The organism is Mycobacterium sp. 852014-52450_SCH5900713, assembly GCF_001667075.1.
Lineage (GTDB): Bacteria > Actinomycetota > Actinomycetes > Mycobacteriales > Mycobacteriaceae > Mycobacterium.
Map to the genome: position 1 here is coordinate 1 of NZ_LZIL01000022.1, position 55,882 is coordinate 55,882.

55 protein-coding genes, 2 pseudogenes and 1 riboswitch (1 of these 58 cut by a window edge) are annotated in these 55,882 nt (G+C 69.2%); of the genes and pseudogenes, 28 read left to right on the top strand and 29 right to left on the bottom strand.

The annotated features are described in order from the left end of the window. Window positions 1-28: 28 nt before the first annotated feature. A complete protein-coding gene (locus tag A5773_RS05655; protein ID WP_067789917.1) occupies window positions 29-610 on the bottom strand; it encodes a hypothetical protein in 582 nt (193 codons plus the stop codon). An 86-nt stretch (window positions 611-696) separates the two neighbouring features. Between A5773_RS05655 and A5773_RS05660 the strand changes: the two genes are divergently transcribed. Together A5773_RS05660 and A5773_RS05665 are read left to right on the top strand one after the other, a co-directional pair. Beyond that, window positions 697-1,065, top strand: coding sequence for a hypothetical protein (locus tag A5773_RS05660; protein WP_066957124.1), 369 nt, complete (start codon window positions 697-699; stop codon window positions 1,063-1,065). Between the two features lie 216 nt (window positions 1,066-1,281). Continuing rightward, the gene (locus tag A5773_RS05665) at window positions 1,282-2,781 is read left to right on the top strand and encodes a peptidase (RefSeq protein ID WP_232001798.1); all 1,500 of its coding nucleotides are present in this window, start codon (window positions 1,282-1,284) and stop codon (window positions 2,779-2,781) included. A 16-nt stretch (window positions 2,782-2,797) separates the two neighbouring features. On the opposite strand, the gene A5773_RS05670 is transcribed toward A5773_RS05665, so the two are convergent. The 5 genes from A5773_RS05670 to thiC all read right to left on the bottom strand — a co-directional run bounded on the left by A5773_RS05670 (window position 2,798) and on the right by thiC (window position 7,268). After that, the gene (locus A5773_RS05670; protein ID WP_067789920.1) at window positions 2,798-3,667 is read right to left on the bottom strand and encodes an LLM class F420-dependent oxidoreductase; all 870 of its coding nucleotides are present in this window, start codon (window positions 3,665-3,667) and stop codon (window positions 2,798-2,800) included. Between the two features lie 19 nt (window positions 3,668-3,686). Then, on the bottom strand, window positions 3,687-4,121 hold the full coding sequence (locus tag A5773_RS05675) for a MarR family winged helix-turn-helix transcriptional regulator (protein ID WP_066957118.1): 435 nt from the start codon (window positions 4,119-4,121) through the stop codon (window positions 3,687-3,689). Window positions 4,122-4,153: 32 nt separating this feature from the next. Next, on the bottom strand, window positions 4,154-4,786 hold the full coding sequence (locus A5773_RS05680; RefSeq protein ID WP_067789986.1) for an alpha/beta family hydrolase: 633 nt from the start codon (window positions 4,784-4,786) through the stop codon (window positions 4,154-4,156). Then, complete coding sequence (thiD, locus tag A5773_RS05685; RefSeq protein WP_067789923.1) at window positions 4,786-5,613, bottom strand: bifunctional hydroxymethylpyrimidine kinase/phosphomethylpyrimidine kinase; 828 nt, start codon at window positions 5,611-5,613, stop codon at window positions 4,786-4,788. Before thiD ends, A5773_RS05680 begins: the two co-directional genes overlap by 1 nt. Continuing rightward, on the bottom strand, window positions 5,610-7,268 hold the full coding sequence (thiC, locus tag A5773_RS05690) for a phosphomethylpyrimidine synthase ThiC (protein WP_066957112.1): 1,659 nt from the start codon (window positions 7,266-7,268) through the stop codon (window positions 5,610-5,612). Before thiC ends, thiD begins: the two co-directional genes overlap by 4 nt. Further along, window positions 7,261-7,371, bottom strand: a riboswitch (TPP riboswitch). Its footprint overlaps the gene before it by 8 nt. 135 nt (window positions 7,372-7,506) lie before the next feature. Between thiC and A5773_RS05695 the strand changes: the two genes are divergently transcribed. From A5773_RS05695 to A5773_RS26440, 4 genes are all read left to right on the top strand, one after another. Beyond that, window positions 7,507-8,187, top strand: a complete 681-nt coding sequence (locus tag A5773_RS05695; RefSeq protein ID WP_066957109.1) for a PAS and ANTAR domain-containing protein — start codon at window positions 7,507-7,509, stop codon at window positions 8,185-8,187. Window positions 8,188-8,283: 96 nt separating this feature from the next. Then, window positions 8,284-8,646 (top strand): STAS domain-containing protein, encoded by a 363-nt coding sequence (locus A5773_RS05700; protein ID WP_066957129.1) that lies wholly within the window; start codon window positions 8,284-8,286, stop codon window positions 8,644-8,646. After that, window positions 8,643-11,465 carry an ATP-binding protein gene (locus A5773_RS05705; protein WP_232001799.1) on the top strand — a complete coding sequence of 941 codons (2,823 nt, stop codon included), beginning with the start codon at window positions 8,643-8,645 and terminating at the stop codon, window positions 11,463-11,465. Before A5773_RS05700 ends, A5773_RS05705 begins: the two co-directional genes overlap by 4 nt. A 15-nt stretch (window positions 11,466-11,480) precedes the next feature. Continuing rightward, entirely contained in the window at window positions 11,481-12,488 is a 1,008-nt protein-coding gene (locus tag A5773_RS26440) for a SpoIIE family protein phosphatase (RefSeq protein ID WP_255377459.1), read from the top strand. Window positions 12,489-12,495: 7 nt separating this feature from the next. Here the strand turns inward: A5773_RS26440 and A5773_RS05710 are convergent, their stop codons facing one another. Beyond that, entirely contained in the window at window positions 12,496-12,771 is a 276-nt protein-coding gene (locus tag A5773_RS05710; protein ID WP_156744745.1) for a hypothetical protein, read from the bottom strand. A 63-nt stretch (window positions 12,772-12,834) separates the two neighbouring features. Between A5773_RS05710 and A5773_RS26630 the strand changes: the two are divergent. Next, window positions 12,835-12,912: pseudogene (locus A5773_RS26630) on the top strand (hypothetical protein); the annotation flags it as partial. Here A5773_RS26630 and A5773_RS05715 read toward each other — a convergent pair. From A5773_RS05715 to A5773_RS05735, 5 genes are all read right to left on the bottom strand, one after another. Continuing rightward, the gene (locus tag A5773_RS05715) at window positions 12,878-17,284 is read right to left on the bottom strand and encodes a cation-translocating P-type ATPase (protein WP_156659743.1); all 4,407 of its coding nucleotides are present in this window, start codon (window positions 17,282-17,284) and stop codon (window positions 12,878-12,880) included. The pseudogene A5773_RS26630 and the gene A5773_RS05715 sit on opposite strands and share 35 nt — an antisense overlap. Window positions 17,285-17,334: 50 nt before the next feature. Beyond that, window positions 17,335-17,784: a hypothetical protein gene (locus A5773_RS05720; RefSeq protein ID WP_067261773.1), complete on the bottom strand. Its 450-nt coding sequence runs from the start codon at window positions 17,782-17,784 to the stop codon at window positions 17,335-17,337. A 212-nt stretch (window positions 17,785-17,996) separates the two neighbouring features. After that, entirely contained in the window at window positions 17,997-18,818 is an 822-nt protein-coding gene (locus A5773_RS05725; protein WP_066952074.1) for an exodeoxyribonuclease III, read from the bottom strand. 2 nt (window positions 18,819-18,820) lie between these two features. Continuing rightward, window positions 18,821-19,600 (bottom strand): GCN5 family acetyltransferase, encoded by a 780-nt coding sequence (locus A5773_RS05730; protein ID WP_067789929.1) that lies wholly within the window; start codon window positions 19,598-19,600, stop codon window positions 18,821-18,823. Then, window positions 19,600-20,193 carry a peptide deformylase gene (locus A5773_RS05735; RefSeq protein WP_067789932.1) on the bottom strand — a complete coding sequence of 198 codons (594 nt, stop codon included), beginning with the start codon at window positions 20,191-20,193 and terminating at the stop codon, window positions 19,600-19,602. The genes A5773_RS05730 and A5773_RS05735 overlap by 1 nt, the downstream gene beginning before the upstream one ends. A 202-nt stretch (window positions 20,194-20,395) precedes the next feature. Here A5773_RS05735 and A5773_RS05740 point away from each other — a divergent pair, with 202 nt between their 5' ends. From A5773_RS05740 to A5773_RS05770, 7 genes are read left to right on the top strand one after another with little or no spacing between them, the layout of a single operon-like run. Further along, window positions 20,396-20,704, top strand: a complete 309-nt coding sequence (locus A5773_RS05740) for a DUF3263 domain-containing protein (RefSeq protein ID WP_007167558.1) — start codon at window positions 20,396-20,398, stop codon at window positions 20,702-20,704. An 18-nt stretch (window positions 20,705-20,722) separates the two neighbouring features. Next, window positions 20,723-21,196 (top strand): LytR C-terminal domain-containing protein, encoded by a 474-nt coding sequence (locus tag A5773_RS05745; RefSeq protein ID WP_066952079.1) that lies wholly within the window; start codon window positions 20,723-20,725, stop codon window positions 21,194-21,196. A gap of 28 nt (window positions 21,197-21,224) precedes the next feature. After that, the gene (locus tag A5773_RS05750; RefSeq protein ID WP_066952081.1) at window positions 21,225-21,944 is read left to right on the top strand and encodes a superoxide dismutase family protein; all 720 of its coding nucleotides are present in this window, start codon (window positions 21,225-21,227) and stop codon (window positions 21,942-21,944) included. Then, entirely contained in the window at window positions 21,934-23,064 is a 1,131-nt protein-coding gene (locus A5773_RS05755) for a glutamate--cysteine ligase (protein ID WP_066952083.1), read from the top strand. Before A5773_RS05750 ends, A5773_RS05755 begins: the two co-directional genes overlap by 11 nt. Further along, entirely contained in the window at window positions 23,064-23,690 is a 627-nt protein-coding gene (locus tag A5773_RS05760; protein ID WP_067789934.1) for an LON peptidase substrate-binding domain-containing protein, read from the top strand. The genes A5773_RS05755 and A5773_RS05760 overlap by 1 nt, the downstream gene beginning before the upstream one ends. A 16-nt stretch (window positions 23,691-23,706) precedes the next feature. Beyond that, a complete protein-coding gene (locus A5773_RS05765) occupies window positions 23,707-24,729 on the top strand; it encodes a TIGR03617 family F420-dependent LLM class oxidoreductase (protein ID WP_066952087.1) in 1,023 nt (340 codons plus the stop codon). Beyond that, complete coding sequence (locus A5773_RS05770; RefSeq protein ID WP_066952089.1) at window positions 24,726-25,538, top strand: enoyl-CoA hydratase/isomerase family protein; 813 nt, start codon at window positions 24,726-24,728, stop codon at window positions 25,536-25,538. Before A5773_RS05765 ends, A5773_RS05770 begins: the two co-directional genes overlap by 4 nt. Here A5773_RS05770 and A5773_RS05775 read toward each other — a convergent pair. Then, complete coding sequence (locus A5773_RS05775) at window positions 25,492-26,433, bottom strand: SDR family NAD(P)-dependent oxidoreductase (protein ID WP_067789937.1); 942 nt, start codon at window positions 26,431-26,433, stop codon at window positions 25,492-25,494. The genes A5773_RS05770 and A5773_RS05775 overlap by 47 nt on opposite strands. Next, entirely contained in the window at window positions 26,430-27,212 is a 783-nt protein-coding gene (locus A5773_RS05780) for a hypothetical protein (protein WP_066952093.1), read from the bottom strand. Before A5773_RS05780 ends, A5773_RS05775 begins: the two co-directional genes overlap by 4 nt. 21 nt (window positions 27,213-27,233) lie before the next feature. On the opposite strand from A5773_RS05780, the gene A5773_RS05785 reads away from it, so the two are divergent. Continuing rightward, window positions 27,234-27,830, top strand: a complete 597-nt coding sequence (locus tag A5773_RS05785) for a TetR/AcrR family transcriptional regulator (RefSeq protein ID WP_066952095.1) — start codon at window positions 27,234-27,236, stop codon at window positions 27,828-27,830. Here A5773_RS05785 and A5773_RS05790 read toward each other — a convergent pair. From A5773_RS05790 to A5773_RS05800, 3 genes are read right to left on the bottom strand one after another with little or no spacing between them, the layout of a single operon-like run. Then, window positions 27,804-29,981: an AAA family ATPase gene (locus A5773_RS05790; RefSeq protein ID WP_067789940.1), complete on the bottom strand. Its 2,178-nt coding sequence runs from the start codon at window positions 29,979-29,981 to the stop codon at window positions 27,804-27,806. The two genes, A5773_RS05785 and A5773_RS05790, sit on opposite strands and share 27 nt — an antisense overlap. Continuing rightward, window positions 29,978-30,841: a CDP-diacylglycerol--serine O-phosphatidyltransferase gene (gene pssA, locus A5773_RS05795; RefSeq protein WP_067789943.1), complete on the bottom strand. Its 864-nt coding sequence runs from the start codon at window positions 30,839-30,841 to the stop codon at window positions 29,978-29,980. Before pssA ends, A5773_RS05790 begins: the two co-directional genes overlap by 4 nt. After that, complete coding sequence (locus A5773_RS05800) at window positions 30,841-31,560, bottom strand: phosphatidylserine decarboxylase (protein WP_066952101.1); 720 nt, start codon at window positions 31,558-31,560, stop codon at window positions 30,841-30,843. Before A5773_RS05800 ends, pssA begins: the two co-directional genes overlap by 1 nt. Before the next feature lie 65 nt (window positions 31,561-31,625). On the opposite strand from A5773_RS05800, the gene A5773_RS05805 reads away from it, so the two are divergent. Continuing rightward, the gene (locus A5773_RS05805; RefSeq protein ID WP_067789946.1) at window positions 31,626-32,822 is read left to right on the top strand and encodes an MFS transporter; all 1,197 of its coding nucleotides are present in this window, start codon (window positions 31,626-31,628) and stop codon (window positions 32,820-32,822) included. Window positions 32,823-32,824: 2 nt separating this feature from the next. Here the strand turns inward: A5773_RS05805 and glp are convergent, their stop codons facing one another. Further along, on the bottom strand, window positions 32,825-34,030 hold the full coding sequence (gene glp, locus A5773_RS05810) for a gephyrin-like molybdotransferase Glp (RefSeq protein ID WP_067789989.1): 1,206 nt from the start codon (window positions 34,028-34,030) through the stop codon (window positions 32,825-32,827). A 155-nt stretch (window positions 34,031-34,185) separates the two neighbouring features. Here glp and A5773_RS05815 point away from each other — a divergent pair, with 155 nt between their 5' ends. From A5773_RS05815 to A5773_RS25925, 3 genes are all read left to right on the top strand, one after another. Next, window positions 34,186-34,665, top strand: coding sequence for a VOC family protein (locus A5773_RS05815; RefSeq protein ID WP_066952106.1), 480 nt, complete (start codon window positions 34,186-34,188; stop codon window positions 34,663-34,665). Further along, window positions 34,656-36,098 (top strand): NAD(P)/FAD-dependent oxidoreductase, encoded by a 1,443-nt coding sequence (locus tag A5773_RS05820; protein ID WP_067789949.1) that lies wholly within the window; start codon window positions 34,656-34,658, stop codon window positions 36,096-36,098. The genes A5773_RS05815 and A5773_RS05820 overlap by 10 nt, the downstream gene beginning before the upstream one ends. An 81-nt stretch (window positions 36,099-36,179) precedes the next feature. After that, a complete protein-coding gene (locus tag A5773_RS25925; protein WP_156659437.1) occupies window positions 36,180-36,338 on the top strand; it encodes a hypothetical protein in 159 nt (52 codons plus the stop codon). 10 nt (window positions 36,339-36,348) lie between these two features. Here the strand turns inward: A5773_RS25925 and A5773_RS05825 are convergent, their stop codons facing one another. Continuing rightward, complete coding sequence (locus tag A5773_RS05825) at window positions 36,349-36,843, bottom strand: cupin domain-containing protein (protein WP_066952110.1); 495 nt, start codon at window positions 36,841-36,843, stop codon at window positions 36,349-36,351. Between A5773_RS05825 and A5773_RS05830 the strand changes: the two genes are divergently transcribed. Then, window positions 36,842-37,576 carry a M24 family metallopeptidase gene (locus tag A5773_RS05830; protein WP_067789953.1) on the top strand — a complete coding sequence of 245 codons (735 nt, stop codon included), beginning with the start codon at window positions 36,842-36,844 and terminating at the stop codon, window positions 37,574-37,576. The genes A5773_RS05825 and A5773_RS05830 overlap by 2 nt on opposite strands. Here the strand turns inward: A5773_RS05830 and A5773_RS05835 are convergent. Then, window positions 37,557-38,471 (bottom strand): SDR family NAD(P)-dependent oxidoreductase, encoded by a 915-nt coding sequence (locus A5773_RS05835; protein ID WP_067789954.1) that lies wholly within the window; start codon window positions 38,469-38,471, stop codon window positions 37,557-37,559. The genes A5773_RS05830 and A5773_RS05835 overlap by 20 nt on opposite strands. Window positions 38,472-38,573: 102 nt before the next feature. On the opposite strand from A5773_RS05835, the gene A5773_RS05840 reads away from it, so the two are divergent. The 3 genes from A5773_RS05840 (at window position 38,574) to A5773_RS05850 (ending at window position 41,949) form a co-directional block, all read left to right on the top strand. Further along, window positions 38,574-39,140 (top strand): TetR/AcrR family transcriptional regulator, encoded by a 567-nt coding sequence (locus tag A5773_RS05840; protein WP_067789957.1) that lies wholly within the window; start codon window positions 38,574-38,576, stop codon window positions 39,138-39,140. A gap of 203 nt (window positions 39,141-39,343) precedes the next feature. Beyond that, the gene (groL, locus tag A5773_RS05845; protein WP_066952118.1) at window positions 39,344-40,969 is read left to right on the top strand and encodes a chaperonin GroEL; all 1,626 of its coding nucleotides are present in this window, start codon (window positions 39,344-39,346) and stop codon (window positions 40,967-40,969) included. Window positions 40,970-41,124: 155 nt separating this feature from the next. Further along, entirely contained in the window at window positions 41,125-41,949 is an 825-nt protein-coding gene (locus A5773_RS05850; protein ID WP_067789993.1) for an SDR family oxidoreductase, read from the top strand. Here A5773_RS05850 and A5773_RS05855 read toward each other — a convergent pair. The 4 genes and pseudogenes from A5773_RS05855 to A5773_RS05870 all read right to left on the bottom strand — a co-directional run bounded on the left by A5773_RS05855 (window position 41,938) and on the right by A5773_RS05870 (window position 45,328). Further along, window positions 41,938-42,498 (bottom strand): carboxymuconolactone decarboxylase family protein, encoded by a 561-nt coding sequence (locus tag A5773_RS05855; protein WP_067789960.1) that lies wholly within the window; start codon window positions 42,496-42,498, stop codon window positions 41,938-41,940. The genes A5773_RS05850 and A5773_RS05855 overlap by 12 nt on opposite strands. 18 nt (window positions 42,499-42,516) lie before the next feature. Beyond that, window positions 42,517-42,915, bottom strand: a complete 399-nt coding sequence (locus tag A5773_RS05860) for a hypothetical protein (protein WP_067789963.1) — start codon at window positions 42,913-42,915, stop codon at window positions 42,517-42,519. A gap of 62 nt (window positions 42,916-42,977) precedes the next feature. Then, window positions 42,978-43,550 (bottom strand): annotated as a pseudogene (locus A5773_RS05865) (PPE family protein); the annotation flags it as partial. Window positions 43,551-43,588: 38 nt separating this feature from the next. Further along, complete coding sequence (locus A5773_RS05870) at window positions 43,589-45,328, bottom strand: amidohydrolase family protein (protein ID WP_067261742.1); 1,740 nt, start codon at window positions 45,326-45,328, stop codon at window positions 43,589-43,591. Window positions 45,329-45,382: 54 nt separating this feature from the next. Between A5773_RS05870 and A5773_RS05875 the strand changes: the two genes are divergently transcribed. Both A5773_RS05875 and A5773_RS05880 read left to right on the top strand, forming a co-directional pair. Next, entirely contained in the window at window positions 45,383-45,907 is a 525-nt protein-coding gene (locus A5773_RS05875) for a mycothiol transferase (RefSeq protein WP_066952126.1), read from the top strand. 12 nt (window positions 45,908-45,919) lie between these two features. Next, a complete protein-coding gene (locus A5773_RS05880; protein WP_067789966.1) occupies window positions 45,920-46,789 on the top strand; it encodes a hypothetical protein in 870 nt (289 codons plus the stop codon). On the opposite strand, the gene A5773_RS05885 is transcribed toward A5773_RS05880, so the two are convergent. After that, a complete protein-coding gene (locus A5773_RS05885) occupies window positions 46,786-48,465 on the bottom strand; it encodes a cytochrome c biogenesis protein DipZ (RefSeq protein ID WP_067789969.1) in 1,680 nt (559 codons plus the stop codon). The genes A5773_RS05880 and A5773_RS05885 overlap by 4 nt on opposite strands. Before the next feature lie 100 nt (window positions 48,466-48,565). On the opposite strand from A5773_RS05885, the gene A5773_RS05890 reads away from it, so the two are divergent. From A5773_RS05890 to A5773_RS05900, 3 genes are all read left to right on the top strand, one after another. Beyond that, window positions 48,566-49,234, top strand: a complete 669-nt coding sequence (locus A5773_RS05890; protein WP_066952132.1) for a TetR family transcriptional regulator — start codon at window positions 48,566-48,568, stop codon at window positions 49,232-49,234. Between the two features lie 72 nt (window positions 49,235-49,306). After that, complete coding sequence (locus tag A5773_RS05895) at window positions 49,307-49,855, top strand: MmpS family transport accessory protein (RefSeq protein ID WP_066952134.1); 549 nt, start codon at window positions 49,307-49,309, stop codon at window positions 49,853-49,855. Then, window positions 49,852-52,782: an RND family transporter gene (locus A5773_RS05900; RefSeq protein ID WP_066952136.1), complete on the top strand. Its 2,931-nt coding sequence runs from the start codon at window positions 49,852-49,854 to the stop codon at window positions 52,780-52,782. Before A5773_RS05895 ends, A5773_RS05900 begins: the two co-directional genes overlap by 4 nt. A 119-nt stretch (window positions 52,783-52,901) precedes the next feature. On the opposite strand, the gene A5773_RS05905 is transcribed toward A5773_RS05900, so the two are convergent. The 4 genes in view from A5773_RS05905 to A5773_RS05920 are tightly spaced (at most 52 nt apart) and all read right to left on the bottom strand, a layout consistent with a single transcriptional unit that may run on beyond the window. Continuing rightward, window positions 52,902-53,399 carry a DUF5078 domain-containing protein gene (locus A5773_RS05905; protein WP_066952138.1) on the bottom strand — a complete coding sequence of 166 codons (498 nt, stop codon included), beginning with the start codon at window positions 53,397-53,399 and terminating at the stop codon, window positions 52,902-52,904. A 52-nt stretch (window positions 53,400-53,451) separates the two neighbouring features. Further along, window positions 53,452-54,369: a crotonase/enoyl-CoA hydratase family protein gene (locus A5773_RS05910; RefSeq protein ID WP_066952140.1), complete on the bottom strand. Its 918-nt coding sequence runs from the start codon at window positions 54,367-54,369 to the stop codon at window positions 53,452-53,454. A 7-nt stretch (window positions 54,370-54,376) separates the two neighbouring features. After that, the gene (locus A5773_RS05915) at window positions 54,377-54,688 is read right to left on the bottom strand and encodes a hypothetical protein (RefSeq protein WP_066952143.1); all 312 of its coding nucleotides are present in this window, start codon (window positions 54,686-54,688) and stop codon (window positions 54,377-54,379) included. A gap of 10 nt (window positions 54,689-54,698) precedes the next feature. Then, window positions 54,699-55,882, bottom strand: the 3' portion of a protein-coding gene (locus tag A5773_RS05920) for a prolyl oligopeptidase family protein (protein ID WP_066952181.1). The gene runs 904 nt beyond the window's last position; the window shows 1,184 of its 2,088 coding nt (coding positions 905-2,088); the start codon falls outside the window, past its right edge; the stop codon is at window positions 54,699-54,701.

Below are 55,882 nucleotides of genomic sequence, written 5' to 3' on the forward strand. Positions count from 1 at the left end.
AACCCCCACCCTTCTAAGCCGTTGGGCGTCAAGGCCTGCGAGGGCCCATCATCCGGCCGCAGCCCATCCCGCCCGGGCCCATCATCTGTTGCATCATGGCGGGCATCCCGTCCCGCACGAAACCGGTGACCTCGCGTGCGTGCGCACGGATGACATCGGTGAGGGCCGGGTCGTCGGCCGTCTCCTCGGCGATCACGCCTCTGGGCGTGAATGTGAGCTGGCGTCGGTAGCCGCCGGCACTTCGGAAAAGCGTCGGCAGGCTCTGGCTCATGCAACGGATTTCAGTTCCCTGATCGAGGTGGGCGTACATGCTCGAAACATGCTCCTGCAGTTGAGCAGTCAAGGCCGGCGAAGCCGATTCGGTGGTGGTGCGCACACCGCCGGGAATGTCCTCGACGATGCGGTCGATTTCGCTGTGCCGCATGAACATCTCCATGTAGCGGCTCATGTCCATGTGACCGGCGCCCATGAAACCGCCCCCGTCCGTGAGGCGGATAGCCGTCGACGGCGGCCGCAAGGCGCTCCCACGCAGATGTGCCAGACCCAGGATGCTGCCCGCGCCGAGCGCGCCAAGCGCGGCAAGCGCCGCCCGCCGAGTCAGTCCGGCCATACGGCAAGCCGACCACATAGGCAACGCCCATTCTAGGGCCAATGGCCCCTACCCCCGGTGGGTATACGCGTGCCATCGTTTGAGGCATGACGCACAATCCTGAATCCAGCGTCGGACCGACCACCGTGACCGGCCACCCCGGGGACGAGCATCGATTCGGCGCGCACAGTCGGCTGAGCCAAGTGGTCGCGTGGGTGGTCATCGTCGCCGGCGTCGTGTTCGTCGTCGCGGTGGTCTTCTTCTCGGGCCTCTTCTTGGGCGCGGCCTCGGGTGACCGTTACGGCTGGCACCATGGCTACGGCGGCGGGCGTGGCGGTACCTGCCCGATGATGGGTCCCGGCGGCATGATGGGACCGGGCATGATGGGACCAGGCGGAATGGGGCCCGGTGGAATGGGACCGGGTGGTCCGATGGGACCTCAGCAAACGCCCACGCCGACGGCCCCGCGCCCGTAGCGCACCCGCCGGCGCGCGCTGGAGTTCGCTGATCCCAATATGCAACCTGCCCGGCGTCCGCCGTTCCGCTACTGGCAAGCCGGCCGCAACTCCGCGCTGCAGTCGCCGGGACCGGCGGTCAACCGCGGTTTCCAATCGGACTGTCAGGGTTAGCCAACCGCTCTAGAATGAGACCCCTTTGGTGCTTGCCCTGTAGCCGGTCGGGATGAGGTTGGTATGAATAGCCCTGCGCGCAATCGACGTCAGCTGGCCGGTGGCCGTCCGCGCAGGGCGGCCACCTTGCTGCGGGCGGCGTTCGGTTGCGCAGCGGCGGCAATCGTGGTGGCCGGGTGCACATCCTTCGTCGACGGGCGGGCGCTGTCGATGCTCAACGACCCGTTCCGGGTGGGCGGTCTGCCCGCGACCAACGGCCCCAGCGGGATCCGCTCGAACGCACCCGCCCCCACCGGCACGGTCGTCAATACCGACAACGGCGAGATCGACAAGTTGGCGTTGCTATCGGTCAACGACATCGAGGACTATTGGAAGTCGGTCTACAGCCAGTCGTTGAAAGGCGACTTCGTCCCGGTTGGCAAGATGGTGTCGTATAACTCAAAGCAACCGTCCAGCCCCATCGTTTGCCACAACGACACCTACAAGCTCGTCAACGCCTTCTTCACGTCGCGCTGCAACCTGATCGCTTGGGATCGCGGGGTATTCATGCCCGTCGCGCAACGGTATTTCGGCGACATGTCCGTCAACGGCGTGCTGGCCCACGAATTCGGCCACGCCTTGCAGACGATGGCGAAGCTGGTGACCAGACGAGACCCCACGATCGTGCGCGAGCAGCAGGCCGACTGCTTCGCGGGCGTCTACCTGTTCTGGGTCGCAGACGGCAAGTCGCCGCGGTTCACGCTGAGCACCGCCGACGGGCTGGACCACGTGCTGGCGGGGATCATCACCACCCGCGACCCGGTGATGGACAGCGACGCCGAGAACGACGACGAACACGGGTCGGCCCTGGACCGGATCAGCGCCTTCCAAATGGGTTTCATCGACGGCGCCTCGGCGTGCGCGGCGATCGACAAGAAAGAAATCGGCCAGCGCCGCGGCGACCTGCCCAACGCCCTGCGCGTCGACAACAGCACCGGGAACCCGGAGACCGGTGAAGTCCCGATCGACCAGGACACCCTGTCGACGCTGATGGAACTCTTGGGAAAGGTGTTCTCCCCGAAGAATCCGCCGGCATTGTCCTACCAGGCCGCCGATTGCGCGGACGCCAAGGCCAGCCCGCCGGCGTCCTACTGCCCGGCCACCAACACGATCGTGATCGATCTGCCGAAGCTGGCGGCGATGGGCAAGGTCGCCGACGAGAACGAACAAACCCTGCCGCAGGGCGACGACACCGCGCTGTCGGCCGTGATGTCGCGGTACGCGCTGGCAGTGCAGCACGAACGCGGTCTGGCCATGCAGAGCCCGTGGACCGCCCTACGCACGGCCTGCCTGACGGGCGTGGTGCATCGCAAGATGGCCGAACCCATCGAGCTGTCGTCGCAGAAGCAGCTGCTGCTGACGGCCGGCGATCTCGACGAAGCGGTAGCCGGTTTGCTCACCAACCACCTCGTCGCCAGTGACGCGGACGGCACCAGCGTGCCGGCCGGTTTCACCCGGATAGCGGCGTTCCGCGGCGGCGTGACCGGCAACATGGACGCGTGCTACTCCCGCTATCCGGGATGACCGAAAGGCCGCGCTGTCAACCGATCTGGGCGAGCCTGGGTATCACGTCGTCGCCGAGGCGGTGGATGAAGCCGACCGGATCGGGGTTGCCGGGGAACGGCCCGGCATTGACCAGCTCTACGCCAAGTTCGCCGTAGCGCTCGACGGTCTTGAAGTAACCATCGAGGTCGTCGAACGGATTCACGAATAAGCCCACTGTCTTGCGGATTTCGCTCGAGTCTCGGCCCACCGCGTCACAATGGCGGTTCAGCACCTCGATCTTGTGCTCGAGAACATCGGGGTCGCCGGAGGTGCTGTTCCAGACGTCGGCGTACTGCGCGACCAGGCGCAGCGTCTTCTTCTCGCCGTCGCCGCCGATCAGGATGGGAGGGCGCCGAATCGGTTGGGGCTCACAGATTGTCTCCGCCAACTGGTAGTGCTTGCCCTGGTAGGGCCCGTTGTTCTCGCTCCACATCTGCCTGCAGATCTGCAGCGTCTCTTCGAGCATCTCGAAGCGCTGACTCACCGGTGGATAGGGAAAGCCGAGGGCCGCGTGCTCACGGTCGTACCAGGCGGCGCCGAGCCCCAGCATCGAGCGGCCCTGCGACAGGACATCCAGAGTGGTGACCGCCTTGGCCAGCAGGCCCGGATAGCGATAAGTGACCCCGGTGACCAGCAGGCTCAGCTCGATGTTGGTCGTCTGCCCGGCCAAGAAACCCAGCGACGTATAGCCCTCGAGGAACGGGTCCTCCGCCGGTCCCATGGCTTCCATCTGAAAGAAGTGATCGGCGAGCGTGAACAGCGTCGCCCCGCCCTGCTCGGCGGCCTTGGCCGCATCGGCCAGCGTCGGACCCAGCGCCGTCGGGTCGCCGGGCAGAAAGTCGATGAAGTGCAGTCCTACTTCCATTGCAGCCCTTGTCCTTTCACTATTCGGTCAAGCGCTCGAGCAGCGTTAGCGCGTCGAGGATGACGCGACGTTCGCGTTCGGAATACCGCTCGTGGATGGCGCGTGCCAGCCACTCCTCCCGTACCTGCTGGTTACTCTCGGCGCGTCGCCGGCCCGCCGCGGTCAGCGAAATCAGTTGCCGCCTACCGTCTTCAGGGTCGGGCGTGCGCTCAATGAGCCCCCGCTGCCCGAGGGCGGCCACAATCGTGGCCATGGACTGTGGACGTACCCGTTCGGCTGAGGCCAGGACGCTCGCCGATGAGGCGCCCTCTTTCCAAAGCCGGTTGAGCACCGCGGTCTGTGAGGGGGTCAAGTCGCCGTCGGTGGCGAGGTCCCTCAACTGGCGTCGCAGCCGACTGAACATCACCCGCAGGTCGCGGGCTGCCGCAGCCGCTGACTCGGCGATTCCGTCCACAAGATCAGTCTAAACTGATAAGTTCAAACTGTCTAATTGCGCCCGAGCAGCTGCAGGGCCGCGTCGACCGCCAGGGCCGCCACGTTCAGTGTCTTGGAGCGCAGATCGTGTCGCGCACCGGCGATCTCGACGACGGCGGTCGTGCCGGTGACCAGCGCGGCGGCGGCGCGCAGTTCGTCGGGCGTGCCGAATGGATCCGACGTCCCGTGCGTGAACACCGTCGGCACCCTGATGCCGGGCAGGTGCTCGGTGCGGGTCCGCTCGGGCTTCCCCGGGGGATGCACCGGATACGAGAACAGCGTTAACAGGTCCACTTCGATAGGCGAGGCCTCGCGGGCGGCCACCACCATGGACGTCTGCCGGCCGCCATAGGAATGCCCGCCGGCGATCAACGGGCCGTCGGCGAGGCTGCGGCACAGCGTGATCGCCTCGACGATCCCGGCGCGGTCGGCGGCGGCCGAGCCGGACGGCGGTCCGGTGGGACGGCGCCGCCGGTAGGGCAGGTTGTACCGGACGGCGAGCCACCCGCGCCGCGCCCATTCTGCGCAAACCTGCTGCAGGAGCGGCGAATCCCGGTTTCCGCCGGCGCCATGGGTCAGCACCACCACCCCGGCGGCCGGCCCGTCGGGTTCGTGTGCGATGCCCGCGATCTGGTCGAGGGCAATCATGACAGCCTGAACAAGGGGGACACGGGGCCGTGGCCATGGCCCAGCGGATAGGAGGCGCGCAAGCATTCGGTGACCCATCGCTTCCCGAACCCGACCGCGTCGGGCACGGTGAAACCGTGCGCCAGCGCGCAGGCGATGGCCGTGGCCAAGGTGTCGCCGCCGCCGTGGTCGTTGCCGCCCGGCAACCGTTCCGAATCGAACTCGTAGCAGGAGACACCGTCGTAAAGCAGGTCGCAGCTGCGGTCGGACGACCGCAGGTGCCCGCCCTTGACCAGCGCCCACCGCGGTCCCAGCGCGTGCAGCGCCTTGGCGGCCGCCCGCTGTGACTCCGCGTCCACCACATCGATGCCCACCAGCAGCCGCACCTCGTCGAGGTTCGGCGTGACCAGGGTGGCCAACGGAAACAGTTGCGAGCAAAGGGCATCCAGGGCGGACGCCTCCAGCAGTGCGTCGCCGTGCATGGACGCGCACACCGGATCGACGACGAGCGGCACCGCCGATCCCAGCCGCTGCCACGTGTCGGCCACCGCGGCGATGATCGAAGACGATGCCAGCATCCCGGTCTTGGCGGCCTGGACGCCGATGTCGGTGACCACCGCTTCGATCTGATCGGCGACGACGTCGGGCGGAACCTCGTGAAACCCCTTGACGCCCACCGTGTTCTGCACGGTGATCGCGGAAACGGCGACGCAGGCATGCACGCCCAGCAACGCCATGGTGCGGATGTCGGCCTGAATGCCCGCGCCGCCCCCCGAGTCGGATCCGGCGATGGTCAGCACCCGCAACGGCGTGGCGCCCGGCGGAGCCAGCGGGAGGTAGCTCACTGGGTGATCGGCAGGTACACCCGCTTGCCGTGCTCGGCGAACTCACGCGACTTCTCGGCCATGCCCTCGCTCATCATGGCCTCGATGTCCTCTTCGGTCTCGAGCCCGTGCTTGGCGGCGAAGTCGCGCACGTCCTGGGTGATTCGCATGGAGCAGAACTTCGGCCCGCACATTGAGCAGAAGTGCGCCGTCTTGGCGGGTTCGGCCGGCAGGGTCTCGTCGTGGAATTCCCTTGCGGTGTCGGGGTCCAGTGACAACGCGAACTGGTCGTTCCAGCGGAACTCGAACCGCGCGGTCGAAAGGGCGTCGTCGCGCTCCTGGGCGCGCGGATGCCCCTTGGCCAGGTCCGCGGAGTGGGCGGCGATCTTGTAGGCGATCACCCCGTCCTTGACGTCCTTGCGGTCCGGCAGCCCCAGGTGTTCCTTGGGCGTCACGTAACACAGCATCGCGGTGCCGGCCTGGGCGATGATCGCCGCGCCGATCGCCGAGGTGATGTGGTCGTAGGCCGGCGCGATGTCGGTGGCCAGCGGACCCAGCGTGTAGAACGGGGCCTCCTCGCACAGCTCCTCTTCCAGTCGCACGTTCTCGACGATCTTGTGCATCGGGACGTGTCCGGGTCCCTCGATCATCACCTGCGCGCCACGGGCTTTCGCGATCTTCGTCAGCTCGCCCAGGGTGCGCAGCTCGGCGAACTGCGCGGCGTCGTTGGCGTCGGCGATCGACCCCGGCCGCAGCCCGTCACCGAGCGAGAAGGTGACGTCGTAGCGGGCGAAGATGTCGCAGAGCTCCTCGAAGTTGGTGTAGAGGAACGACTCCCGGTGATGGGCCAGGCACCAGGCCGCCATGATGGATCCTCCGCGGGACACGATGCCGGTGACCCGCTTGGCGGTCAGCGGCACATACCGCAGCAGCACGCCGGCGTGCACGGTCATATAGTCCACGCCCTGCTCGCACTGCTCGATCACGGTGTCGCGGTAGATCTCCCACGTCAGTTCCGTCGGGTCGCCCTTCACCTTTTCCAGCGCCTGGTAGATGGGCACGGTGCCGACCGGGACGGGGGAGTTGCGCAGGATCCACTCGCGGGTGTCGTGGATGTTCTTGCCAGTGGACAGGTCCATGATGGTGTCCGCACCCCAGCGGGTGGCCCACACCATCTTGTCGACCTCCTCGGCGATCGACGACGTCACCGCGGAGTTGCCGATGTTGGCGTTGACCTTCACCGCGAAGGCCTTGCCGATGATCATCGGTTCGATCTCGGGGTGGTTGTGGTTGGCGGGGATCACCGCGCGGCCGCGGGCGACCTCGTCGCGCACCAGCTCGGCGGGCATGTCCTCGCGGGCGGCGATGTATGCCATCTCCGCGGTGATCTCGCCGGCCCGCGCCCGCTGCAGCTGGGTGCCGCGGTCGCGGACCACCCCCGGCCGCGCGGGCAGCCCGGCCGTCAAGTCGATGACCGCGTCCCCGTCGGTGTAGGGGCCGGAGGTGTCGTAGAGGTCGAAGTGGTCCCCGGTGGACAGGTGGACGCGCCGGAACGGGACTCGTGCGCCGGGAAACCCCTCGACGTCGCGGTAGACCTTGCTGCTGCCTGCGATGGGTCCCGTGGTGACGGAAGCATCGACGGCTTGGGAAAGGACGGCGGTTTTTTCCAAGGTCATTTTCTCATCTCCCTACGCCGGCATTACCCGGTCAGGTTCGTACGGTCGACGGCCCCGAGCCGTCCTCTCAGCGCATTCGACGTGCGCTCCCGCGTATTTGGATGGTCCGCAAGCGACGTTACCCCCACCCCGGCCCTGCTGGCATGTGGGCGGGCTTTTTGAGCCAGGGCGGTAGCCGGCGGGATCCGCCGGGTGCGAGGATGCAGACGTGCATGAGGAAGGGAGAGCGGACGGGTCGATGCCCGATCCGTCCCGCGGCGGCCAAGCTCTGAACTCGGTCGAGGCGGCCGCCCGCTATCTCAACGTCGGCACCTTCCGGTTCTGGTTCATCGGCGAGCGCTGGGAATGGTCCGACGAGGTGGCCAGGATGCACGGCTACGAACCGGGCACCGTCAAGCCCACGACGAAGCTGTTGTTGTCCCACAAGCACCCCGACGACCGTCGGCACGTCCAGGAGGTGCTCGACTACGCCCTGCAGTCGGCGGAGTCCTTCTCCAGTCGGCACCGGTTCCTCGACACGTCCGGCAACGTGCACGACGCGATCGTCGTGGCCGACCGTATGCACGACGAGTCGGGCGCCGTGGTGGGCACAGCGGGCTATTACATCGACCTCGCCAACACCTTCGACGAGACCCGGCAAGAGGTGCTCGACGAAGCCCTGCCGGACCTCTTCGAAAACCGCGCGGCGATCGAGCAGGCCAAGGGCGTGCTGATGTTCGTCTACCGGGTCAGCGCCGAGCAGGCCTTTCGCGTGCTGCAGTGGCGGTCGCAAGAGACCAACGTGAAGCTGCGCGCGCTGGCCCGGCAACTGCTGGCCGACGTGACTGCCCTCGAGTGCTCGACGGCCACCCTGCAGAGTCAGTTCGATCATCTGCTGCTGACGGTGCATGAACGGATATCCGCCGAGTCCGCCGGGTAACCAGAGGAATACGCGAACGCGGCAGCCCGCAAACAGTTAGTGTTCCTAGACACTCCGAACGGCGCGTGCGGCGCATTCGGACGACTGGGAAAGGCACTGGAGTTGTTGGCGGTGGAACATGAGTCTCTCGAGGATGCGGTCGTCGTGCGCGTTACGGGCGCCGTCGACTCCAGTACCGTCGATGAGGTAACCGCCCACCTGACCGCCGCGCTCAAGCTGGCCGAGACCCACCCGGCCCGGCTGCTCGTAGTGGACCTGCAAGCCGTCGACTTCTTCGGGAGCGCGGCGTTGAACGCCGTGCTCGAATGCCACGACGAAGGCAAGGAAGCAGGGACGGCCGTCCGCCTGGTCGCGAACAACGACCAGGTGCTTCGTCCGATCGAGGTGACCGAACTGGATCGGATCTTCGACATCTACCCGACGCTGCCCGAGGCTCTGCAACACAAGCGACGGCAATGAACCCGGCGCTGCCGGCCGACTTGGCGGCTGCAGCCGAACTTGGCGGTGAGATGGGCCGCCGCTTTGCCGAATTCGACTGGGACAACCATCCTTTGAGGTCGCCGCGGGACTGGTCGGCCGAGGTGCGGGCGGCCGTGGCGATCGCTCTGACCTCGCGGTTCCCCATCGTGCTCTGGCTGGGGCGGGGAAATCTGTTCTTGATGTACAACGACGGCTACGCGCAGATCCTGGGGGACAAGCACCCGGCGGCCCTCGGTTGCCCCGCGGAGCAGGTGTGGTGGGAGATCTGGGAGCAGATCTCCCCGATGCTCACCAGCGTGATGGATACGGGCGTCGCGACCTGGTCCGACGACCTCATGTTGCCGCTCATCACCGGCGGTCAGTCCCAGGAGCGATATTTCACCTTCACCTATAGCCCCATCATCGGCGGCGACGGTGCGGTCACCGCCGTTTTCTGCCCGGTGATCGAAACGACCGACCGGGTGTTGAGTGAGCGTCGGCTCCACCTGCTCAACGCGGTGGCGACCGCAGTGATGGACGCGCACGCCATCGACGACGCGGTGAGCAGCACCGTCGCGGTATGCGGTGCGCAGCCGCTGGACTTGCCGTTCATTGCCGTCTACGTCGCCGACCACGAGGCGGCGCGCGACAGCACGCTGCGTGGGGCGACCCCGTCGATTCGGCCGCTGCTGCCCCGCTCGCTGTCCGAGCTCACGGGTTGGGACACGACGCCACGCGCCCGGGCCGCCCGCGTCATCGACCGGCTCGAGGACGTAATCCCGGGCATCACAGAGTGTTTCGGTGAGAACTGTCCCCAGCAGGCCCTGGTGTTGCCGCTGGGAGAAACCTCGCCCGCCGGGGCGGTGGTGATCGGCGCCAGTCCGCGGCGTCCCCTCGATTCGATGTACCGCGGGTTCTGTCAGCTGCTGGCCGACCAGCTCTCCGCGGCGTTCGCCTCCGCCGTCTCCTACGAACAGCAGCGGCAGCGGGCCGACGCGCTGGCCGAACTGGACCGGGCCAAGACGGCCTTCCTGACCAACGTCAGCCACGAGTTCCGCACTCCGCTGACGCTGCTCCTCGGTCCGCTCGACGATGCGCTGTCCCAAGCGGCGCCGGGAAGCGTGCTGGCGGATCGGCTGAGCACGGCGGGCCGCAACGCGCGGCGCCTGCGGCGCCTGGTCGACTCCCTGCTCGACTTCTCCCGCATCGAGGCCGGCCGCGCGAACGCGAAGTTGGCGTGTACCGATGTCGGCGCGCTGACCGCCCACATAGCTTCGTCTTTTACCGAGCTGTGCCATCGGGCGGGCCTCGATCTCGCGGTGGACTGCTCCCCGGTGCTGGCCGACGTCGACCCGGGCATGTGGGAGACGATCGTCCTCAACCTGCTGTCAAACGCGGTCAAATACACTCTGCGGGGCTCGATTTCGGTCGAGGTGCGCGCCGAATCGGCACACTGCGTCGTCACCATGCGCGACACCGGGGTGGGAATCGCCGCCGACGACCTGGATCGCCTGTTCGACCGCTTCTACCGCGCCGACAACCTCCGGGGCCGCAGCGTCGAGGGCACCGGGATCGGGCTCTCGCTGGTGCGCGGCCTCGTCGAGCTGCACAACGGAACAGTGCAAATCGACAGCGAATTGGACTGCGGCACAACGGTGACCATCCGGCTGCCGCAATCTGCCGGCACGGCGGCCGAACATCCCCCTGCCGGCCCGCTGGACGAGACCAACCCGTACGTGGCCGAGGCCCGGCAATGGCTGGCCCCCATCTCGGAACGCACCGGGTCGGTGGCAGCAGCCGAGAGGTCGCGCCAGTTGGTGTTGATCGCCGACGACAACGCCGACATGCGGCACCATCTCGACCGCGTGCTGTCGCCCCTTTGGGAGACGGTCCTTGCCGCAGACGGCGAGTCGGCACTGGCGGCGACCCGGAACCTGCGCCCGGACGCCGTCGTCACCGATGTGATGATGCCCGGGATCGACGGCTTCGGACTGGTGGCGGCCATCCGGGCAGACCCGGAATTGGCGGCCACACCGGTCCTCATGCTGTCCGCCCGGGCCGGCGCGGAGGCGATAGGCGAGGGGTATGCGGGTGGGGCCGACGACTACCTGCCCAAGCCGTTCCGATCCCAGGAGCTGATCGACCGGGTGAAGTCGCGGCTGTCCGCGGTGGCCCGTGAGCGTGACCGCCAGCGCCGGGCGGCGGCCTCCGATCTGGTCCAACTCGACTCCGCTCTGCAGGCCACCGACTCGGTCGCCGGAATCATGGATGCCTTGCTGGAGTCGCCATTCGGCTCGGCCGACGCCGCCACCGTCACGATCGGCGTCCTCGACGGCGAACGCCACATCCGGTTCGAATACGCCGGCGACCTCCCCGCCGAATTGCGCGACCGCTACCACGTGACCGGGCTCGACTCCCCGGTGGTCGGGGCTGACGTCGTGCGCACCGGCGAGCCGATGGTCGTCACGGACACGTTCGACCTGCCCCCGCGGTACCAGCACGCGGTGCAGGACACCGCCGACAGCGTCCGGGCCTGCGTCGCCCATCCGCTGCGGGATCACACGGGCCGCGTCATCGGCGTGCTGGGCCTGCTGTGGTCCGCACCGCGCCAGTTCGACGCCGCCGAACTCGACGCGTTCGGCCGGATGGCCGAGCTGACGTCCTCGGCGTTGGACCGGGTTCGCGTCATGGCGCGCGAACACCGCATCGCCGTCGACTTCCAGGAGCATCTGCTGGATCTGGACCGGGGCTCGACCGCAGCGGTGGTGGCCGCCGTTTACCAGCCCGCCGGTGAGGCGATGCGTGTCGGCGGCGACTAATACTCGGTCACGCCGCTGGATCGCGGCGGCCGGGTCGGGATATCGGTGGGCGACGTCGTCGGACACGGGTTGGCCGCCGCGATCGTGATGAGCAGGCTGCGCGCCGCGGTGGCCGCCTCGGCCCTCACCGCGGGCGAACCGGGCGCGGTGCTGGGGGCGCTGGACCGATACGGGGCCAGCGTCGCGGGCGCCCGCTGCGCGACGGTGGCCTACGCGCTCGTCGAGACCGAACCTGACACCGGTTGCGCCACCGTCCGGTACAGCTGCGCCGGCCATCCCTATCCGCTGCTGGTCTTTCCCGACCATCGCGCGCTGTTCCTGACGGCCGGGCGGCGTCTGCCGGTGGCCATCAAGGAACACGATGCAAAAAGTTATCCCTCCGATGCCACCGCGACGGTGAATCTGCCACCGGGAAGCCTGATCCTGCTCTACACCGACGGGCTCATCGAGCGCGCCGGCGAGACGCTCGACGACGGGCTCGATCGCCTGAAGGCCGCGGCCGCGGAATGCGCCGACCTTCCGGTCGAGACGGTCTGTGCCGAGCTGCTGTCCCGGATCGCCCCGCCCGCCGGCTACCGCGACGACGTCGTCGTGCTCGCGTTGCGGCCCAGCCACGATTGCCCGCGCAGCTTCGCCACCGTGGTGACGGCCACGCCGGGGCAGATTCCCGTGGCGCGCGAGCGGTTACACCAATGGCTGGCGGGCATCAACGTCGACCCGAAGCGCGAAATGGACATCCTGCTGGCGACCGGCGAGGCCGTGACCAACGCGATCGAGCACGGCAGCGACGGCGAGCCGCGCCGAACCGTGTCGGTGGAGGCCTTCCTGCGCCGGCAGACGGTCGCGGTCACGGTCAGCGACACCGGGCGGTGGGTGGGCGATTCCTCGGCCAGCCTGCGCAGCCGGCGGCGCGGCCGGGGTCTGACACTGATCGGCGGGCTGGCCGATCACGTCGACACGCTTCGCACCGCGGCGGGCACCCGGGTCACGCTGCGGTTCGACCGTGTGGCCGGGACCGCTTGACCCTCTGTCAGGCCTCTTCCATCGCCTCGCCGAGCTCTTCGAGGAGCTTGTTGTGGTGGTTGCTGGCCAGGAGGTGTCCGGCGGCGATGACCACGGCCACCGGCCAGTCGATGAGTTCGAGCGCGGCCAGGGCGGCCAGGCCCCCGAAGTAGGCCAGCTGCTCCGGCCGGGGAATCTCCATTTGACCGAGCACCGGAAGGTTGACGTGGAACGTTTCGCCTTCGCGGATCTTTTGCACCGCATCGCGCTGCGATGTCCCCCTGCGTGTCTTCTCTTCCGCCATCATTTGCCTTTCGGTAACGAAGGGTTTGCCGACTCGCCGGGTGGCGGGACCACCGTCGGACTTATGTCGACGATGACCGACACCGGGGGCGATCCGCTAGTTTCCTCTATTGCTCTGGTGCTGAAGGTGCCGTTACTGGAACTCTATGCGCTGCTATGGCGGGCCGGGGTCGTCGAGGTTCGCGCACCTCAGCGGATGCATCATCCGATTTGTCCGGACCCGTCAGCGCACGATTCGCAACGCCGATCACGACGGTCGCCGCGACAGCGGATCCCAGCCCCTGCGCCCAGCCGACTGGACCCAGCGGTGTGCAGCCGAGCAACTGGCTGACCACCGGGATGCTGATCAGCGTCCCCATCGCCGCGAGCGAACCCGCCGCGGTGAACACCACCAGCGGGGCATGTGAATCCAGCAGCGTCTGACCCAGCTCGGCGCCCACCAGGGCGACCAGCGCGACCGTGGATGCGCGCTGCGGGCGCCCGGTGACGCTTCCCATCGCCCACGCCGCCGTCGTCGCGGCCGCCGTGGTGACGCCGCGGATGGCGACGGCGCGCCACAGGGCGGGCTGATCGGGGCCCCGGATGCCCGGGTCGACCGGGCCGCTGGGCTTGCTCACCGCGAGGGCCGCCGCGGGCAGCGCGTCGGTCATCATGTTCACCAGCAGTAGCTGCCTCGTATTCAGCGGTGAGGTCCCGGTGATCGCGCTGCCGATGACGGCGAACAACACCTCGCCGGCGTTGCCGCCGAGCAGGACGGACACGGCCGCCTGCACCCGCTGCCAGAGTTGGCGGCCCTCTTCGATGGCGTGCCGCAGGCCCTCGATGCGGGCGTCGACCAGCACCACGTCGGCCGCCATGTGCGCCGGGTCGCTGCCGCCGGCGACGACGCCGATCCCGACGGTGGCGGCCCGGATGGCGGCGGCGTCGTTGGCCCCGTCGCCGACCATCGCGGTGCGCACGCCCGCGCTTTCGAGCATCTGAACGACCTGGACCTTGTTCTCCGGGGTCATCCGGGCGAAGATCACCCGCTCGGTCACGACGCGTTCCTGATCCTTACGCGACATCGCATCCCATTCGGCGCCGCTGATCACCTGGTCGGCGGTCACGCTCAGCCCCAGCTCCTCGGCGATGGCTTTGGCGGTGATCGGATGGTCCCCGGTGATCAGCTTGACGCCCACCGAAAGCCGGCGCAGGTTCGCGAGCAGGCCGGCAGCTTCGGCGCGTGGGGTGTCGGACAAACCCAGGAACCCGGTCAGGGTCAGCCCGTCTCGGGCGAAATCGGCGATGTCGTCGGGCTCCCGCTGGATCGCCGCCGCCTGGGCGGGGCTCAGTTGCCGCCGCGCCACGGCTATCACCCGCAGGCCGTTGCCGGCCATCTGCGCGACCGTCTCCTCCAGGGTGGGGCTCACCTGCCCGCAGGCCGCGAGCACCACTTCGGGCGCACCCTTGACGGCCAGCTCGGTGTCGGTAACGGACGCGGAGAACGACCGGCCGGAGCGGAACGGCAGGTGCGCGACGGGTGCGTTCGAGTTGTGTCCGTTGACGGCCCCCAATGCGGCTGAGGCGGCCTCGACGATGGCGACGTCGGTGGCGTGTGCGTGCGGTCCGCCGTTGGACGCCGGCGCGGCGTGCGCGGCGCAGCGCAGCACCTCTTCGCGCGATGTTCCCGGCGCCGCAACGACCTCGGCCACCCGCAGCCGGTTCTGGCTGAGCGTTCCGGTCTTGTCGAAGCAGACGACGTCGATGCGGCCGAGCGCCTCCACCGAACGCGGAACGCGCACCAGCGCGCCGAACTTCGTCAGCCGGCGCGCCGACGCCGCTTGCGCCAGCGTCGCCACCAACGGCATTCCCTCGGGAACCGCCGCGACGGCGATGGCGATGCCGCTGGCAACCGCCTGGCGCACGACCGAGCCCCGCAACAGCCCCAGCACGCTGACCAGTGCGCCGCCGGTCATGCTGACCGGGAAGGCCTGGTTGGTGAGCTGGCTGAGCTGGTGCTGCAGACCGATGTCCGACGACAGGTCGCCGGACACCAGCTCGGCGGCGCGGCGTTCCTGCGTGTCTGCCCCGACCGCGGTCACCACCGCCACCGCGGTGCCCGCCACCACGGTCGTCCCGGCGTACAGCATGCAGCGCCGCTCGGCCAGCGCGGCGCCGGGCGTCGGCTCGACCTGCTTCTCCACCGACAGCGATTCACCGGTTAGCGTCGACTCGTCGACCTCGACGTCGACCTCCTCGATGATCCGGGCGTCGGCGGGCACCACCTCGTGGGTACGCACCTCGAAGACGTCGCCCGGCTGCAGCTGCGCCGCGATGACGTCGGCGTACACCCGGTCCCCGGCGCCGTTGGACATCACCTTGCGGGCCGGTGGGATTTGTTGTGCCAGTAAGTGATTGAGCCGGTTTTCGGCGCGCAGCCGCTGGCTGGCCGCGAGCATGGAGTTCCCGGCCAGCACCGAGAAGACCAAGACGGCGTCGACCGGCGAACCGAGTACGGCGCTGGCCGCCGAGCCGAGCGCCAGCACGGGGGTCAGCGGGTCGGTCAGCTCGGCGCGAACGGCGGCCACGAACTGCAGGAAGGCACGCGCGCGCGTTTGCGGTCGCGGGGCGCCGAGGGCGGCCAGCGCGAGTTGCCTTGGATCGCCGGCCGGCCCCGAGTCGGGCGGCGGCAACGCCCGGCGGACGTGCTCGACCGCCATCGCGTGCCATTCCTGCACGGGGGCCGGGCGCGGGGTGTCCGCCTTGAGGATGCCGCGCGCCAACAGATATCCCGACATCAGGCCGGCCGCCGCGCCGCTGGTCACCGGCCCGCGCCCGATGCCGCGGACACCGGGGATCATCAGCAACGAGCCCATTGCCGTTGCGCCGGCCGAGATCCCGACGCCGCGTTGGGCGGCGGCCCGCGCCGCCGGGAGCGCGTGCAGCACCCGCCAGGCGGCCGCCAGGTCGGGCAGCAGCAGGTCGGCGTACCACGGCGGCGGACCGTCCCCGGGCTCTCCCATCATGCCCAGCGCCACGTCGGCCGACCAAATCGCTTGTGCCCCCGGCGATGACAGCACGGCGACCGTGCGGCCCGCCTGCTGCAGATCCGCCACGGCCGCGGCCAGGGAGTCTTCGATGGAGCCGCGCTGCAGCGGCCTGATCTCGTCGAACGCCGGGCGCAGTTCACCCAGCGAATCGTCCTCGACCGAAACCAATTCGGATCCCGTCCGGTGCGCCTCGGCGACAACGGCCGACGCCAACGGATCGTGCCTGAAGCAGAAAAGGGCCTCCACTTTGGCAGTCGGCTCACTCGCCGAGATTCCGGACACCGGGTGCCAGCCCGGCCGCAACCGATTCTTTTCCAGCATCAGCTGGGCACCCGACCATGCCGCGGACAGCTCGGCTTCCCGGGCGCCGCGGATGAGCGACACCCGCAAGCTCTTGGTGCACAGCACCCGTGGATCGATGACGATGGCGTCCACCCGGTCCAGGCGGCGCAGCGCCTCCGGACGCAACGAGAGGACCGCATGCCGGTCGGCCAGCCCCTGGCCGAGCGCCGCCGCGAAGGCTTCGGGCGTGGTGCGGTTGGCCGCGGGGGTGGTCACCAGAACGGCCAGGGCCGCCTGGTGCAGGTTGCGGGTGGTGGCGCCGACGACTCCGGCGCTGATCGCCTGGACGAGCGCGAATCGGTCGCCGTGGTGATCGGCGGGGCGGCCACGCGGCGGCTTCGACCCCGCCGACGCATCGGTGTGCGGGTGATCAGCGTGACTGGCCAGCTGCGGCTCGTGCTGGACCCAGGCCCGCGCCTCGGCGCGGCATTCGGCCGCTTTCAGCGACTGCATCAGCAGACCCACCGACAGCGACGCGGGAGACAGCGTGAGGGTTTCCGCGGTCGTCACCGCCAGGGCAAGCACGGTGTCGGTCGCGGGCCGGCCGATGCGGTCCTCGAGCAGGCGGCGCAGCCGTGGTTGGTAGTCGACGGCCACCACGGCCGCCAGGACGCCGATCGGCATGCGTGGCCAGCGCAGCGCCCGCCCGGTCAGCGCTATGCCCAACCCCGCCGCGCTGGCGGCCACCGTGGCGGTCCGGGTCGCCAGCACCACACCGTCGGCCGGCAGACTCGTCGGGGGTGCCATCGGCTTCACGACTTTTTTTGGGGCGCAATGCTTCTCGGCGGCGCCGACGATGCGGCACAACTCGCGCAGCGACGTCTCCGCGTCGTTCACGGTGACCACCACACGCGACAGCGGGTAGTTCAGGGCCGCCGAGGCGACCCCGGGATGGGCCAGCACCGCGTCGAGCACGGCGCGGCCAAGCTCGTCGTCTGGAGCGCCGTCCAGCCCACGCACCTCGATCCAGGCGCGCTCCTCGCCGCGCCAGCAGCGCCGGCTCAGCGTTGCCGGTATGTCTTGGGGCAGTTCGCCGGAGATCGCCCGGGCGCCCTCGCGCAGCGGAATCGCGGCGATGGTGATGCTTGCCTCGACGAGCGAGGTGGTGGCCTGGAGGCCCGTCGCGACGGCGCGCAACGGGATGGATCGTCGTATCGCGGTCGCAATGCTCAAAGCGTTTGGGGGCAGTCCCGTTAGTTGGTGCTACGCAACTGGGTGCTGCCGGCCCGGCGCCCGGCGGCCTTCTTGGCCGTCGACTTGCCGGCCGCTTTCTGCGGTGCCGCCTTCTGCGGAGCGGCCTTCTGCGGCGCCGGCTCCACCGGTACCGCCTTGAGGCTCGCCTTTGCCGGCTCTTGCTTGCGGCTCAGCCGTTGCAGCAAAAGGGCGCTGCCGCCGACCGCCAGCAGCACCGGCCACTCGACCAGTCCCGCGACGCCCAGCGCGCCGAAGGCCACCGCGGCCGCCGGCGCCGAGTGGCTGCCGCTGCTCATTCCCTTCTTGACGCCCTCGGCGGCTCCGGTGACACCGCCGATGACTCCGTTGACCGCCGCGCCACCCACAGCGCCGGCGGCCGCGGTGGTCGTGGTCGCCGCGCGACTCACCGCCTGGCTCACGCCTCGTACCGCTCCGCCGATGACACTCATGCTGACTCCCTGGCTTTCTGCCTGTGCCGCTAAACCTGCGCCATAGCGAGGTATACCCGCTGAACGGTTCGTTAACGGCAAAAAAACACTGTATCCGCTTCTAACAAAAGCAAAGCCTGCCACCTTGCAAACCCGCAGACAACGAGCAGCCGCATTTAATTTGCCTGACCTTAACCTGGGTGTGGTCGGGGCGAGAATGCGCCAAAACGCCATTAGGCATGGCTAATGTCAATCTGCACGGGCGCGTGATCGCTGGCGGCCTTCCCCTTGCGCTCCTCGCGGACGATCTGGGCGTCCGTCACACGTCCGGCCAATTCGGGGGAGGCGAGGATGAAATCGATACGCATGCCCTGCCGTTTCGGAAACCGCAGCTGCGTGTAGTCCCAGTAGGTGTATACGCCCGGGCCGGGCGCGAAAGGCCTTACCACGTCGGCGAATTGCGCGTCGACGATGGCGCCGAACGCCCGGCGCTCCGGCTCGGAGACGTGGGTGGCGCCGGCGTAGAACTCGGTGCTCCAGACGTCGTCGTCGGTCGGGGCGATGTTCCAGTCGCCGGCCAGCGCGATCTGCGCGGTGGGGTCGTCGCGCAACCAGCCGGCCGCCGTATCACGCAGCGCGGCAAGCCATTCCAGCTTGTAGGTGTAGTGCGGATCACCCAGCGCGCGCCCGTTCGGCACGTACAGGCTCCAGACCCGGATGCCGCCGCAGGTGGCCGCCAGCGCGCGCGCCTCGGCCGTCGCGGCGACCTCCGGCTTGCTGCTCCAGGTGGGCTGGCCGTCGAAGCCGATCTGCACGTCGTCGAGGCCGACCCGGGAGGCGATCGCCACGCCGTTCCACTGATTGAAGCCGACATGGGCCACCTCGTAGCCGAGTTCGAAAAACGGCAGGGTGGGAAATTGGCCGTCGGAACATTTGGTCTCCTGCATGGCCAGCACGTCGACCTCGGCGCGGGCCAGCCAGTCGACGACGCGGGGCAGGCGGCTGCGAATCGAATTCACGTTCCAGGTGGCCAGCCGTAGGACACCGTCGGGCATGGCTAGACCGTATCCCAGCCGAGTGAGCGGGCCGGAAAGTAGCGGCGGCGATGGTGCGCCCGGAAGCCGAGCGCGTCGGCGAGCGCCATGGAAGCCGTGCCGGGAACCACGAGGTAGCCGCGAGTGGCGCCGCGGGCCGCGGCCCAGGCCAACAGGGCCTCGCAGGCGGCCGCGGTCGCCGGGTCATCGGCGGTCCCCGTGCGCGACAGCCCCACCCACCGGGTGCCGTCCGGTGCGTCGGTCACGGTCGCCCGCGCGAGCGCCAGCTCGCCGCCGGTGGCGGGTTCCACCGGCGTCGAAGCGGAGACGTCGCGGACCAGAACGCGTTCGGTGTGTCGGGCGCTCACCCCCGGCGGCAGCGGCAGCAAGCGATCCGGGATCGCCAGTCGCGCCGTCAGACCGCGGCGCTCATACCAGGCCTCGATCGCCGGGATCGCGCCCGCCGTAGCCGAAACATCAAGTGGGACAGCGTAATTGACGCCCTCACCGGCGCGCAGCAGCCAGCCCTCGAGCCAGGCCCGTTCTCTGCCCGGCGTCGCCGCGGCGGCCGCGTGCTCGAGCGCCCGGATCTGCGAGGTGCGTACCGGCGCGTCGGTGAGCACCCGCAGCGCGACCACGTCGTCGGCGGCCACCTCGACCACCGCGCCCGTCTTGGTCCGAACCCGCACCGACGGTTCGACCGCCAGCAGGTGTCCCACCGCATCGGTCAGCGGCGGGACCGAGCCTTTCGCGCGCCGGTAGCGAAGCGTCACCCGCGTGCCCAGCTCCGGCCACGAGAACATCAGTGGCCGAAGGGGTCCGGCCCTTCGCCGGGCAGCCATGAGAGGCCCGGCACGCCCCAGCCGTGGGACTTGACGGCGCGCTTGGCGCTGCGGGCGTGGCGACCGATCAGGCGGTCGAGGTACAGAAAGCCGTCCAGGTGGCCGGTCTCGTGCTGCAGCATCCGTGCGAACAGACCGGTGCCCTCGATTTCGACGGGCTTGCCGTCGGCATCGAGGCCGGTGACCCGGGCCCAGGTGGCCCGGCCGGTGGGGAACGACTCGCCAGGGACCGACAGGCAGCCCTCGTCATCGGTGTCCGGATCCGGCATGATCTCCGGTACCTCGGAGGTTTCCAGCACCGGGTTGACGACCACGCCGCGGCGGCGGTCGGTCCGGCCGCGGTCGTCGGCGCAGTCGTAGACGAAGATCCGCAACGCGACGCCGATCTGGTTGGCCGCCAGGCCGACTCCGTGCGCGGCGTCCATGGTTTCGTACATATCGGCGATCAGCTTCGGCAGGTCCGCCGGCAGCGACCCGTCGGCGCCGACGGGCACCGGCTGCGTCGGGGTGTGCAAGACCGGATCCCCGACGATCCGGATCGGTACTACTGCCATGGTCGGCTAAGCTACCGCACGCCCGTGCACGCCGAAGCCGGCCATGTTCGCCCGGGCAATCTGAGGCAATCGGCCGACTCGCGGGTCTGGATGACGGCTTGAGGGTTTGCGCCGTGGTTCAATATTCGCCGAAACACGCCCTCAGGTAAGTCAAGTCATCTACAGCAGCCGAGAATCGCCGGAAGGGTCCAGGGGAAGCTATATGGACAGCGCCATGGCGCGGGCAAATCGATCGGGGGACGATGCCGAGATCGCAGATGGCCTCACCCGCCGCGAGCACGACATCCTCGCCTTCGAACGTCAGTGGTGGAAATTCGCGGGCGTAAAAGAAGAAGCAATCAAAGAGCTGTTCTCGATGTCGGCGACGCGCTACTACCAGGTGCTCAACGCGCTCGTGGACCGGCCGGAGGCGCTGGCCGCCGACCCGATGCTGGTGAAGCGGTTGCGGCGGCTGCGTGCCAGCCGCCAGAAGGCGCGAGCTGCGCGGCGCCTCGGCTTCGAGGTGACCTGACTCGCTACAGTGGGCTCGATGAAAGAGCGAGTCCCCGACTCCACGGGGCTTCCCCTACGCGCCATGGTGATGGTGCTGTTGTTCCTGGGGGTCATTTTCCTGCTGCTCGGCTGGCAGGCGCTGGGGTCGTCCGGCAGCTCCGACGAGGACTCGTCGGCCGCCGTCTCCACGTCGACCACCACCAGCTCGGCCACGCCGACGAGCACTAAGCCCGCGGGCAACCGGTCCGACGTGCAGGTGTACAACATCTCGGCCAAGGAGGGCGTCGGCGCCCACACCAAGGATCAGCTCACGACCGCCGGCTTCAACGTCACCAAGGTCGACAACCTGACCGTGCCCGAGGTGTCGGCCACCACGGTGTATTTCACCGACGCCGACGACGAGCACGCGACCGCCGACGCGGTCGGCAAGGCCTTGGGCGCGCCGGTCGAACCCCGCATTCCCGCGCTGGCCGGCCAACCACCCGGGGTCATCGTGCTCGTTGCGGGCTGACGACCGCCGAAGCGGTTAGGCTTCCGCTATGCCTCAGCTCGCTGGTCACCGCACTGCCGCCGTCACCATGTCCGCGCTTTCCGCAGCCACTTCCGTCGCCCTGCTGGGGGCGTGTTCGTCGCCCCAACACGCCTCGTCCTCGCTGGGCACCACGCCGGCGGTTTGGACCGGATCGCCGGCGCCGTCGGGAACCGGGACCCCTGAGGGCGGGCCCGTCGCCGCGCCGTCGGGGCCGAGCATCGTCACCCACCTGAAGGCGCCCGACGGCACCCAGGTCGCGACCGCGACCTTCCAGTTCAACAACGGCTACGCCACGGTCACCATCGAGACGACGGCCAACGGGGTGCTGACGCCCGGCTTCCACGGGGTGCACATCCACAAGGCCGGCAAGTGCGAGCCCAACTCCGTCGCTCCGACCGGTGGCGCGCCGGGTGATTTCCTGTCCGCCGGCGGGCACTTCCAAGTGCCCGGGCACGCCGCCGAGCCCGCCAGCGGTGACCTGACCTCGCTCCAGGTGCGTAAGGACGGGTCCGCGATGATGATGACCACGACGGACGCCTTCGCCATGGACGACCTGGTCACCGGCGAGAAGACCGCGATCATCATTCATGCGGGCGCCGACAACTTCGCCAACATCCCGCCGGAGCGCTACAGCCAGACCAACGGAACACCGGGGCCCGACCAGATGACGATGACCACCGGTGACGCCGGCAAGCGGGTCGCGTGCGGTGTAATCGGTGCCGGCTAACAGGGCCCACGCGCGCATCGATTTCGCCCGTTCACCGAGGCCGACCCTCGGCGTGGAGTGGGAGTTCGCGCTCGTCGACGCGCAGACCCGTGACCTGAGCAACGAAGCCACGGCGGTCATCGCCGAGATCGGCGAAAACCCGCGCGTACACAAGGAGTTGCTGCGTAACACGGTCGAAGTCGTCAGCGGTGTCTGCCGTTCCACGTCGGAGGCGATGGAGGATCTGCGGGAGACCCTGGGCCCCGCGCACCGGATCGTCCGCGACCGGGGGATGGAGCTGTTCTGTGCCGGCGCACACCCGTTCGCGCAGTGGTCGACCCAGAAGCTGACCGACGCACCCCGGTACGCCGAACTGATCAAGCGCACCCAATGGTGGGGCCGCCAGATGTTGATCTGGGGCGTGCACGTGCACGTCGGAATTTCCTCGGCGCACAAGGTGATGCCGATCATGACGTCGTTGCTGAAGTACTACCCGCATCTGCTGGCGCTCTCGGCATCCTCGCCGTGGTGGACCGGCGTGGACACCGGGTACGCCAGCAACCGCGCGATGATGTTCCAGCAGTTGCCGACCGCCGGCCTGCCGTTCCAATTCCAGACCTGGGCGGAGTTCGAAGGCTTCGTCTACGACCAGAAGAAGACCGGCATCATCGATCATGTCGACGAAGTCCGTTGGGACATCAGGCCTTCGCCGCACCTGGGCACCATCGAGGTGCGGGTGTGTGACGGCGTGTCCAACCTGCGGGAGCTGAGCGCGCTGGTGGCGTTGACGCACTGCCTGGTCGTCGACCTGGACCGCCGGTTGGAAGCCGACGAGACGCTGCCGACCATGCCGCCGTGGCACAACCAGGAGAACAAGTGGCGCGCCGCGCGCTACGGGCTGGACGCGATCATCATCCAGGACGCCGACAGCAACGAGCGCCTGGTCACCGAGGATCTCGACGAGGTACTGAATCGCCTTGAGCCCGTGGCCAAATCGTTGAACTGTGCCGATGAGCTGGCCGCGGTGGCCGAGATCCCCAGGCTGGGCGCCTCGTACCAGCGGCAGCGCCGGGTGGCCGAGGAACACGACGGCGACCTGCGGGCCGTCGTCGACGCGCTGGTGGGCGAGCTGGAGATCTGATGGAGCTGGCGATGTTCCCGCTGGAGTCGGCCCTGCTGCCCGACCAGGATCTGCCGCTGCGGATCTTCGAGCCGCGCTACGGCGCGCTGGTCCGGCACTGCCTCGACACCGGCGACCCGTTCGGCGTGGTGCTGATCTCCCGGGGCCGCGAGGTCGGCGGCGGTGACGCGCGCTGTGATGTCGGCGTGCTGTCCCGGATCACCGAATGCGCCGAACACGGCGCGGGCCGTTACTCGATGCACTGCCGGACCGGTGAACGGATCCGGGTGTGCGAATGGCTGCCCGACGATCCCTACCCGCGCGCGACGGTGACGCTGTGGCCGGACGAGCCGGGGGACCCGGTCACCCCGGCCCAGCTGCTCGACGTCGAGGACCGGGCGATGGCGCTGTTCGAGCGGATCGCCGACGCGCGCGGCGTGGCGCTCCCGGACCGCGCGGACCTGTTGGGCCCCGACACGGCCGACGATCCCGGACAACGCCTGTACGCGTTGGCGTCGCGCATCCCCATCGGCACGGCCGACCGGTACACGGTGCTGTCGGCGCCGTCGGCAGCTGAGCGCCTGACCGCGCTCCGCGAGGCCGTGGACGCGGTCGCCGAGGTGGTGGAGTTTCAGCTCTCCGAATAGTTCGACAGGGGAATACATGAAGGTACAGCTGCAGGTCAACGGCTCACCGGTGGATGCGGCGGCCAGCGCGGCCGACATCGCCGCGACGGGAGCCGACGGGCTGTTCACCTTCGAGGGCCAGCACGACGTCTTCTTCCCGCTGATCATCGCCGCCGGGGCGACCGACCTGGACCTGATGACGAACGTGGCGATCGCCCCGCCGCGCAGCCCGCTGCACCTGGCGCACGCGGCGTACGACCTGCAGCTCTACAGCGGCGGCCGATTCCGGCTCGGCCTGGGCTCACAGGTGAAGGCCCACATCGAAAAGCGTTACGGCAGTAAGTGGGAGCGCCCCGCGGCGCGGATGGCCGAAACCATTTCGGCGATCAAGGCGATCTTCGCGGCCTGGGAAGGCCAGCGCCGCCTGGACTTTCGTGGCGAGTTCTTCACCCACACCATCATGGCGCCCAACTTCAACCCGGGGCCCAACCCGTTCGGACCGCCGCCGGTGCTGCTGGGCGCGCTGGGACCGGTGATGACGCGCACCGCCGCCGAGGTGGCCGACGGGCTGCTGGTGATGCCGTTCAACAGCGCCCGCCACTTTGCCGAACGCACCGTCCCCGCGGTCGCCGACGGGCTGCGCCGCGCGGGCCGATCCTCCGACGGATTCCAGATCATCGCCCAGGCCATGGTCGCCGTCGGCCGCGACGAAGCCGACCTGGCCGCCGCGGTAGACGGTGTGGCAGCGCTCATTTCGTTCTACGGCTCCACCCCGGCCTACCTGCCCGTGCTCGAGGCCGAGGGGTGGGCCGACGTCCAGCCCGAGCTCAACGCGCTGTCCAAGCAGGGCCGCTTCGCAGACATGCGCCGGCTGGTCGGCGACGAGATGGTGGCCCGGATCGGCGTCGTCGGCACCCCCGAGCAATGCGCCGAGCAGATCGCCGCCCGGTTCTCCGAGCACGCCGCCGAGGTGTGTTGCTACTTCCCGGGCTACACGCCGCGCGCCGCGGACATCGCCGACCTGATCGGCGCCCTGCACCGCGCCCCGGCCCTGCGATGAGCCCCGATCTGACGGTCGACGTCGACGCCGGCGTGGCGGTGCTCACGCTCAATCGGCCCGAGCAGCTCAACGCCTACACCGCCGAGATGGGCGCGCTGCTAAGCAGCGCGTACGCCGAGTGCGACGGCGACGACGACGTCCGGGCCATCGTCGTGACGGGGGCGGGCCGCGCGTTCTGCGCCGGGGCCGACTTCTCCGGCGACACAAGCCCGTTCGACGCGCCGGCCGCGGAGTTCTCCGCGTCACCGATCACCCCGGCCGCGTTCGAGTTGCGCAAGCCGGTGATCGCCGCCCTCAACGGCCATGCGATCGGCATCGGCCTGACCATCGCCTTGCAGGCCGACCTGCGCGTCGTCGCCGAGGACGCCAAATACGGTGTGGTGCAGGTCCGCCGGGGAGTGATCCCCGACTGCATGTCGCACTGGACGCTGGCGCGGCTGACCACCCTGGGGGCGGCCGCGGACATCCTGCTCACGGGGCGAACCTTCGGCGGGGCCGAGGCCGTGGCGCTCGGCATCGCAAACAGGGCGCTTCCGGCCAGGCAGGTGCTCGACCACGCGGTGAAGCTGGCGCGCGACATCGCCGTCAACGTGGCGCCGATGTCGGCGGCGCTCTGCAAGCGGCTGCTGTGGGACACCGCGATCAACAACTACACCCCGGGACAGGTCGCCGCGCTGGAAACCCAGCTGCACCGACGGGTGATGGGCAGCGCCGACGCGCGCGAAGGGGTGGCCGCCTTCCTCGAGCGCCGGCCGCCGTCGTTCACGTCGCGGCTGTCCCGCGAGTGGACCCCACTCCCGGAGACGTGAGCTTCTCCGAAATCTCCCACCACTGGTCCGCGCGCCGCTCGTCGCGAGCGTAGGGCGCCGCGGCCTCGCTGACCCGGCAGTCTTCGAGATACAGCCCCCCGCGGCCGGCGAGCTCCGGGCTGACGGCCGCCCATACCTGGGTAGCCGCGCCGCGATCGGGCGTGGTGACGTCGAGCCGCTCGCCCGTCGGTTTGCGCAGCCGCGAGAAGTCCGCCCGGGACATGTGCCGCGCGAGCGAGGTGGCCACGGTGCCGGGATGGACGGCGTAGGCGCGGATTCCCGCGTCGCGCAGGCGGCGGTCGGCTGCCACGGCGTGCAGGATGTTCGCCGTTTTCGACGCGCCGTAGGCGACGAACTTGTCGTACTCGCGGCGCTCCCAGTTGGGATCGTCGAAGTCGACGTCACCCATGATGTGGCCGGCAGACGACAGGTTCACGATCCGGGCCTCACCATTAGCCCGGCCGGCGGCCGCGAGCTGCGGCACGAGGCGCCGGGTCAGTTCGAAGTGCCCGAAATGGTTGGTGCCGATCTGCATCTCGAATCCATCGCGCGTCCTGCCGAACGGTGTGAACATCACTCCGGCGTTGTTCATCAGAACGTCGATGGCCGGGGCGATGTCGCCGATCGCGGCCGCCGCCGCCGCGACGCCCGCCAGCGTGGTGAGGTCGAGCTCGACGGCAGCGGTCCGCGCGCCGGGCACCTCGGCCCCGATCCACCGCGCCGCCTCTGCCAGCGCCGCCGGATTGCGGGCGGCCAGGACGACGTGCGCGCCCGCGGCGGCCAGCGCGCGGGCCGCCTCGCGCCCCAACCCGGACGAGGCGCCGGTGATAACACAGACCTTGCCGGACAGGTCGATTCCGTCGACGACGTCCAGCGCGGTCGGTGGCTCGGTCACGCCGGTATACGCTGCCACACCGCGGCGCGCTTCATGAGCCGCGGCGCCACGGCCCGGTGCAGCGGGCCGACGAAAGCCCAGACCGTTCGGGCGGCGGTTTTGCGGCAGTACCGCACGCGAGTGGTGAGACTGGCCCGGCCGTCCTGGCGTCGCAGCGTCAGCTCGCCGCGCATGAGCGGTCCCCGCGCGGTCAGCACCAGTTCGTCGCGATCCGAACCCGCGATCGTCCAGCCGATGATGTGCTCGGGCGACGAATACGGCCCGAGGCGGAATCTCAGCACGTGGCGGTGGATCCACGGGACAACGCCACCGCCCGCGCCCCGCCCCACGGCGTCTCGGAACATCTGCTCGGCTGTGCGTGAGTCGCCTTGCGGCAGTGGGACTTCGAAGACGTCCGTGTAGTCGGCCCGCTCGGCGGCCGCCGCGATGCGTTTGAGCGTCCACCGGACGGCGACGCGGTGCCCGCCGGTGCCGATGACGAGCGCCCGGTAGACCTTGCCGTGCAGGCCCGGGAAGGCGGCCCAAGTCGCCGAGCGCACACGGGTCCGGCTGCCGGTCAGCGAGTCCAACTCGAACACCCATCGGTACACCGCGAAGGGGTGCCGTCCCTTCAGCGCGAACCGCGCGGGCGGCCGCGCCTCGTCCAGCGCGAAGCCGATCGGCACGGTCGACGGGTCACCCGGGTCCCGGCACATCACCCGCAACAGCGCCGACCAGGTGTCCGCGCGCTCCGCGTCGATGGTTATGGCATGCTCATCGATATAGGTTAATCGTTCCATATAGAAGGAATGTACTAGATCGTGGCACCTCCGCGGAAGCATGAAACCGATGTGATTCTCGACGCCGCCCGGACGCTGGTGCTCGGCGGCGGACCGCGCGCGGCGAGCGTCGCGGCCATCGCCAAGACCAGCGGCGCCCCCGCGGGCACCCTCTATCACCGGTTCGGCAACCGCGACGGCATCCTCACGGCGGCGTGGCTGCGCGCGCTCGAACGCTTCCAGGCGAGGGCGCTGGCCGCCGACGGCGAAACCCCGGCGGACACTGCGATCGCCATGGCCGTAGCCGCCGTCAGCTTCGCGCGCGAGCTGCCCGACGACGCCCGGCTGTTGTTGACGATCCGGCCCGGCGACCTGCTCGACGAGGAGCCCGACGCGGACTTCCAGCGGACGCTGGCGGCGATGAACGCCCCGCTGACCGAGCGGATCGCGGTGTTGGCCCGGCAGCTCTATGGGAACGACACGCCCCAGTCCGTCGACGCCGTCGCGCGTGCGGTGGCGGACCTGCCCTATGCGGTGGTCCGGCGCCACGCCCACGACGACCCGATGCCCGACTGGCTGGAAGGCGACGTCGCGGCGTCGGCGCTGGCCGTGCTACGGACCTTTGGCGAAGGCCCGTAGCGCCTCCACCTGCGTGGGATCCAGTGAAGGGCGCACGATTTGGCGTGCCGCCGCGATATCGGCCGCCGTCACGTCGGTGGCGTCGATGGACCGCCGCATCGCGGTCAGTGCCGCCTCGCGCAGCAGCGCCACGCAGTCGGCGGCGCTGTAGCCGTCGAGCCCGACGGCCACCTCGTCGAGGTCGACGTCGTCGCTCAGCGGGACCGATTTGCCCGCGGTGTGCAGGATTTCGCGGCGGGCGGCGGCGTCGGGAGGTTCGACGAACACCCGCCGCTCCAGGCGGCCCGGTCGCAGCAAGGCCGGGTCGATCAGGTCGGGACGGTTGGTGGCGCCCAGCACGACGACGTCTCGCAGGGGATTGACGCCGTCGAGCTCGGTCAGCAGCGCGGCGACCACCCGATCGGTCACGCCCGAGTCGAAGCTCTGCCCGCGCCGGGGAGCCAGCGCGTCGATCTCGTCGAGGAACACCAGGGACGGAGCCGAGTCGCGGGCGCGCCGAAAAAGTTCGCGGACGGCCTTTTCCGAGCTGCCCACCCACTTGTCCATCAGCTCGGACCCCTTGACGGCGTGCACGGACAGCTGCCCCGTGCTGGCCAGCGCGCGCACGACGAAGGTCTTGCCGCAGCCGGGCGGCCCGTACAGCAGCACCCCGCGCGGCGGTTCGACACCCAGCCGGGCGAAGGTGTCCGGATGCTGCAGCGGCCACAACACGGCCTCGGTCAGCGCCTGCCGAGCCTCGGCCATGTCGCCGACGTCGTTGAGCGTGACGTTGCCGACGGTCACTTCCTCGCTGGCCGACCGGGACAGCGGCCGGATGACCGTCAGCGCGCCGAGCAGGTCGTCCTGGTTCAGCTCGGGTGGCCGGCCGTCGATGCTGGCCCGCGACGCCGCGCGCAGCGCCGCTTCCCGCAGCAGCGCCGCCAGGTCGGCAACCACGAAACCCGGTGTGCGCGAGGCGATCTCGTGGAGATCCAGGGCGCCGGCCGGCACCGATTTCAGCAGCGACTCCAGCAGCGCCTTGCGGGTGCCGGCGTCGGGCAGCGGCAGGCTCAGCTCCCGGTCGCACAGGTCCGGCGCGCGCAGCCGGGCATCGAGCTGGTCGGGCCGCGCGGAGGTGGCGATCAACGCGACGCCCTCGGTCGCCACCGCGGTTCGCAGCTCGCCCAGGATCAGGGCGGCCACCGGCTCCGGGGTGGCGGGCAGCAGGGCGTCGACGTCGGTGATAAGCAGGACGCCACCGCCGTCGCGGACGGCCCGCACCGCCGAACTCACGGTCTTGAGCCGGTCTTCCGGCGTCAGCGCGCCCACCTCGGGGCCGTCCAGTTTCACCAGCCTGCGGCCGTCGCACACCGCGCGCACCAGCGTCACCTTGCCGACGCCGGCCGGACCCGACACCAGCACGCCCAGGTTGGCGCCCGCGCCCAGTGTCTTGAGCAAATGCGGCTCGTCGAGTGCGAGCTTGAGCCACTCGGCGAGCTTGGCGGCCTGTGGCTGCGATCCCTTGAGCTCCTCGACGACGGTCTCGGGGCTGGCGACGTCGACGAAGTCCTGCGACAGCGCGGCCCCGGACGGGACGCCGACACCCCAGGTGACCAGTGAGTTGGGCTGCACGCTGACCGGTCCCGCGGGGTCGGCGCCGGTGACCGTCAGCAGCTCCGAGGTCCAGCTGATCCCGACCGAGGCGGCCAGCGCGCGGGTCGCGGCCGACGTTGAGGTGCCCGGGCCCAGGTCGCGGGGCAGCAGCGAGACGGCGTCGCCGACGGTCAGCACCTTGCCGAGCAGGGCCTGCCGCAACGTGACCGGCGAGATCGACTGGTGGGCCAGCGACGAGCCGGACAGCGTCACCGACCGGGCGCCGTAGACGGTGACCACGCCGACGATCACCGGGTTACCCTCGCGCAGCCCGGCGTTGGACAACGTCACGTCGTCGAGCAGCACCGTGCCGACCGGGGTGTCCGGCCCGGCCAGGGCCGCCACCGCCGCCGTGGTCCGCGAGCCCGTCAGCGCCACCGCGTCCCACTCCCGAATGCCAAGCGCGGCAACGGCGCTCGGATGCAATCGGACGACGCCGCGGCGTGAGTCCACGGCGGAGGTGTTCAACCGCGCGGTGAGCGTGAGCTGACGGGCCGCATCCTCGCCCGGTCGGCTCATGGCAGGCGCCCGCCCGGTTTGCGCAGCCCCAGCCGCGCCATCGAGCGGCGGTTCGGTTGCGCCCGGCGGATCGCGCGCCGCGCGGCGCGGCGCTGCTTGGGCTTGTCGTCCCACGCCTCGGGGTGCGCGGCCAGCCAGCGCTGGTTGCGGACCGCGAACGGCACGTGGCACAGGTAGGCGACGATGATGACCCAGATCAGGACGTAGGGCGCCAAGACCGCCGCGGCCGCGCAGATCGCCAGCAGTGCCAGCAGCGGCGCGGCCCAGCTCGGCGGCACCGCCGCGGCGTGCATCTTGCGCATCGGGATCTTGCTGATCATCAGCACCGACGTCCCGGTGATCCAGATGCACAGGAACGTCGTCGAGGTCCACCAGCCCTCGCCGAACTGCAATTTCAGTCCGATCAGGCCGATCATCGACACCGCGCCCGCCGGCGCGGGCATGCCGACGAAGAACTCGTGAGTGTAGGCGGGCTGGCTGCCGTCCGCCTGCAGCGCGTTGAAGCGGGCCAGCCGCAGCACGACGCACACCGCGTAGAGCAGGATCACCACCCAACCGGCCGGCGACTTCCCCAGCAGCGTCACGTAGAGCACGATCGCCGGCGTCACACCGAAGTTCACCGCGTCGGCCAGCGAGTCGATCTCCTCGCCCATGCGGGACTGGGCATCCAGGATGCGGGCCACCCGGCCGTCCAGCCCGTCCAGGATGGCCGCCGCGGCGATCAACGCCATCGCGGCCTTCGGCTGGTGCTCGAGGGCGAACCGGATCGAGGTCAGGCCCGCGCAGATGGACAACACGGTCATCGCGCTCGGCAGGATCTGCAGGTTGACCGACGGCCTGCCGCGCGGCTTGCTGATCATCACAGCTCGGCCAGCACGGTTTCGCCGGCGATGGCGCGCTGCCCCACAAGGACAAGCGGCTCGGCGCCCGGGGGCAGATAGGTGTCGAGCCGGGAGCCGAACCGGATCAGCCCGTAGGTGTCACCGATAGCCAGCTTGTCGCCGACGCGCGCGTCGCAGATGATGCGCCGCGCCAACAGCCCGGCGACCTGCACCGCCACCACCTCCGCGCCGGTGGCCGTCCTGATCCGCAGACTCGTGCGCTCGTTCTCGGTGCTGGCCGCGGCCAGGTCGGCCGACCCGAACCGGCCGGGCCGGTGCTGCATGGCGATCACCTCGCCGCTCACCGGGGCGCGCTGCACGTGGGCGTCCAGCAGCGACAGGAAGATGCTGACCCGCGGGAGCGGCGCGTCACCCATCCCGAGTTCGGCGGGCGGGGCGGCGGAATCGATCACGCACACCACCCCGTCGGCGGGCGCGACGATCGCGCCCGGCCGGGTCGGCGGCACCCGCGGCGGATGGCGGAAGAACCCCGCGCAGGCGCCGGCCGCCAGCAGGCCGGCCCGCCGGATCCATCGGTGCCTGCGGCCGGCCAGCGCCACCGCCAGTCCGCCGGCGATGAACGGGCGGCCGGCCGGGTGTACCGGCGGAATGGTCGAGCGCACCAACTCCAACGCGTGCTGCGGGCTGAAGCTTGGGTCCTCGGCGGTGGGGCCGATAGGGCGGGGGCGTCGTGCCACGCGGCCATCTTACGAAAGGTGCGGCCGGTTGGTTGGGGCCCGCAGGGGGAACGCCCACCTTCGATATGCATCCGAATGACGATTGGGCGCCACGGCTGCGCCCGGCGAAGATCGCAGTCACCGCCGTATTCATCGCCCACGCCGTGGGGTTCTCCTCGTGGGCGGCCCACATCCCGGCCGTCAAGGCCGACCTCGGCCTGTCCGACGCGGCGCTGGGAACGGCGCTGTTCGGTGCGCCGCTGGGGTCGGTCGTGGCCACGCTGGGCAGCCACTGGGCGCTGCCGCGCTGGGGGAGCCACCGGCTGATTCCCGTGACGGCCGCCGGCTACGCCGTCGCGGGCACCACGGTGGGGCTGGCCCGCTCCGGGCCCTGGCTGTTTGCGGCGCTGGCGTTGTGGGGGACGTTCCAGGGCGGGCTGGACGTCGCGATGAACACCCAAGCGGGCACGGTCGAGCGCCTGGCGCGGGCGCCGATCATCGCCCGCTTCCACGGCATGTGGAGCCTCGGCGCGTTACTGGGCGCCCTGATCGGCGCGGCGTGCGTCGGTGCCGGCATCGGCCTGACGCCCCAGCTGGCGGCGGTCGGGCTCGTGGTCCTGGTCGTCGTCGGGGCGCTGACCCGGCGGCTGATTCCGGACCGGGCGGGCGGCGCCGCGGAATCGCCCGCCGCGGGGGCCTGGCTGACGCCGACGGTGGCGATCCTTGCGGCGGTGGCCTTCGTGTCGTTCCTGTGCGAGGGCGCCGCCACCGACTGGTCGGCCAACTATCTGCGCAACGTCGTCGGCGCCGGTCCCGGGATCGCCGCGTTGAGCTACGCGGCGTACACCCTGACGATGGTCGTCACCCGGCTGGGCGCGATACGCCTGCACGCGCGGGTGTCGGCCCGCCGGCTGTTGCCGGCCCTCGCGCTGTTCGCCGCGGCGGGCATGGGCGTGACGCTGGCGACCGCCAATTCCGTTGTCAGCGTTGTTGGATTCGCCTGTCTGGGGGTCGGCGTGGCGCTGCTGGTGCCCACCGCGTTCAGCGCCGCTTACGGCGCGGGCGGCGCGGGCTCGGCGATCGCCATCGTCGCGGCGACGGGCTGGCTGGGCTACCTGCTGGGGCCGCCGCTGATCGGCCACCTGGCCGACCGGGTCGGACTGGCCGCGGCCCTGGTGACCATCCCGGTGCTGATGACCGTTGTCGCAGTCGCCATTCGCTGCGCCACCGCCTTTGACCGGGCCGACGAGTTCCATCGACAGGTGGCGACCCCAGCGGCTTAGCGCTAGGCCAGATCCCACACCTGCAGCTCGGTCCCCTCGGACACCTCGACGACGTCCTCGGGGATGTCCAGCAGCGCGTTCGCCGACGCCAGCCACCGCAGGTGGTGCGAGGCGGGCGGGCCGTAACTGGTGACGGTGCCGGCGTCGCGGTCCAGCACCGCGCGGCGGAACTGCCGCTTGCCGCGCGGCGAGGTCAGCGACTCGGTGAGCACGGCGGCCCGGTGCGGGCGTTCCGGGTCGGGCAGGCCCATGGCTCTGCGCAGCGCGGGCCGGATGAACACCTCGAAGGACACCAGGGCGCTGACCGGGTTGCCGGGCAGGGTGACGATCGTCGCGCCGGCCACCCGCCCGATGCCCTGCGGCATCCCGGGCTGCATCGCCACCTTGACGAACTCCACGCCCTGGTCGCCCCCGCGGCCGAACGCGTCCTTGACCACCTCGTAGGCGCCGGCGCTGACTCCGCCGCTGGTGATGATCAGGTCCGCCTCGCCGGCATGCTTCTGGATGAGCGAACTGAACTGTGCGACATCGTCTTCGGCGGTGACCACCTCGATCACGTCGGCGCCCGCGTCGCGAACGGCGCCGGCCAGCATGATCGAGTTGGACTCGTAGATCTGTCCCGGCCGCAGCGGGTTGCCCGGCGCCACCAGCTCCGACCCGGTCGATATCACCAGCACGCGTTGGCGCGGGAGCACGGGCAGCTCGGCCATTCCCAGCGCCGCGGCCAGGCCGAGCACGGCCGGCGTCACCACCTGGCCGCGCCGCAGGACGGTGGTGCCGGGGGCGACGTCCTCACCCGCGCGCCGGATGTGCTTGCCGGCCTCGCGCGGCGCGCGGATCGACACCACATCCACGCCGCCGTCGGTGTCTTCGACGGGCACGACGGCCGTCGCCCCGGCGGGCAGCGGCGCGCCGGTCATGATGCGGTGCGCGGTGTTCGGTTGCAGCGTCAACTCGTCGGTGCGCCCGGCCGGAATGTCCTCGGCGACCTCGAGCACCACCGGGTTCTCGGGCGTGGCGCCGGAGGTGTCCTCGGCGCGCACCGCGTATCCGTCCATCGCGGAGTTGTCGAAGACCGGTAGCGCCAGCCGCGCGACCACGTCGTCGGCCAGGACCAGGCCCTGCGCCTCGGCCAGCGCGGCGGCGGCCGCCGGCCGGGGACGGATCAATTCGGCTACGACGCGCTGATGTTCTTCGACCGACCGCACCCGGCCATTATCGGCGAAGTCAGATTGCGAAGCCGACCGCGGTACTTGTTCGGACACCGACCAGAGCCGACGTTGCAGCTCCTCGCTGGGAGCCATGGCCGCCAAAAGCAGCCATCTCGTTGGGGGTGGCGGCGCTTCGACGTACAGTCGAGAACGTGATTACCGGTATGGCCCACACCGGGGTGTGTGTTCCGGATTGCGAGGCCGCCGTGGCGTTTTACCGAGACGTATTGGGCCTGCGTGTGCTCTCGCCGCCCTATGTGATGACCGGTAACGCCATTCGCGACGACATGGGCGAGCTGGTGGGTGACCCCAGCATGAAGGCGGCCATCGTGGGGTTGCCGGGCGACGGCGACCGCGTGCTCGAGGTGATCGAATACCTCGGCGCGCAACCGGTCGGGCGCGCCGGCGGCCGGGCCCTCACCGACCACGGACTGTCCCACGTCGGGCTCATCTGTGAGGACATCGACGCCACCCGGGCCGAGCTGGAGGGCAAGGGCGTGCGCTTTCTGGTCAAGGGAATCGCGGAGGTGGCGCGGGTTCGCACCACGTGGTTCGTCGACCCCTGGGGCGTGGTGTTCATCCTGGTGGAGAAGAGCCGCCCGCAGCGACCGTATTACGCGCAATGGGACTGAAGCCGACCGTCGCGATCATCGGCGCGGGCGCCGGCGGCATCGCCATGGGCATCCAGCTGGCCGAGGGCGGCTACGAGTTCACCATCTTCGACCGCGCCGACGGATTCGGCGGGACCTGGCGGCACAACACCTTTCCGGGCGCGGCGTGCGACGTCCCGTCGCACCTGTACTCGTATTCCTTTGCGCCCAACCCGCGGTGGAGCAAGACGTACGCCAACCAGCCCGAGATCCTGGCGTACCTGGAAAAGGTCGCCGTCGACCACGGGTTGGGCGCGCGCCTGCGGGCCAACACCGCGATCGTCGCCGTGCGCTGGTCGGACAGCCGCCGCCGCTGGACGCTGACCGACGGCGACGGGCACGAGCACGAATTCGACATGGTGGTCAGCGCCGTCGGGATGCTCGACGTGCCCCACATCCCGGAGATTCCCGGCGCGCGGCGGTTCCGGGGGCGCCAATTCCATTCGGCCCGCTGGGATCACAGCAAGTCGACGGCCGGGGAGCGGGTCGCGTCCATCGGCACGGGCGCCAGCGCGATCCAGTATGTCCCCGCGATAGCGCGAAAGACCGCGCACCTGACCGTGTTTCAGCGGACCCCGATCTGGATCGCACCCCGATTTGACTTCCCGTTCACCCCCGAGCAGCACGAGCTGTTCGAGCGTGACCCCGCGACGGCGCGCAAGCTCAGGGACGAGGCGTTCGACGCCTACGAGTCGGCCAGCTTCGACGTCGAACATGCTCAGACGCGAGAGGCGACCGAGCTGGCCCGCAGTTACCTCATGCGCAAGGTCGCCGACCCCCAGCTGCGGGCCAAGCTGATGCCGGACTATCCCGCGGGCTGCAAGCGGCCGCTGATGTCACGCGAGTGGTACCCCACGTTCGCGTTGCCCAACGTCTCCCTGGAGACCACCGCCATCGCCGAGCTGACCGAGCGGGGGGTACGCACCGCGGACGGCGTCGAGCACCGCGTGGACACCATCATCTACGGCACCGGGTTCAAGGCCGCCGATTATCTGGCGAGCATCGACGTGTACGGCACCGGCGGTCGCCGCCTGGCCGATGACTGGAGCGGCGGCGCCGAGGCGTACCTGGGCACGCTGGTGGCCGGGTATCCCAACTTCTTCACGCTGTACGGCCCCAACACCAACGGGGTCAACTCGATCATCTACATCCACGAGGCGCAGACGACCTTCGTCCGCCACATCCTCGACGCGATGAGCGGCCGCGGCGCGCGCACGGTGGAGGTGACGCCCGAGGCGCAGCGCCGCTATAACGACGAGATCCAGGCCGCGATGGCGGGCAAGGTCTGGCTGGCGTGCAGCAACTACTTCCGCCATCCCAGCGGGAAGGTGGTCACCCAATTGCCTTACAGCGGGCGGACTTTCTTCGAGCGCACCCGCGAGTTGGTCGACGCCGACTACCGCTTCGGTCGGTGACCGGTCGGCCGCCTGAGCCGCCGCCCGCGGACCCTGGCGGACGCGGTCGGCACGCGTTTGAGGCCCGGGCGCCTCGGTCGTTTGACCCGCTCCGCGGTCCTGATCGGGGCGCTGAACGCCGTCTCGACCTTCATCCGCAACCACGCCGCAGCCCGCTTCGACCTCACCTGCACGGCCAAACCCTACGTCGCGCGCACGGCACGCATCGCCGCCGAGCGCCGAATGTTTGCTCACCATTAACCCGGCGGAGCTACTGCACCCAGTAGTTGTCGTGGCGGACGAACCACTCCCTGCGCTCGTCGTCGGTCATGTCGGCGAGTGCGCCGAAGCCCTCGAAGTAGGCCTCCCGCGGCGCACCCGGTGCGAAGAGCATCAGGATCGACGCCGGCTCGTCGGCCCCGTTGCGGAAGCCGTGGACGCCGCCGGGCGGGACATAGAGGAAGTCGCCCTGCCGGCCGTCGACCCACTGGGTGCCGTCGTAAAGCTTCATCGTCCCGGACAGCACGAAGAAGGCCTCGGACATCGCCCGGTGAAAGTGTGGGCCGGGCCCACCGCCACCGGCGGGGAGGTCGACCCGGTACAGCCCGTAGTCGCCGCCGGTGGCCTGTTGGTTGGCCAGGTAGTGGTATCTGACGCCACCGGTTTCGTAATCGGGCGGCGAGTCGGCCCGCTTGAGCCAGGCGCTGACCTCCGGCTCGTCCTTGGTGTATCGGGGCGGGGGATATGGCGGGACGACGAGGGACATGCCTCCAGTGTGCGGCTATAACATCGCGGGCGTGGCGGACGAAGAAGCTCGGGCGGAACGGCTGCTCGACGCCCAGGAGAAGGCGACGCAACTGTTCGACGAGATCGAGCGGCGCGCCATGATCCGCCCCGGCGTCTCGGAAAAGCAGTTGTCCGACGAAATCAACCAGCTCGCCGCGGAACTGCTCGGGGTCACCCGGCACTGGCATCGGCGGATCGTGCGGGCCGGTGCGAACACCCTGCGGCCCTTCAGCGAGCGCCCGCCGGACCGGGTGGTCGCTGACGGCGACATCGTCTTCCTCGACCTCGGACCGATATTCGCGGAGTGGGAGGCGGACTTCGGTCGCACCTTCGTGCTCGGCGACGACCCGCACAAGACCGCCGTCCGAGACGCGCTGCCCCGGGTGTGGCAGGCCGGCCGCGAGTACTTCGACGCGCGCCCGGACATCACCGGCGCCGAGCTGTACGACTTCGTCGTGGGGCTGGCGCACGCCGAGGGCTTCGAGTTCGCCAGCGCTATTGCCGGCCACCTGGTGGGGGAGTTTCCGCACAAGAAGATCGCCGGCCCCGGCGTCCAGTGGTACATCATGCCCGGATCGAGCAAGCCGATGCGGCGCACGGACCCGGCCGGCCGCACCTGCCACTGGATCCTGGAGATCCATCTGGCCGACCGGGCCCGCGGCTTCGGCGGCTTCTACGAGCAGCTGCTCGACCTCAGCCCAGTGGATACGTGACGCCGGTGAGCTCCTCCGAGACCGCCCACAGCCGCCGCTGCACGTCGACGTCGTGGGACTTCGCGCTGGACGCCACCAGCTTCGGGTAGCCACGCGTCTCGGCGAAGCCGTCCGGCCCGTAGTACTGGCCGCCGAGGACCCCCGGGTCGGTGGCCGCGCGCAGCGTGGGGAGCGCGCCCATGGCCGCGTCCTGGGCGATCAGGTTGAAGAACACGTTGACGAGCGGCCGGAACGCCGTGGGCGTGTAGCGGCCCAGCTCGGTGTTCGACCCGCCGGGGTGGGCGGCGGCGGCGATGGTCGTGCCGTGCGGGGCGAGCCTGCGCTGCAGTTCGTAGGTGAACAGCAGGTTGGCCAGCTTGGCCTGCCCGTACGCCGCGACCCGGTTGTAGCGGCGCTCCCACTGCAGGTCGTCGAAGTGGATGTCGGCGAGGATGCGGTGGCCCATGCTGCTCACGGTCACGACCCGCGAACCGGGGACCGCCAGCAGCCGGTCCAGCAGCAGCCCGGTCAGCGCGAAGTGGCCGAGGTGGTTGGTGCCGAACTGCAGCTCGAACCCGTCCTTGGTGGTTTCCTTCGGCGTGTACATGACGCCCGCGTTGTTGATCAGCAGGTCGATGCGGTCGTAATCGGCCTTGAGTTGCTCGGCCGCGGCGCGGATGGAGTCCAGCGACGTCAGGTCCAGCTCCTGCAGTGCGACGTCGGCGTCGGGCCGGACGGCCGCGATGCGCGCGGCGGCTTCCTTGCCCTTTTCCAGATTGCGGACGGCCAGCACGACGCGCGCGCCGTGGTCGGCGAGCGCGGCGGCCGTCTCGTAGCCGAGGCCGGTGTTGGCCCCGGTGATGACGGCGACGCGACCGGTCTGATCGGGAATGTCGGCGGCGGTCCAGTTGGCCATGTTTTCTCCTAGAACGGATAGACTAAACGGGGCGAGCGCTCCGGTTGATTAAAACTATATGGAACGCGCGCCCCGGTTTGTCAACCTGGAAGGGGTGAATAGATGGCGCAGCCCGCACGCCCGTTGCGCGCCGACGCGGCGCGCAATCGCGCGCGTGTGCTGGACGTTGCCTACGACACCTTTGCGGCCGAGGGCCTGTCCGTGCCGATCGACGAGGTCGCCCGCCGCGCCGGTGTCGGCGCGGGCACGGTCTACCGGCACTTCCCGACCAAGGAGGCGTTGTTCACGGCGGTCATCGAGAACCGCATGCGGGGCCTCGTGGACGACGGGCACGCCCTGCTGCAAAGCGAGGGGCCCGGTGAGGCGCTCTTCGCGTTTCTGCGCTCGATGGTGCTGCAGTGGGGCGCCGCGGACCGGGGCCTGGTCGACGCCCTGGCCGGCTACGGGATCGACATCGCCTGCGCCGCGCCGAAGGCCGAAGACGCCTTCAAGGCCATGCTCGGCGAGCTGCTGCTCGCCGCTCAGAACGCGGGGACCGCGCGCCGCGACGTCGATATGCGGGATCTCAAGGCGATCCTGGTCGGGTGCCAGGCGATGCAGGCCTACGACTCGGCGCTCGCCGGGCGGGCGACCGACGTCGTCATCGACGGTTTACGCCCGCCGCGATAAGGGCGGACTGTCCTTGCACTCGGCATAGGCGAGTGCTAAGAATGACGTTGGCACTCGCGACTGGCGAGTGCTAGGTCGGGACGGTGAGACCAGCAGACACCTGGGGTCGTCCGTCGCGGGCACTGCACCCGGCCAGCGTAAGTAATGGGGTGGCCACGCAAGGTCACCCGGTGTCATTCCCGATCCGGAGGAATCACTTCGCAATGGCCAAGATAATTGCGTACGACGAAGAGGCCCGTCGCGGCCTCGAGCGGGGCCTCAATGCCCTCGCCGACGCGGTAAAGGTGACGTTGGGCCCCAAGGGTCGCAACGTCGTCCTGGAGAAGAAGTGGGGTGCCCCCACGATCACCAACGATGGTGTGTCCATCGCCAAGGAGATCGAGCTGGAGGACCCGTACGAGAAGATCGGCGCCGAGCTGGTCAAGGAAGTCGCCAAGAAGACCGACGACGTCGCCGGTGACGGCACGACGACGGCCACGGTGCTGGCCCAGGCGCTCGTGAAAGAGGGCCTGCGCAACGTCGCGGCCGGCGCCAACCCGCTGGGTCTCAAGCGCGGCATCGAGAAGGCCGTCGAGAAGGTCACCGAGACCCTGCTCAAGCAGGCCAAGGAGGTCGAGACCAAGGAGCAGATCGCCGCGACCGCCGCGATCTCCGCGGGCGACCAGTCGATCGGTGACCTGATCGCCGAGGCGATGGACAAGGTCGGCAACGAGGGTGTTATCACCGTCGAGGAGTCCAACACCTTCGGGCTGCAGCTCGAGCTCACCGAGGGTATGCGGTTCGACAAGGGCTACATCTCGGGCTACTTCGTCACCGACGCCGAGCGGCAGGAAGCGGTCCTCGAGGACCCCTACATCCTGCTGGTCAGCTCCAAGGTGTCGACGGTCAAGGACCTGCTCCCGCTGCTGGAGAAGGTCATCCAGGCCGGCAAGCCGCTGCTGATCATCGCCGAGGACGTCGAGGGTGAGGCTCTGAGCACCCTGGTCGTCAACAAGATCCGCGGCACCTTCAAGTCGGTGGCCGTCAAGGCCCCCGGCTTCGGTGACCGCCGCAAGGCGATGCTGCAGGACATGGCGATCCTCACCGGTGGTCAGGTGATCAGCGAGGAGGTCGGCCTGTCGCTGGAGAGCGCCGACGTCGCCCTGCTCGGTAAGGCCCGCAAGGTCGTCGTCACCAAGGACGAGACCACGATCGTCGAGGGTGCCGGTGACACCGACGCCATCGCCGGCCGCGTGGCCCAGATCCGCCAGGAGATCGAGAACAGCGACTCCGACTACGACCGCGAGAAGCTGCAGGAGCGCCTGGCCAAGCTGGCCGGCGGTGTTGCGGTGATCAAGGCCGGCGCCGCCACCGAGGTGGAGCTCAAGGAGCGCAAGCACCGCATCGAGGACGCGGTCCGCAACGCCAAGGCGGCCGTCGAGGAGGGCATCGTCGCCGGTGGTGGCGTGGCCCTGCTGCACGCGGCCCCGGCACTGGACGAGCTGAAGCTCTCCGGCGACGAGGCGACCGGCGTCAACATCGTGCGCGTGGCGCTCGAGGCTCCGCTGAAGCAGATCGCCTTCAACGGTGGTCTGGAGCCTGGTGTCGTGGCCGAGAAGGTCCGCAACTCGCCCGCCGGGACCGGCCTGAACGCCGCGACCGGTGAGTACGAGGACCTGCTCAAGGCCGGCGTTGCCGACCCGGTCAAGGTCACGCGCTCGGCGCTGCAGAACGCGGCGTCCATCGCGGCGCTGTTCCTGACGACCGAGGCCGTCGTCGCCGACAAGCCGGAGAAGGCGGCCGCTCCCGCGGGCGACCCGACCGGCGGCATGGGCGGCATGGACTTCTAAGTCACGAGTCCCTTTACGAAAAAGCCCGGTTCCCTGGTGGGGCCGGGCTTTTTCGTGTGTCGCGCCCGCCTGCTCGACGCCGAACGTGAAGCTAGCCGCACATTCGACGCCGAGCGTGCGGCTAGCTTCACACTCGGCGGCCTAGGGTGAACACCGTGCCCCTTCCCACCCCTTCACCCACCGGCACCGCCGTCGTGACCGGCGCATCGTCGGGCATCGGCGCCGACATCGCGCGGGAGCTGGCCGACCGGGGCCACGGCGTCACGCTCGTCGCCCGCCGCGAAGACCGGCTGCGCGAGCTGGCCGAAGAACTGGCGCGAAGCGTGCGTGTCGAGGTGATCGCCTGCGACGTCGCGGACGCGACGGCCCGCGCCGGCCTCCTCGACGAGGTGGACCGCCGCGGGCTGACCACCGACATCCTGGTCAACAACGCCGGTATCGGCACCATCGGATCGGTGACGAAGGCGCGTGTCGACGACGAGATCGCCCAGGTGCGCGTCAACGTCGAGGCCGTCATCGACCTGACCACCCGCGCGGTCCAGCAGATGGTGCCGCGAGGACGTGGCGCGATCCTCAACGTCGGATCCACCGCGGGCTACCACCCGTTCCCGGGACAGGCCGGCTACGCCGCCACCAAGGCGTTCGTGAGGACCTACACCGAGGGGGTGCGGGGCGAGCTCGCCGGCACCGGCGTCACCGTCGCGCTGCTGTGCCCGGGGCCGGTGCGCACCGAGTTCCTGAAGAACGCGGGCATGGACGAGCGGAAGTTCGCGGACGCGTTCCCGAAGTTCATGTGGATGCCGCCGCGAGAGGTGGCGCGCACCGGCGTCGACGCGCTCGAGCACGACCGCGGCACCGTGATCGCCGGGCTGCCAAGCCAACTGTCCACCCGACTGTTCCAGTTCATGCCGCGACGGCTGCTGGTCCCGCTACTGAAGAACCAGCATCCCGGCCTCAAACGGGACCGGTCAGCCGGCTGACGGCCAGGGTCGCATCCAGCCCTCCACCGGGAGGGCGAGCGCGTTACACAGCGTGCAGATGGTGCGATACCACCCGACGGCCGTGAGCAATTCGATCCGCTGCTCGTCGGTAAGGAAGTGCCCCAGCGCCGTCCACGTCTCTTCCGACCACGAACCGGTGCGCTCCAGCTCGTCCACCGCCCCGATCAGCGTCCGCTCGGACGGACTCCACCGCGGGTCGGCGGGACCGCCCGTTACCAGCGCGTCGCACTCGTCGTCGCTGACGCCCGCGATCGGACCCCAGAACGCCGCCTGCCCGCCCCACTCGTAGCGGCAGCCGACCAGCGCGCAGATGCGCAGGATCGCAATCGTCCTCGTACGGGCGGGCAAAAGCGCTGCGACATAGAGCGATTCGCCGAGCTTGCGCAGCCGGGTGGCCAGCGCCGGGTGGCGTTGCAGGCAGCGCACCAGAAGCAGCGGCTCATAGGTGCGGTCCGGGTGACCCCAGCTGTTGATCCCGGTGGCATCTTCCTCGCTCCACGGCGGGGCGAGCGGTGCGACGCGACTCACGGATCAGACTGTACGGCGCTAGGCCGGCAGCGAGAACACCACGCAGTCGTGCAGGCAGCCCTTGGTCGCGCCGGGGGAGTCGGAGTCGGCCTCGCGGTGCAACAGCGCGCGGGTGGGCACGACGCCCAGCCGTACGGCGTCCCCCGCATCCGTCACCTCGGCCGTGCCGTCGACGATCAGCGAATAGCCGCCGGGCTCGTTGGGCGGCCACAGCAGGGTGACGTCGCGGCGCTGGGCGAGGTTCTGCCGGGTGCGGCCGCCGATCAGGCCGACGTCGACGATCGCCTCGCGCAGCTGCGGCTCGACGGTCACGGTGTGCACGCGGTAGTCGTCGTCGACGGTCACCAGGTACGCGTACGGGTAGTCGGGGAGCGCGGCGGCGAGCCGCTCGATGTCCACCTTCTTCTTCGTGCGCATGGTCTCAGGATAGGCGCGGGCCCGGGCCGTCAGAGCGTGCGCGGAACCCGCGCCGCGGGCAGGCCGAAGGTGAGCTGTCCGCTGCTGCTGAAGTGGAAGCCGAGGTTCTGCAGGACCTGTTGCCAGGGCGCCAGTTTCTCCACCGCCGCCGACGCGTCGGCGTGGTAGCCGTACATCGCTTCCACGTCCGACGCCCACATCTGGTCGTAGGCGGCCTCGATGTCGGCAATCGCGGGGGTGTTCTGGCCCAGCCAGTTCGTGGCCGACAGCGCTTGCGCCAGAGCGCGGTTGGCCGCGACCACCGCGGGCTGCACGGTGGCGGCCAGCGCCCCCTCGAACGCGTGCGCGACGGCCGACGCCTGGCTGGACACCGCCTCGGCCTGGGCCGCGGCCGCGCTGAGCCAGCTCACGTAGTGCGTGGCGAGGGCCATCATCGCCGCCGACGACGGGCCCTGCCAGGACCCGTTGGCCAAATTTGACGTGACCGAAGAAAATGACGATGCTGACGAGACCAGGTCCTCGGCCAGGCCGTCCCAGGCTTCCGCGGCAGCAAGCAGCGGCCCGGCTCCGGGACCCGCGAAGATTCGTGCCGAGTTGACTTCTGGCGGCAACCACGCAAAATGCGGGCTCGTCACCGGCTCAACTTACCCGGGATTTGGCGGTTTTGGAGGCGTTATTGCGCGGCTAGCGGACGCGGTTGCCGGCCGCGGACCAACTTGCCCGGGCGGGCTTCGGTGGGCACACCGTTCTCCGCGATCACTTGGCCGGCCACGATCGTGGCGACGTACCCGTCGGCGGTCTGGTCCAGCCGCCTCCCCCCGGCCGGCAGGTCGTAACTGATCACCGGTTTGTGCAGCCGCAACGCGGCGTGATCGATGACGTTGAGGTCGGCCTTGTACCCGACGGCGACGCGGCCCCGATCGCCCAGCCCGGCGATGCGGGCCGGCACCGAGGTGAGCTCGCGGACGGCCTCCGGGACCGTGAACCGGCCCGTCTTGCGGTCGCGGGCCCAGTGCGCCAGGAAGTACGTCGAATAGCTGGCGTCGCAGATCATCCCGTAGTGCGCGCCGCCGTCGCCGAGCCCCAGCACCACGTCGTCGCGGTGCAGCAGCTCCCCGACGGTGTCCAGCGAGTTGCCCTGCAGGTTGCTGGTGGCCACCAACAGCATGGCCCGGCCGTCGTCGTCGAGCAGCCGGTCGTAGGCCTCCTCCATCGGCTCCACGCCCTTGGCCCGGGCCCGGGCCCCGATGCTGGTCGCCGGGTCCGGCTCGTAGTCCGGGGTGTCGCCCAGCGGGAAGATCCAGTCCCACATCTGCGCCACGTACAGGATCGGGTGACCGACGCCGGGCTTGTCGGCCAGGATGCGGGCCCGCACCTCCGGCTTGCGCATCTCGGCGACGCGCTCGGCCAGCGGCAGGTGCGCGATCTCCCGATAGCTGGGGTAGAGCACGAACGGGTTGGCGGACAGCTGCAGCCCGATGATCAGACCGATCGGGCGCGGAAGCAGCTGCGCGGTGATGTCACCGCCCGCGGCGTTGGCCTTCTCGATCATGGTGATGGCGTCCGGCCACGTGGGGTCGCCGGCGTTGGCGACGACGAGGGTGAACGTGAGCGGCAGGCCGACATCCTCGGCGACGTCGAACACCGTCTGCAGCACGGGCTCGTAACCGCCGGCCGGGATGTCCGGCACGAACTGCAGCAGGCCGCCGCCGCCGTCGACGACGCCGCGGGCGATCTCTTCGATCTCCTCCCGGGCGGCGTCGTAGCTCGGGATGGGCGAACCGCTTTCGGTCTTGTGGATCGTCAGCCGGGACGACGCGAAGCCCAGCGCGCCGACCTCGACCGCCTCCTTGGCGAGCGCCCGCATCTTGGCGAGGTCTTCGGCGGTGGCCGGCTCGCGGTCGGCACCCCGCTGGCCCATCACGTAGACGCGCAACGGGGAGTGCGGCAGATACGCGGCGACATCGATGTCGCGCCGGCCGGCGTCCAGCGCGTCCAGGTATTCGGGGAACGTCTCCCACGTCCAGGGCAGGCCGTCGGTCATGACGACACCCGGAATGTCCTCGACGCCGGCCATCACGTCGACGAGCACGTCGTGGTCCTCCTGGCGGCACGGGGCGAAGCCGACCCCGCAGTTGCCCACGACCACCGTGGTCACCCCGTGCGCCGACGACGGAGTCAGGCGTTCCGACCAGATGGCCTGGCCGTCGTAGTGGGTGTGCAGGTCGACGAAGCCCGGGGTGACCAGCAGCCCGGCGGCGTCGATTTCCCGCTCGGCCCCTTCGCCGTTCAGGCGACCGACGGCTCCCACCTGTTGGATGACGCCATCTTTGACCGCTACGTCGCCGACATACGGCTCACCGCCGAGCCCGTCGACGATGGTGCCGTTGCGGATGATCAGGTCGTACGTCATCCAAACAATCTACGACCGTGCCGGTGGGTCGTGCCAGGATCTAGTGTCGCTGGTATGGCCAACAGCTCGAGCCCCGACGCCGCCGTCCAGGAACTGCTTCGCGACGCCTTCACCCGGTTGATCGAACACGTCGACGAGATCGCCGACGGATTGACCGACGACGTCGCCAACTACCGGGCGACCCCGGACGCCAACAGCATCGCCTGGTTGCTCTGGCACAGCGCGCGGGTGCAGGACATTCAGCTGGCCGACGTCGCCGGCGTCGAGCAGGTGTGGCTGCGCGACGGCTGGGTGGACCGGTTCGGCCTCGACCTACCGCGCAACGACACCGGCTACGGGCACAAGCCCGAGCAGGTCGCGAAGGTCAAGGCCCCGGCGGATCTGCTGTCCGGTTACTACCACGCCGTGCACAAGCTGACCCTCGAGTACGTCGCCGGCGTGACCGCCGCCGAGCTGGAGCGGGTGGTCGACACCAACTGGGACCCGCCGGTGACGGCCAGCGCGCGGTTGGTGAGCATCATCGACGACTGCGCCCAGCACCTCGGGCAGGCCGCGTACGTTCGCGGAATCGCGCCCTAGGGTTTCCCCGGCGTGCGAATCCTGGCCGCCGTCTTCAGGGCGGTGCTGTGGCTGGCGACCACCGTCGCGCTGGCCGTGGCCATCCCGGCGGCGTGGCTGCAGCTGAACGCGGTCAGCGAGGGCGGGTACGTCGCGCTGGCGCAGCGGGCCGCCGGCGACCCCGCGCTGCAGTCCGCCGCCGCGGACGAGCTGGCCAACCGCGCGATGACGCTCATCGCGGAGCACAACGGCGGACGGCAGCCGGTCGAGGGCGCGGAGGTGCACCTGGCCGCCGTCGCCTTCACGGCCGGGCCCGCCTTTCCGGCGCTGTTCGCCCAGGCGAACCGGGCGGCACACCGCTGGTTGTTCACCGTCGACGGCACCGGCGAGTCGTGGGCGATCGACGTGGCGCCGATGCTCAAGGACGCTTCGATGCAGCGGATCCTCAGCCGCCACAACGTGAAAGTGCCTGCGACGCTGACGGTTCCGTTGACGGCGTCGCCGCCCTCGGCCCACGGTTCGCTGCGGCCGGGTCGGCTGAGCCCGCTTGCCACCTGGGGCCCGTCGGTGAGCGTCGGCGCGGTTGCCCTCAGCGTCGTCTGCGCCGTCCTGATGCTGGCCACCGCGCGCCGCCGCGGGAAGGCGCTCACCAGCCTCGGGGTCTCGGCGCTGCTGGTCGGCGCCGCCGGCTGGGCCGGCATCGAGGTCGCTGGCCACCATGTCGGCTTCGCGCTCAACCGCACCACCGACGGCATCCGCCGCATCGCCGAGGTGATGGTCGGCCACGCCGAGGCGGGCTTGCACGAATGGCTCAACCTGACGCTGCTCGTGGGCGTCGCGCTGGTGATCGGCGGTGTGCTCGTCGCGATGTTGGGCAGCCTGCGGAAGAAGCCGGCGGGCTAGCCGAAGGTGAACGAAAACACTTGCAGCCCAGGGCTGACCCGCATGTCGAGCTGGTCGCTGCGCGGCGCTCCAAGCTGGTCGGGGTCGGCCACGATCGGGTGCAGCGTGGGTGGCCCGCCGATCGCCGTCGTCGTCGTCTGGCCGTCCCGGGACACGGTCAGGGTGCCCGTGCCGCCGACGACGACGTAGACGTCCTTGGCGGTGTAGCGCAGCCGGATGCCGGCGTCATCGCTGTCCGCGGTGGCGCCCTGGTCGTCCAGCTTCCACCGGCCGCGCAGTGCGAACGTGTCACCGGCCAGCTCTGGCGGATAGCCGAACGCGCCCGACTTGTAATCGCCTCCGCCGCCATAGTTTCGGGCGCGGTCGACCCCCAGATATGTCTCGGGCGTGAGCCGGGTGTGCGGTGTGGTGTCCGCCGAATGCGCCGGACCGGGCAGCCGGGTGTCGGGATGGGCGTCGGTGAGCAGCTCGCGGATCAGCTTCTCGGTGCCGTCGTAGTCGCCCTCGCCGAACTTGGTGTGCCGGATAGTCCCGGTGGCGTCGATCAGGTATTCGGCCGGCCAGTAGAGGTTTTGGTAGTTGTTCCACGTGGTGTAGCCGTTGTCCAGCGCGACCGGGTAGGTGATGTGCAGCGCGGCGGCGCCGCTGGCCACGTTGGCCGGAACCCGTTCGAAGGCGTATTCGGGGGTGTGCACCCCGATGGCGACGAACCCCGCGTCGTGATACCGGTTGTACCAATCGATTACGTGCGGGATGGCGCGCTGGCAGTTGATGCACGAGTAGGCCCAGAAGTCGATCAGCACCACCTTGCCGCGCAGCGACGCCAGGTCGACGGGTGCGCCGCCGGGGGTGTTCAGCCATTCTGCGATGCCGCTGACCGCGGGGGCCGGCCCGCAGGCCTCGAGCCGCTCCGCGCCCTCGGTGCAGTCGCTCAGCGCGCCGCCGGCGGGCGCCCCGAGCTGCTGGCGGATCTTGTTGGCGCCGACCGCTTTCTGCATCGCCGCCGTGTAGTCGGGGACGGCGCGTTGCAGCGTCGCAGGCAGGTTGAACACCAGCGCCACGGCGAGCACGATCATGGTGATTCCGCCGGCGATCTGCACGATGCGCTGCCGCCGGCGGAACGCGCCGACGCGCTCGGCGACACCCCGCCCGGCCAACGCGAAGACCAGCAGTGGCAAGGCGGTGCCGATGGCGAACGCGGCGGTCAGGATCACAATGGGCAGGCCGATGGATGCGGTGCCGCCCGCGACCACGATCGCGGCCAGCACCGGCCCCGCGCACGGCACATACAACGCACCCAGTGTCAGGCCCAACCCGAAACCGGTTCTGCCCGTTCCCGTTTGACGCTGTGGCAGGCGGGCGAACGGCCGCTCGATCAGGTGCTGCAGCGGTGGGAAGATCAGACCGAGGCCGATGAGCGTCAGCACCACCAGCGCTGCCCAGCGAATCGCGTCCTGCGGCAGGTGCAGCGCAGACAGGATGGCCGAGCCGGCCAGGGTGACCACGCTGAAGCTGCAGACCAGGCCCGCGATGACGAGGTACGGCCGGGTTGCCCGGCGACGCGCGGGGGTTTCCTCGACTCCGGAGAAGAACACCACGGGAAGCACCGGCAGGATGCACGGCGAGATCCCGGTGATGAGTCCGCCGAGGAATCCGATGAGCGCGATGGTGTGCATAACTACTTACACCTCTACCTGGCCAGAACGGTTCATGTGACCCACACAAATCACGTCCCGTGCGTTATACAAATCACACAATGTGCGTTAGGCTCCACCGGTGGCGCAGTTAACCTTCCAACGCGCCCGCACCGAGGAGAAGAAGCGCCAACGTGCGGAGGCGCTCGTGGAAGCCGCGCGTTCACTGGCGCTCGAGACGGGCGTCGCCTCGGTCACGCTGACCGCCGTCGCCAGCCGGGCCGGCATTCACTATTCCGCCGTCCGTCGCTACTTCACCTCGCACAAGGAAGTGTTGCTGCACCTGTCCGCCGAGGGGTGGGTGCGCTGGTCGAACACGGTGTCGGAAAAGCTGGCCGAACCCGGGCCGAAATCGCCGTCGCGCATCGCCGAGACGCTGGCCAACGCCCTGGCCGACGACCCGCTGTTTTGCGACCTGCTGGCTAACCTGCACCTGCACCTCGAACACGAGGTGGACGCGGAGCGGGTGATCGAGGTCAAGCGGATCAGCACCGCCGCCACGCTCTCGCTCGCCGATTCCATCGAGAGCGCGGTTCCCGAACTCGGCCGCTCGGGGTCGCTCGACATTTTGTTGGCGGCGTACTCGCTGGCGGCCACCCTGTGGCAGGTCGCCAACCCACCCGAGCGGCTCACCGACGCGTATGCCGAGGAGCCCGAAGTGGTTCCCCCCGAGTGGAACCTGGACTTCACGGTCGCCCTCACTCGCTTGCTGACCGCCACGTGCGTGGGGCTCATCTCGGGATCGCAATGAACGCAGAGAGGAGGCCGGGGGGCTGTGGCTTGGCGAACTGCAACCGGTGGACGGGAAGGACTTCGAGCGCCCATGACGACGACTGAGCCAAGGACCGAGCCGCTGCAGAAGCAGGGCTCCGGCGGCAGGGAGGGCGAACAGGTCGCTCCGCAGCGCGCCAGGAAAGCGGGGCTGCTGGGGCGTTTCTGGTTGGTGCTCACGATCGCAGCGGTCGTCGCGGTGTCGGGATTCGTCGTGTACCGATTGCACGGCGTCTTCGGTGTTCACAAGGGCTCGTTCGGTGGCGGCACCTCGGGCGAGGTCCTCGATGAGTTCAACGCCAAGACGATCACGCTCCAGGTCTGGGGCTCACCGGGCAGCACGGCAACCATCAACTACCTCGACGAAAACTCCCATCCGCAGCAGGCCCTCAACGTGCCCTTGCCCTGGAGCAAAGTATTGAGTTCAACGAAGCCCGGCATCCCGGCAAACCTGGTGGCGCAAGGAGACGGCAGTTGGATCGCCTGCCAATTCGTCGTGAACAACCACGACGGGCGCGGTGACGTGATCAAGACTCCGAATCACTCGCCCCCCAACGAAACGGTGAATGCCTTCGTCTACTGCCTGGACAAGTCCGCATGAGCGAGGCAGGCGAGGCTGCGCCGCGCGTCGACCAGCCGCTGATCCCGCCGTTCCTGCCGCGCATGATCCATCGGCTTGCGTTGCCGATCGTCCTGGTGTGGTTGGGCATCGTGTTTCTCACCAACACCATCTCGCCACAGCTGGAGGTCGTCGCCAAAACCCACTCGGTGTCGATGAGTCCGACCGCCGCTGCATCCTTTCAGTCGATGATGAAGGTCGGATCGACGTTCAAAGAGTTCAACTCCGACAACTCGGCCATGATCTTGCTGGAGGGCGACAAGCCACTCGGGGCCGAAGCGCACCGCTACTACGACGAGATCGTCAGGCGCGCAGAGCAAGACACGAAACACGTTCAGCACGTGCAGGATTTCTGGAGCGATCCGCTGACGGCGGCGGGTTCCCAGAGCCACGATCAAAAGGCCGCGTACGTCCAGGTCTACCTCGCCGGCAACATGGGCGGCGGCCTGGCGAACGAGTCTGCCCTGGCCCTCCGCAAGATCGTGGACTCGGTGCCCGCGCCGCCGGGGATCAAGGCATACGTCACCGGCGCGGGTCCGCTGTTCGCCGATCAGTCCCATGCGGGCGAGAAGGGCGTCATGCTCGTCACCCTTGTCACTTTTTTGGTGATCGTGGTGATGCTGCTGTTCGTCTACCGATCGATCACCACCATGCTGATCATGCTGGCGATGGTGTTCATCGAGTTGGCCGCGGCTCGAGGCGTCGTAGCGACGCTCGGTAACTACGGCGTCATGGGGCTTTCCACGTTCGCCAACAACATGCTGGTGCTGATGGCGATCGCCGCCGGGACGGATTACGCGATCTTCGTGGTCGGCCGCTACCACGAGGCGCGCGGTCTCGGCGAGACCCGCGAACAAGCGTTCTACACCATGTTCCACAGCACGGCCCACGTTGTGCTGGGCTCCGGGCTGACCATCGCCGGCGCGATGTACTGCCTGAGCTTCTGCCGCCTGCCGTACTTCGAGTCACTCGGCATACCCTGCGCCGTCGGCATGCTGGTCGCGGTCCTCGCGGCCTTGACTCTGGCACCGGCGGTCCTGACCGTGGCATCGTTCTTCAAGCTGCTGGACCCGAAGCGCAAGCTGCAGACCCGGGGCTGGCGTCGCATCGGCACCGCGGTCGTCCGCTGGCCCGCACCGGTTCTCGCGGTGACCATCGGGGTCGCTCTCGTTGGTCTGCTCGCCCTGCCCGGATACAAGACGGACTACGACAACCGCCACTTCCTGCCGGCAGATACCCCGGCCAATGTCGGTTATACCGCCGCGGACCGGCACTTCGACCAGGCTCGGCTCAATCCCGAGCTGTTGATGATCGAGACCGATCACGACCTGCGTAACCCGGCCGATTTCCTGGTCCTAGACAAGGTCGCCAAGGCGGTCTTCCACATCCCCGGTATCGGCCGGGTGCAGACCATCACCCGGCCGTTGGGCACGCCGCTCGACCACAGCACCCTCGGTTTTCAGATGGGTGCACAAGCCGCAGGGCGGATCCAGACCCAGCACTATCAGGAGGAGCAGGCGGCAAACCTGCTCAAGCAGGCGGACGAGCTGCGCAAGACGATGGCAACGCTGCATGAGCAGATGCAGGTCACCCAGGACCTCAGTAACACGACGCACGAAACCACCAGGCTCACCAAAGAAACCGTGAAGATCACCGAGGCGTTGCGCGACGACATCGCCAACTTCGACGACTTCTTCCGGCCGATCCGCAGCTTCTTCTACTGGGAGAGGCACTGCTACGACATTCCGGCCTGCTGGGCGCTACGGTCGGTCTTCAACGCGCTCGACGGCATCGACCAGGTGGCTCAGAACATCGTGGAACTCAGCGCGAACCTGGACAAGTTGGATCAGATCCAGCCGAAGCTGGTGGCGCTGATACCGCCGCAGATTGAGAGTCAGCAGCACAACCTGGACACCATCATGTCGAACTACGCGACCACGATGGGTCTCAACGACCAGGCGAAGGCGCAGTCCGACAACGCCACCGCCCAAGGTGATGCCTTCGATAAAGCGAAAAATGACGACACGTTCTACCTTCCGCCGGAGGCGTTCAAGAGTCCGGATTTCGCACGGGGTCTCAAACAGTTCATCTCGCCGGATGGGCGCGCGGTCCGGTTGATCATCTCCCATGAGGGCGACCCGGCGACTCCCGAAGGCATCAGCCACATCGAACCGATCAAGCAGGCCGTGCACGAGGCGATCAAGGGCACGCCATGGGAGGGCGCCAAGGTCTACCTCGGCGGTACCGCCGCGACGTACAAGGACATGCACGACGGCTCGAACATCGACCTGCTGATCGCCGGAATTGCCGCAGCCACACTGATTTTCATCATCATGCTGGTGATCACCCGAAGCGCCGTGGCGGCCTTTGTGATCGTTGGCACGGTGTTGCTGTCACTGGGCGCCTCATTCGGACTCTCCGTGCTCCTGTGGCAGTACATCCTGGGCTTGAAGTTGCACTGGATGGTGCTGGCGATGGCGATCATCCTGCTGCTGGCGGTCGGCTCGGACTACAACCTGCTGCTGATATCGCGGTTCAAGGAGGAAATCCACGCCGGGCTCAAAACCGGGACGATCCGCGCGATGGCCGGTTCGGGCTCGGTGGTGACCTCCGCCGGTCTGGTGTTCGCCGCGACCATGGCCACGTTCATGTTCAGCCCGCTGCTGGTGATGGCCCAGGTGGGTACGACGATCGCGCTGGGTCTGTTGTTCGACACCTTGATCGTGCGGTCGTTCATGACGCCGTCGCTGGCCACCCTGCTCGGGCGCTGGTTCTGGTGGCCGCAGCACGTGCGTCCACGGCCGGCCAGCACAATGCTGCGTCCGTATGGACCGCGTCCCGCTGTGCGCGATTTGCTCCTGAAGAACGTCGAGGAGCACCCGGCGGGCGGATTGGTACAGCCGCGCTGATCTGACGTGCTGCGGTCGGCGGTGCGCCTACATGCGGTACCACGAGGACGGCGCCGGGACGACCCAACACAGACTGGTTCCCGGCGACGTCACCGCATTACTTGAGCCCTACCGCGGAATTACTGAGCCCTGCCGCGGACGGGTCCCGGCCAGCCAGGAGGACCAGTTGGCTCGGCCCAGTCCCAGACCGCCATGTCGCCGGGCGGGTATTGGGCGCACACGTCAGTGGCCTTGGCCACGACGCCCTTGTTGTTGAAGAAGAGCTTCATGTGGTTCGGCCACGCGTACCAGAGCGGGTCGTTGTTGAAGAAGTTCTCGGAATACGTCCGGCGGTCCTCCGGCGACAGCGAGTAGAACCAATGCACCTTGTCGATCGTCGCCTGCTGGACGTTCGGGTGGTTGTCGAAGTCGATCATGTAGCGCTGGTAGTACACCGGACTGGTGTCGCGGGTGGCCGCCATGATCTGCTCCGCGTCGCAGGTGGTGTTGATCATCCTGCGCGGGATCGGGAAGTCCTCCGTGGAATCGGCCACGGCGGTTTTCGGGAACGCCGTAGCGGCGATCCCCAAAGCGAAGACAGCGACGCCTGCACGCAGGCCAGTGATCAGCCGGGACATAGTTGTTACGGTAACACTTTTTGTGCGCCGGGGGACAGGTTCCTAGTCCGTCTCAGCATTGGCCCCGATCAGGCACGATGACGTGCGTGGGGTCGGGCCGCAGCTCCGGCGGGGCCTGGCTGTAGTCGCCGAATGGACCGTCGCGGCGCTCGACCGCGGCCCGAACGCCCTGGGTTTCGGCGGTCTTGACGAAGTCCAGGGCGTCGGGGGTGTTGCGCATCAGGCCGTCGAGGATGCCGCCGAGCGTCTGGGTGGACGCCAACCCCATGTTTTCGTAGGCCTGGTTCACGATCAGCTTCTGCGCCTGCAGCTGCGACAGCGGAATCCGGGCCAGCTCGCCGGCGATCTCGGCGACGCGGGCCTCGAGGCGCTCGAACGGCACCGCCTCGTTGATCAGCTCGACCTCGGCCGCCTGCACGCCGGTCAGCGGCCGCCCGGTCAGCGAATGCCACTTGGCCTTGGCGAAGCTGAGCCGATAGAGCCACATCCCGCTCAGGTATGCGCCCCACATCCTGCTGTACGGGGTGCCGATCACCGCGTCGTCGCTGGCGATGACCAGGTCCGCGCACAGCGCGTAGTCGCTGGCCCCGCCCACGCACCAGCCGTGCACCTGGGCGATGACCGGCTTGGATGCCCGCCAAATGGCCATGAACTTCTGCGTCGGCCCGGTCTCGCGGGAGGTGACCATCGCGAAGTCCTTGCCGGGATCCCACTTGCCGTCGGTCATCATCGACTCGCCCCAGTGCACGAAGCCGCCGCCGAAGTCGTAACCGCCGGAGAACGCCCGGCCCGCGCCGCGCAGCACGATGACCTTGACGGCCGGGTCCCGCTCCGCCAGCCCGACGGCCGCCTCGATCTCGTCGGGCATGGGCGGCACGATCGTATTGAGCTGCTCCGGACGGTTCAGCGTGATGGTGGCCACCGGGCCGGCCGTCGTGTACAGGAGCGTCTCGAAGTCGCTGGTCGGCATGGCTTCCTTACGGGTCGGGCTGACGGTTTTCCGGTAACGACGCGTAGATGCGGTCGCCGATCTTCAGATACGGCGTCGTCAGGTAAGCCGACAGGACGACGAGGCCGGAGAAGATCACCGCCACGCAGACGGCGTTGGGCCAGAGCCTGCCCGTGCCGGCCGCGAAGCAGACGGTGCCGATGATCGCGGTCGCCCAGTAGAACCGGCGGCCGGCACGGCGGTCACCGATGAAGCGGTAGCGTGCCTGCGCCGCCGAGACCAGGACGAAGATCAATCCGGTCGCCAGCAGGGTGAGTTCGATGCGTTGGGTCGCTGACACGCCGACGATCTTATGGCCTGGTCAGCATCCGCCACAGGAACGAGTAGGTCAGCGCCGATTTGAACGCGACTTGTTGGTTGTCGGCCGCCCCGGCGTGGCCGCCCTCGATGTTCTCGTAGTAGTAGACGCGATGACCCGCCGCCTCCAGCGCGGCCGTCATCTTGCGGGCGTGGCCCGGATGCACCCGATCGTCGCGGGTGGACGTGGTCATCAGCACCGGCGGGTAGTGACGCGTAGCCGAGATGTTCTGGTAGGGCGAGTATTCGGAGATGAACGCCCAGTCGTCCGGGTTGTCGGGGTCGCCATATTCGGCCATCCACGAGGCGCCCGCGAGCAGCAGGTGGTAGCGCTTCATGTCCAGCAACGGCACGCTACAGACCAGCGCGCCGAATCGCTCCGGGTACTGGGTCAGCATGATGCCCATCAGCAGACCACCATTGCTGCCGCCCTGCGCGCCGAGCTGGTCGACGCCTGCGATGCCGCGATTCACCAAATCGGTTGCCACCGCGGCGAAGTCCTCCGCCACCTTGTGCCGGTTCTCGCGCATGGCCTGGGTGTGCCAGCCGGGCCCGTACTCACCGCCGCCGCGGATGTTGGCCAGCACGTAGGTGCCGCCGCGGGCCAGCCACAGCCGGCCGAGCACGCCGCTGTAGGCGGGGGTGTTCGCGGATTCGAAGCCGCCGTAGCCGTACAGCATGGTCGGCCCCGGCCCCCGCGCATCGGCGGGCCGCACCACGAAGTACGGGATCGGCGTCCCGTCCTGCGAGTTCACGAAATGCTGTGCCACCGTGAGGTTCCCGGCGTCGAAGAAGGCGGGCGCCGACTTGATCTGCTCGAGTGGGCCGGCGCCGGTGCCGCGCATGAGCCGCGAGGGCGTGACGAATCCGCTGGAGTCGAGGAAGAACTCGTCGCCGGTGTCGTCGGCGGCGACGACGACGGTGTTGGTCGCGTCGGGGATGCCGGCGACCGGCTCGCGCCGCCAGATACTCGGTGACGATCGCAAGCGCGGCGAAGCCGGGCGCAGGGGGTCGTCACGCGAGGGCGGCGTGACGATCTCCACCCGGCTGGCCACGTCGGCGAGGGTGACCATCAACAGGCGGTCGCGCGTCCAGGCGTAGTGGTTCAGCGCGGTGTGCTCGTCCGGCTCGAACACCACGCTCAATTCGGCCGTGCCCGATAAGAATTCGTCATAGT

Coding starts and splice junctions, on each gene's coding strand:
- A5773_RS05655 (WP_067789917.1), bottom strand. CDS start 610: ATGGCCGGACTGACTCGGCGGGCGGCGCTTGCCGCGCTTGGCGCGCTC.
- A5773_RS05660 (WP_066957124.1), top strand. CDS start 697: ATGACGCACAATCCTGAATCCAGCGTCGGACCGACCACCGTGACCGGC.
- A5773_RS05665 (WP_232001798.1), top strand. CDS start 1,282: ATGAATAGCCCTGCGCGCAATCGACGTCAGCTGGCCGGTGGCCGTCCG.
- A5773_RS05670 (WP_067789920.1), bottom strand. CDS start 3,667: ATGGAAGTAGGACTGCACTTCATCGACTTTCTGCCCGGCGACCCGACG.
- thiC (WP_066957112.1), bottom strand. CDS start 7,268: ATGACCTTGGAAAAAACCGCCGTCCTTTCCCAAGCCGTCGATGCTTCC.
- A5773_RS05695 (WP_066957109.1), top strand. CDS start 7,507: ATGCCCGATCCGTCCCGCGGCGGCCAAGCTCTGAACTCGGTCGAGGCG.
- A5773_RS05705 (WP_232001799.1), top strand. CDS start 8,643: ATGAACCCGGCGCTGCCGGCCGACTTGGCGGCTGCAGCCGAACTTGGC.
- A5773_RS05710 (WP_156744745.1), bottom strand. CDS start 12,771: ATGGCGGAAGAGAAGACACGCAGGGGGACATCGCAGCGCGATGCGGTG.
- A5773_RS05720 (WP_067261773.1), bottom strand. CDS start 17,784: ATGAGTGTCATCGGCGGAGCGGTACGAGGCGTGAGCCAGGCGGTGAGT.
- A5773_RS05725 (WP_066952074.1), bottom strand. CDS start 18,818: ATGCCCGACGGTGTCCTACGGCTGGCCACCTGGAACGTGAATTCGATT.
- A5773_RS05730 (WP_067789929.1), bottom strand. CDS start 19,600: ATGTTCTCGTGGCCGGAGCTGGGCACGCGGGTGACGCTTCGCTACCGG.
- A5773_RS05735 (WP_067789932.1), bottom strand. CDS start 20,193: ATGGCAGTAGTACCGATCCGGATCGTCGGGGATCCGGTCTTGCACACC.
- A5773_RS05740 (WP_007167558.1), top strand. CDS start 20,396: ATGGACAGCGCCATGGCGCGGGCAAATCGATCGGGGGACGATGCCGAG.
- A5773_RS05745 (WP_066952079.1), top strand. CDS start 20,723: ATGAAAGAGCGAGTCCCCGACTCCACGGGGCTTCCCCTACGCGCCATG.
- A5773_RS05750 (WP_066952081.1), top strand. CDS start 21,225: ATGCCTCAGCTCGCTGGTCACCGCACTGCCGCCGTCACCATGTCCGCG.
- A5773_RS05760 (WP_067789934.1), top strand. CDS start 23,064: ATGGAGCTGGCGATGTTCCCGCTGGAGTCGGCCCTGCTGCCCGACCAG.
- A5773_RS05765 (WP_066952087.1), top strand. CDS start 23,707: ATGAAGGTACAGCTGCAGGTCAACGGCTCACCGGTGGATGCGGCGGCC.
- A5773_RS05770 (WP_066952089.1), top strand. CDS start 24,726: ATGAGCCCCGATCTGACGGTCGACGTCGACGCCGGCGTGGCGGTGCTC.
- A5773_RS05780 (WP_066952093.1), bottom strand. CDS start 27,212: ATGGAACGATTAACCTATATCGATGAGCATGCCATAACCATCGACGCG.
- A5773_RS05790 (WP_067789940.1), bottom strand. CDS start 29,981: ATGAGCCGACCGGGCGAGGATGCGGCCCGTCAGCTCACGCTCACCGCG.
- pssA (WP_067789943.1), bottom strand. CDS start 30,841: ATGATCAGCAAGCCGCGCGGCAGGCCGTCGGTCAACCTGCAGATCCTG.
- A5773_RS05805 (WP_067789946.1), top strand. CDS start 31,626: ATGCATCCGAATGACGATTGGGCGCCACGGCTGCGCCCGGCGAAGATC.
- A5773_RS05820 (WP_067789949.1), top strand. CDS start 34,656: ATGGGACTGAAGCCGACCGTCGCGATCATCGGCGCGGGCGCCGGCGGC.
- A5773_RS05830 (WP_067789953.1), top strand. CDS start 36,842: ATGCCTCCAGTGTGCGGCTATAACATCGCGGGCGTGGCGGACGAAGAA.
- A5773_RS05825 (WP_066952110.1), bottom strand. CDS start 36,843: ATGTCCCTCGTCGTCCCGCCATATCCCCCGCCCCGATACACCAAGGAC.
- A5773_RS05835 (WP_067789954.1), bottom strand. CDS start 38,471: ATGGCCAACTGGACCGCCGCCGACATTCCCGATCAGACCGGTCGCGTC.
- A5773_RS05840 (WP_067789957.1), top strand. CDS start 38,574: ATGGCGCAGCCCGCACGCCCGTTGCGCGCCGACGCGGCGCGCAATCGC.
- groL (WP_066952118.1), top strand. CDS start 39,344: ATGGCCAAGATAATTGCGTACGACGAAGAGGCCCGTCGCGGCCTCGAG.
- A5773_RS05860 (WP_067789963.1), bottom strand. CDS start 42,915: ATGCGCACGAAGAAGAAGGTGGACATCGAGCGGCTCGCCGCCGCGCTC.
- A5773_RS05870 (WP_067261742.1), bottom strand. CDS start 45,328: ATGACGTACGACCTGATCATCCGCAACGGCACCATCGTCGACGGGCTC.
- A5773_RS05875 (WP_066952126.1), top strand. CDS start 45,383: ATGGCCAACAGCTCGAGCCCCGACGCCGCCGTCCAGGAACTGCTTCGC.
- A5773_RS05885 (WP_067789969.1), bottom strand. CDS start 48,465: ATGCACACCATCGCGCTCATCGGATTCCTCGGCGGACTCATCACCGGG.
- A5773_RS05895 (WP_066952134.1), top strand. CDS start 49,307: ATGACGACGACTGAGCCAAGGACCGAGCCGCTGCAGAAGCAGGGCTCC.
- A5773_RS05900 (WP_066952136.1), top strand. CDS start 49,852: ATGAGCGAGGCAGGCGAGGCTGCGCCGCGCGTCGACCAGCCGCTGATC.
- A5773_RS05905 (WP_066952138.1), bottom strand. CDS start 53,399: ATGTCCCGGCTGATCACTGGCCTGCGTGCAGGCGTCGCTGTCTTCGCT.
- A5773_RS05910 (WP_066952140.1), bottom strand. CDS start 54,369: ATGCCGACCAGCGACTTCGAGACGCTCCTGTACACGACGGCCGGCCCG.